The organism is Stenotrophomonas sp. ATs4, from assembly GCF_051861585.1.
Classification (GTDB): domain Bacteria; phylum Pseudomonadota; class Gammaproteobacteria; order Xanthomonadales; family Xanthomonadaceae; genus Stenotrophomonas; species Stenotrophomonas maltophilia_AS.
This window is the reverse complement of sequence record NZ_JBLYPK010000012.1, coordinates 55,914-112,824: the sequence shown is the minus strand read 5'-3', so window position 1 is coordinate 112,824 and position 56,911 is coordinate 55,914. Positions and strand designations below refer to the sequence as shown.

The window sequence follows — 56,911 nt, the reverse complement described above, 5'->3', positions numbered from 1 at the left end:
CTGCTGGATGGCATCGGCCTGCTTGCCAACGTCTCCACCCTGCTGGCCGACAGCGCCATCGCTGGTCTGAAGGTGCGCGAGGACCGCGTGGCCGAGGCGCTGGCGCGCAATCCGATCCTGGTCACCGCGCTGAACCCGATCATCGGCTACGAGAAGGCCGCGGCGATTGCCAAGCGTGCCTACAAGGAACAGCGCCCGGTACTGGATGTGGCACTGGAAGACAGTGGCCTGGCCGAAGCCGAGCTGCGCCGGCTGCTGGATCCGGCAGCGTTGACGGCCGGTGGCATCCAGGCCGGTGGTGGTGGCGCCGGCGGTTGATCGGCCGACGGGTAGCGCCGGGCCATGCCCGGTGGAATGCCCGGTGGAATGCCGGCGGGCCGCGCGCTGCGATCGCCGGGCGTGGCCCGGCGCTACCGGGTCAATGAAAAACGCCGCCCTCGGGCGGCGTTTCCTTTTCAGCGACGGTCGGCGACGATGTTGCCGAAGGTGTCGGTGTAATCCTTGAACTCGGGGATGCGCTGGATCAGGTCCGCTGGAATCACCTCCAGACCCTCCGGCGGCTGGATCTTCACCGGCTGCATGTTGGGATCGGCCGGTGCGGCCACCAGCGTATTCTGGCGCAGCACCTGCAGCTTGCCGAACAGGGTCTGCAGCATCTGCTTCTGCGCGTCGTCCAGCGGGATCTGGATCTCGTCCATCTTCATCGTGCCATCGGCGAGGATGATGATGTTCGGTGCCGGCGGGCGACGCACGGTGACCATGCCTTGGCTGACGGAAATCTTGGGCTTGCCGCGCTCGGCGCGGTGGTTGCGGTAATCCTTGTCACAGCCGACCAGGCCCAGGCAGAGCAGGGCGGCCAGCAGCAGGAACAACTTCTTCATGGCATTCGGTTCGGGGGCGTCCGGGGTTGCCATTGTAAGCGGTCATCGCAGCGCGGCCGGCAGCGGGGTGCCACTGCCGGCCGGGTGCGCTGATCTGTCACAGGTCTAGCGCAGGACCACGGTGTCCTTGCCGCAGTCGTCCACGTCGCTCTGGTCCATGGTTGCGTAGGGCTTGAACGCTGGCAGCTCGCGCGCCAGCGCCTGCTGGCTGGCCAGCATGGCAGGCAGGCGGTCGCAGATGCGCTTGGCCTGGACCTCGATCTTGGCGGCTTCGGCGTTGATCCGCTTTTCGACGCCTTCGCTGTCACCGCTGAAGATGCCCTTCAGTGCTTCGCCCGCGGCGCTCGCACCGAGCTTGGCACCGGCAAGACCGACGTCCATGCCGTCCATCGCGATGGCGACCACGTGGCCGCGGTACTCCAGCAGCTGACGACGCTGTGCGTCGTTGGCCACGACGTCCTTGCCCGCGATCAGCAGGTGTCCATCCGGCGTGATTTCCGCACGCGGCTGCTTGTCGGCGGAGATCTTGATGTTGCCCTGGGCGATGTCCTTGCGGGCATCGTTCATGGCGTCCTTGACGGTCTGGCCGACTCCGCCGGTGGCTTCGGCCACGCTCTTGCCGACGGTCTTGTCAGGCGGGGAGGAAGTGCCACCGCAGGCGATCAGCGGCAGGCACAGCAGAGTGGCGGGCAGCAGGCGCAACAGGTTCATGGCGTTCCCCTGGGATCGGTTGGATGAGGCTTACTTGTTGCGCGGCAGGGTGACCTTGCCGCTGACATTGCGGTGGCCGACGTCACCACTGCCGCTGTGATCGACGGTCAGGCTGCCGCGCACGCCATCGACCTGGATGTCGCCCGAGCCATGGCTGCGCACATGCACATTGCCGCCGATGTCGGCCAGATCGACGCCGCCGGAGCCGACCACGCCCACTTCGACATTGCCCTGCACACGCTTGAACTCGATGTCGCCCGAGCCCACGGTATCCAGCCGTGCGTTGCCGCGCACATCGCTGATCTTCAGGTCGCCCGAACCGACGGTGCCGGTGCTGGCATCACCGCCGATGTTGCGCGCGGTAACGTCGCCCGAACCCAGCGACAGCAGGTTCAGGGCGCTGCCGCCGTCGATGTCGAGGTCGCCAGAGCCCACCGCCGCGTGGATGCTGCCGCGGGTGCCGCGGATGACCGCGTCACCGGATCCGACGTCCACGCTCAGGGACTGCGCGTTTTCCACGCTGGCGTCGCCGGAGCCGACCTTGACCTGCAGTGGCAGGTTGTCCGGCACGCTGCCGCGGATGTCCAGCCAGGCGTAGCTGTTGCCCAGGCTGATGCCGCTGTGGCGACCATCACGACGCAGGCTCACCACCAGCTTGTCACCCACCTTGCGCTGGTCCAGCACCAGCTGGTCCAGCCATTCCTGGCTGGACGCACAGGCGCGGCCATCGAGCTGGCCGCCGCCGTTGCTGGCGACGACCTTCAGATCGTGCTGGTTCACTTCGAACACCACCGCTTTGGCACCGGCCACGTCCAGCTTCAGCGTGCGGGCGGCAGTGAACTTGCAGTTCGGAGCATCGGCGGCCAGCGCCGACAGCGGCAACAGCAACAACGCAGAACAAGCGAGCAGGGAACGCATGGGTAGTGCCTCCGGGTGGATGGGATCAGATTTCGCCGGCGCGCTTGCGCAGGCGGATGGCAAGGACGATGAACACGACACCGACGGCGGCACCGATCCACAGTTCCGGCATCGCCAGCGACTTCAGCTGCGAGGCCGGCGACATCAGGCCGACCACCGACTCCAGATCGCGGCGTGCGTTTTCGTCGGCGCTGAGGCGGTAGACCAGATCCGTGCCCGGCACGCCGCCCAGCAGCAGCCGGCCGACGATGTTCTGCCAGAACCAGCCGGTGGTCAGGCCGATCAGCGGCATCACCTTGGTGGTGCTGACAATGACGCCGGCGAACAGCGGCAACATCACCGCCCACAGGAACGGCTTGGTGCGCGCCCAGGCCGAGCACAGCAGCAGCCAGCCGGCGGTGGGCAGGGCCCACAGGGCGTAGACCGGGATCCAGGCCAGGTGACCGGCGGCCAGGGTCAGCGGGCTCGCCGGGCCCCAGATCAGGGTCATCGGGCTGCCGCCGTGCATCAGCGCAACAATGCTGATGACCAGCATGAAGCCGAACATGGTGATGATGCCGGCGATCACCGCGATCAGCGGGGCCACGATCAGTGCGCTGATCACCTTGGACAGCACGGTCTGGGTGTCAGACAGCGGCAGCGACTTCCAGAACAGGATGCTGCGGTCGCGGCGGTCGTCGTACAGCGCGCCCAGGCAGTAGAAGAACACCACGAAGGCCAGTACCAGGAACGGCCATGCCGAGCTCAGCACCAGGGTCAGGTCGAGGCCGTTGCCAAGATCGGTGAGGTCCTTGCTGTCGATATTGCGGGTCAGCAGCGCCAGGTCCAGGCCGTTGACGTTCACGCTTTCGCCATCGACATGCAGTGCGCCGTTGCGCGCCGCGCGGTTCAGCGCGAACAGGCCGAAGGCGATGCCGACGGTGCTCATCACCAGCGAAATCAGCCCGGCGATCAGCGGGGCATAGAGGAATCCGCCGCGGTTTTCCCAGTACTCGCGCTTGAGCAGCCAGCGCAGCGTACCCAGTGGGCTGACGGGGTGGTTGACGGCATTCATGCGTAGGTCCCCTTCATGATGGCGACGAACAGGTCGGCCAGGCCCGGGCTGCGGGTCTCGCCAAGCGTGGAAAGCTGGATGCGCGGCACGCCATCGAACAGCATCACGGTTTTTCCGAACGTCAGGCTGCGTTCGTCGATCGGTTTCAGGGCGCGCGCCGTGTCCAGCTGGTCGGCGTTGACCAGCAGCTCGGTGTAGCGACGCCCGACTTCGTCCATTTCCGCATCAAGCACGATGCGCCCGTCACGGATGAACATCACGTCGCTGAGGATGTGTTCGATCTCTTCCACCTGGTGGGTGGTGACGATGATGGTCTTCTGTTCGTCGAAGTAGTCTTCCAGCAGTCGCTGGTAGAACTCCTTGCGGTACAGGATGTCCAGGCCGAGCGTAGGCTCGTCCAGCACCAGGATGCGGGCATCGATGGCCATCACCAGCGCCAGGTGCAGCTGCACGATCATGCCCTTGGACAGTTCGCGCACGCGCTGCTTAGGCTGCAGCTTGGTGTTGGCCAGGAAGCGTTCGCAGCGGGCGCGGTCGAAGCGCGGATGGACGCCGGCGACGAAATCGATCGCCTCGCGAACCTTCAGCCAGCGCGGCAGCACCGCGACGTCGGCGATGAAGCAGATGTCGTTCATCAGTTCATCGCGGTGCAGTCGCGGGTCGCGGCCCAGCACGCTCAGCTCGCCTTCCACCGAGGTCAGGCCGAGGATGGCCTTCAGTGCGGTGGTCTTGCCTGCGCCGTTGGGGCCGATCAGGCCGATGATGCGCCCGCTCGGAATGCTGAAGCTGGCGTTGTCGAGGGCGACGGTGGTCTTGTAGGCCTTGCGCAGGCCTCGGGCGGTGATGACGGCATCACCGGGTGCAGCAGTAGTGGGACTGGCATTCATCAGAATTTCCCCTGGGGCAGCAATTCGTCGAGGCTCAGGCCCAGGCGCTGGATGCGCTCCAGAACCGCCGGCCATTCTTCATTGAGAAAGCGTTCGCGCTCGCTGCTGCGCAGCTGCGTGGCCGCCTGCTCGGTCATGAACATGCCCAGCCCGCGGCGCTTTTCGACCAGGCCTTCATCGGCCAGTTCCTGGTAAGCGCGCGAAACGGTGATGGGGTTGAGTTGGTAATCGGCGGCCACCTGGCGTACCGAAGGCAGGGCATCGCCCGGCTTGAGGATTCCGTCGAGCATCATGGCGATCACGCGCTCCTTCAACTGACGGTAGATGGGAGCACCGTCGCTCCACTGGATGTCGCTCATATTCAGCTCCGTGGGGTCAGCGGCTGGGCGAACGAGAAGTACGGCATGGACAGGGAGCTGTGCAGCCGACGCGGGGGGGAGGGGGAGGGGGCAGCATCGGCTGCCGGTGAAACGGTCGCGTCCTGCGCACTGTCGGATGAGGCGGGGGAGGTCGGTGCGGCCAGCCAGGCCAGCACGATCAGGGTCGAAACGGCAGCGGCCGCGGGTGCGGTGAGGTTGCGACGTATCCGGGCGTTCATGGCTTCCCCCTGTCTCAGGTGACTGGTGTTGTATGCAACTATAACACCGGCACGCCTAGGTGCAACCCCTTGCCGTCCCCAACTGATGGCAGGGGTGGTCAGTTCACTGAAATATCCCTTTATTTTATTGATTTTAAAGGGAAATAAAACTGTCGTGCGGGCCGGTCCGAGCCCGCCTTCCATTCAGCGATGTCCATGCTATGTCATCGCTTCGCCATGGAATCGGGGCGAACGGCGTAGTCGCCACACCGCGCAAAGCCTCGTTGGGCTGCTGCCACCGGGGCTGTGGAACCCCGGTGCTATAGTTCGGCCGATTCCCGGCCGGTGCTGGTCGGGCCTTGTGAATGGCTACTGCGGACCGCTCCTGATGCCCCTGCCGACTGTTTCCCCGCGCCGCCTGCGCGGCCTGTCCCTGCTGGTCATGATGGTGGCCGGCGTCGCCGGTTCTGCCAGTGTCCTGGCAGCTGATCTGCTCGACCTCGATTACCGGCCGCTGGCCAGCAAGCAGCAGGTCAACCTGCAGCAGCGCTACCAGGGCCAGGTACTGTTGGTGGTCAACACCGCCAGCAAGTGCGGCTATACCCCGCAGTACGAGGGGCTGGAAGCGCTGCAGAAGCGCTATGCGGGTCGCGGCTTTGCCGTGCTCGGTTTCCCGTCCAATGATTTCCGGGGCCAGGAGCCGGGCGACGAGAAGCAGATCCAGGATTTCTGCACGTTGACCTACGGCGTCAAGTTCCCGATGTTCGAAAAAGTGCATGTGGTCGGTGCCGAGGCCACGCCGCTGTACCAGCGTCTGGCTGCGGCCACTGGCGTGGCGCCGGGCTGGAACTTCCACAAGTATCTGGTCGGACGCGATGGCAAGGTCATCGCCCAGTTCGCCAGCAAGGTGACGCCGGATGATCCGCAGCTCACCGCAGCCATCGATAAAGCGCTGGCGGCCGCCACGCATTGATATCCGGCATGCATGCCTCGACATCGACGGCATGCGTGCGACAATGTCTCTTTTCGCGCCGACGTCGGCGCCCAGACACTTTCAGGAATGCAGCGAATGAAGATGGGAATGCGCGGCGCCGCGGCGTCGGTTCTGATTCTGGCAATGGGCACTTCGGGTGTCGCTCTGTCGCAACAACCGGCTGCCCCCGCAGCCGCCAAGGAGACCTCAACCTTGAATTCCCCCAAGCAGAAGCTCGGCTACGCCATCGGCCTGGACGTGGCCAAGTCGTTCACTCCGATTGCTGATGAGATCGACGTGGCTGCCCTGCGCACCGCCGTGGAGCGCTCTTTCGAAGGCCTGCAGCCTCAGATCACCCAGGAACAGGCCAAGGCCACCGATGCCGCGCTGCGCCAGGTGGTGATGGCCCGTAGCGGCCAGCAGGTGCCGGGCATGGCGCCGGGTTCGCAGCCGGCGAAGGTCGACCGCGTCAAGGTGTCGCAGATGATCGGTTCCTATTCGGTCGGTCCGTCGCTGGCGCAGCTGAAGGACGATATCGACGTTGCCTCGCTGTTTGACGCGATCAGCACCGGCCTGAGCAAGGGCCAGCCGAAGATGACGGAAGCTGACGCAACCGCCACCATCCAGTCGTTCATGGGCGCCAAGCAGGCCGAAATGCAGGCCAAGGCTGCCCAGGCTGCGCAGACCAACCGCGAGGAAGGCAATGCGTTCATGTCCAAGAACAAGACCCAGCCGGGCGTGGTGACCACTGCTTCGGGCCTGCAGTACCAGGTGATCCGCCCGGGTAGCGGCGAGCGTCCGCTGCCGAGCAGCAAGGTGCGCGTGAACTACGAAGGCAAGCTGCTCAACGGCACCGTGTTCGACAGTTCCTACGGCCGCCAGCCGGCCGAGTTCGGCCTGGATCAGGTGATCAAGGGCTGGACCGAGGGCGTCGCGCTGATGCCGGTCGGCTCGAAGTACCGCTTCTGGATCCCGGGCAACCTGGCCTATGGCGAAAACGGCACCCCGGGTGGCCCGATCGGCCCGAACGCAACTCTGACCTTCGACGTCGAGCTGCTGGGCGTCCTGCCGTAAGTTATTCTGGAGCGAATACGGACATGCGCGTTGCGATTTTTGGTACCGGCTACGTTGGACTGGTAACCGGTACCTGCCTGGCCGATGTCGGTCATCAGGTGGTCTGCGTCGATATCGACCAGGCCAAGGTGGATGGCCTCAACCAGGGCATCATCCCGATCTATGAGCCGGGCCTGGAGCCGATGGTGAAGGCCAACCATGCCGCCTTGCGGCTGGCATTCACCACCGATGCCGCGGCTGCCATCGACCATGGCCAGGTCGTTTTCATCGCCGTTGGCACACCACCGGACGAGGATGGCAGCGCCGATCTGCAGTACGTGCTGGCGGTGGCCCGCACCATCGGCCGGCACATGAGCGTGCCGACCGTGGTGGTCAACAAGTCGACGGTGCCGGTGGGTACTGCCGACAGGGTACGCGCGGCCATTGCCGAAGAGCTGGTTGCACGTGGTGCGGACATCGCCTTCGACGTGGTATCCAACCCGGAGTTCCTGAAGGAAGGCGACGCAGTTGCCGACTGCATGCGCCCGGACCGCATCATCATCGGTGCGACCAGCGAAGAGTCGGTGGCCGTGATGCGCCGCCTGTATGCGCCGTTCAACCGCAACCACGACCGTGTGGTGGAAATGGACGTGCGCTCGGCCGAGCTGACCAAGTACGCGGCCAACGCGATGCTGGCGACCAAGATTTCGTTCATGAATGAAATCGCCAACATCGCCGAGCGCGTCGGTGCCGATGTCGAGCAGGTCCGCCAGGGCATCGGCTCGGACCCGCGTATCGGCTGGCACTTCATCTATCCGGGCGCCGGCTACGGTGGCTCGTGCTTCCCCAAGGATGTGCAGGCGCTGGCCCGTACCGCGCAGCAGTACGGTCTCGAACCGAAGCTGCTGAACGCTGTGGAAGCAGTGAACGATGCACAGAAGGGCCATCTGTTCGCCCTCATCCAGCGTCACTATGACAAGGGCGAGGACGAAGGTGTACGCGGCAAGACGTTTGCCGTGTGGGGCCTGGCCTTCAAGCCGAACACCGACGACATGCGCGAAGCCTCCAGCCGCCGCCTGTTGGCGCAGCTGTGGGAAGGTGGCGCGACGGTGCGTGCGTATGACCCGGAAGCGATGCACGAATCGCAGCGCATCTTCGGCGAGCGCGATGACCTGGTGTTCTGCGACAGTGCCGACGAAGCGCTGCAGGGTGCCGACGCGCTGGTTGTGGTCACCGAGTGGAAGCAGTTCCGCAGCCCTGATTTCCAGAAGTTGCGCGAGCAGTTGAAGGATGCGGCGGTGTTTGACGGGCGCAACCTGTACGAACCGGCCGAGGTGGAAGCTGCAGGCCTGGCGTATTACGGGATTGGCCGGGGGCGTTCGCTGCATGTCTGAGTTGCCGACCGAACGTGAGCAGGCGCTGGAAGCGCGCCTGGTCGAGCTGGAGATGCGCGTGTCCTTCCAGGAACAGGCGCTTGCCGAACTGAGCGATGCGCTGGCTGCGGCCAGCATGCAGGGCATGCGCAATGCTGATGTACTGCGCGTGCTGCTGGAAGACCTGGGCAAGGTCCGCAACGCACTGAATTCTTCCGATCCGGCGAGCGAACCACCGCCGCCGCACTATTGATCCGAACTCTATGAGCGATACCCTCCGCGACCAGCTGATGGGCCTGGGCTTCAAGCCAGCGCCCAAGCCCGAGCGCAAGAATGATGGTCCCCGCCGTGATGGCCGCCCGCAGGGCAAGGGTGGCAATGGCAATGGAAAGCCGCAGGGCGCAGGCAAGGGCGAACACAAGCCCGGCGAGCGTCGTGGGCATGGCCGTGGTGGCGCGGGCAAGCCCGGTGGGCAGGCGCGTGGTGGCCCGGGGCAGCAGGGCCCGCGCAAGCCGCGCAGTGCCGAAGAGATGGACCTGGCCAAGGCCTATGCCATCCGCGCGCAGCGGGAGAAGGAAGAGCGCATCGAGACCGAGCGCCTGAAGCAGGAAGAAGCACGCGTGCGCCGCGAGGCGAAGGCCAAGCTGGAAGAACTGCTGAAGGACAAGAGCCTCAATGCCGAGGCAGCGGACATTGCCCGCCACTTCCCGTATGGCGGCAAGATCAAGCGCATCTACGTGACTGCCGAGCAGCTGACCGCGCTCAATGCCGGTGAGCTGGGCGTGGTCCAGCTCAACGGCCGCTACCTGCTGGTTACCGCCGAGGTGCTGGCACAGTCCGAGGCGGTGTTCGCCGCATCGGTGGCGCTGAAGGTCGATCCGAATGCGCCGGCCGAGGAAGATCCGTACGCCGATCCGCAGTACAAAGTGCCGGACGACCTGGTCTGGTAAAGGCGTGAGCGCTGCGGTGTAGTGCCGCCGTGCTTCTGGGGGAAGGGATGACCGCTGATCCACGTCATGGCTACGTGCCGCACATTGACGGCCTGCGCGCAATTGCCGTGCTGGCCGTCATCGTGTTCCACCTGGACCCGGCCTGGTTGCCGGGCGGGTTCACCGGCGTAGACGTGTTCTTCGTCATTTCCGGGTTCGTGGTCAGCGCGTCGGTGCACCGGCTGCCGCCGTTGTCGCTGTGGCAGTCGATGCTGCGCTTCTATTCGCGCCGCATCCGTCGCATCGCCCCTGCGCTGATCAGCTGCCTGCTGTTGACCGCCGTCGCCAGCGTGCTGTTCATTCCCGAGTCCTGGCTCAGCGAGGCCAGTGACAAGACCGGGCTGATGGCATTCTTCGGCTTCAGCAACTGGGTACTGGCGCTGATCGGCAACGATTATTTCGCGCCCAAGGCCGAATTCAATCCCTACACCCATACCTGGTCGCTGGGCGTGGAAGAGCAGTTCTACCTGCTGTTTCCGCTGCTTTTCCTGGCCTGGGCGCGTGGCACGCGTGGGCGATGGATGAGCCTGGGCCTGTTCGCGGTCGTCAGCGCGGCGTCGCTGCTGCATGCCGCAATGCTGGGCCTGCGTGAGGCGCCGCCATCGTGGGCGTTCTACGCAACCAGCACGCGGTTGTGGCAGCTGGGCGCTGGCGTGCTGTTGTTCCAGTTGCTGCATGTGCGCGCATCACTCGATCAAGTGACGGGGGCGGCATTGAAGCGCGCTGCGCCCGTGTTCTCGCTGCTCGCAATGGCGGCGTTGGCGCTGCTGGGTTGGGCGTTGTGGACTGCACGGGCAGGACGTTCGCCGTGGCCCGATGGCCTGCTGCCGACCTTCGCTGCGGCAGGGTTGCTGTGGGCGCTGCATCATCATCCGCAGTCCTGGGTGGCACGCCTGTTGGCCAGCAAGCCGATGCGTTACATCGGCCTGCTGTCGTACTCATTGTATCTGTGGCACTGGCCGGTGTTCGTGCTGATGCGCTGGACCGTGGGCCTGCAGACACCGTTGCAGATGACCGCTGCGATGGCGCTGGTGGTGCTGTTGTCGTGGCTGTCGTGGCGTTGGGTGGAACAACCTTTCCGCGGCACATTGGCGCAGCGCGTGCGCCCCGGTCGCTGGGTGCTGGCAGGTGCGGCCGTGCTGCTGGTGGCGGCCGGCGTCCAGACACTGCTGTACCTGCAGGCACCGCGGATATCACTGAGCACGGTCAGCCGGCATCCGGCCGACTGGTATCCCAACGGCAAGAGCGTGGCTGGTGACTTTGCCGGCTGCAGCCTGGTGACCACCAAGCAGCGTTTCGAAGGTGGCAGCATGCGGACCTATGCGCGTGGTGACTGCGATCGTCCGGTGCCTGCAGGTGCGCCGAAGCAGGTGTTCGTTGCTGGCGATTCGCACGCGATGGCCTACATCGAGCTGCTGCAGCGCCTGGCGCTGGAGAGCGGATCCCGGGTGTCGCTCTATGGACGCGGAGGATGCCCGCAGGTAAGCCTGCTGAAGTGGCGGGGAGCCGGAGCCGGTTGCGCCGATTTTGATGCAGCGGTGTTTTCCGATATCGCACGTCGTGCGCAGCCTGGAGACGCTGTGGTGCTGGTGTCGCTGCGCATACCGCGATTGTCCGATCAGTTCGTGCTGTTCGATGCCAAGGCGCAGCTGGCGGGTGAGCGGGTCCCGGAGGCTGCTGCGGGGCGCGACGCGGAAGCCACTGAGGCGATCGCACGATGGAAGCCCTTGGCCGAGCGGGGCGTGCGCATCGTGCTGGAGGCGCCGAAGCCGGTGCTGCCGGCACCGCCTTTCCGTTGCTCGGACCGCTTCAACGAGGACAACGCGATCTGCCGTAATGGGCTGGACAGCAGCCGTGCGGACATTGAAAACCTGCGGGCTCCCATGCTGGGCAGCCTGCAGCAGGTGGTCAATGGCTTGCCTGGTGCAGTGCTGTGGGATCCGTTGCCGGTACTGTGTGACGCTGCCCTGTGCCCGGCCAAGCGTGACGGAAGACCGCTGTACTTCGACGGCGATCACCTGAGCGGATACGGTAACCGCGTGCTGTTGCCATCGATGCAGCAGGTGCTGCGGCAGCACTAGTACCGAACACGAACGTCAAACCGTTGGGCCATGCCTGCGCGCGCGGATCAGTGGCAGGCTCAGCGCGAAGAAGCACAGCAGGGCACCGACCAGCGCGAAGCCACTGCCGGCCAGGAACGCGGTGCGGCCATCGTCGATCTTCCAGAGCTGGCCGGCAATGAGCGCGCCGAGTACGCCGCCGACACCGGACGAAAACCCATACAGCAGGCCCTGCCCATGGCCGTTGAGGCGGCCCGGGAAATAGGTGGCCAGCATCTGCATCGCTGCGGCGAAGAATGCGGCAAAGCCAAGCGCATGCGCGGTCTGCGCCAGCAGCATCACCGGCAGGTTCTCCGGGAACAATGCGGTCACCGCCCAGCGCAGGCAGGAGCTGACCAACGCGATCAGCAGCATCCAGCTGGCGTCGTAGCGACGGAAGAAGCGGCCGATGGTGAAGAATACGCCGACCTCGAACACCACGCCGATGGTCCACAGCAGGCCGAGGGTGGAGGTGCGGTAGCCGTGATGGTCCATGTAGACCGAGAAGAACGTGTAGTACGGGCCGAACGACAACTGTTCCATGAAGGCGGCCAGGAAGAACGCCAGCACCGGAGGCCGACGCACGATCTGCCAGAAGCCACTGGCATCTCCATCGGTCTTGCTGATGTCACGTGCGTAGTGGTTGCTGAAGGCCGAAGCCACCATCAACGCAAACAACGGCAGCATCATCCATGGCAGCAGTTCGGCGCGGTTGCCCCCGCCATCGCCCTCGATCAACCAGCCGAACAGGGTGACGATGGCAATGAAGCCGAGCGAGCCCCAGACCCGGATCAGGCCGTAGCGATGGCTGTCGCTGCCGAGGTGGGTAAGGGTGATCGACTCGAACTGCGGCATGACCGCGTTGTAGAAGAAGCAGAACACCACCATCGCCGGGTACATCCATGGCTGTGGCAGCGGCAGCAGGAAGGCGGTGAAGCTGATCAGGGCCAGCACGCAGCCGATGCGCAGCAGGCGGATCGGCCGTGGCGAGGCCGCGGCCAGGCTGGTCCAGGTGCTGGGGGCGATCACGCGCGTGGCGTACCACAGGCCCATCATCACGCTGATCGCGGTCACGCTCATGCCACGTGCGGTCAGGAACAGGCTCCAGTACGGAGTGAACGCGCCGAGCGCCGCGTAGTAGAACAGGTAGAAGCTGGAGAGGCGGGCTACGGGAACGGTCATCGCGGGAATCATGCACGGTAGTGCCGGGCCGTGCCCGGCGGACGGGAGATGACGCCGGGCATGGCCCGGCGCTACTGCCTCATTCGGGGTCGTAGTCGAGGTTGGAGGCCAGCCAGCGCTCGGCCTGGGCACGGTCCACGCCCTTGCGCCGGGCGTAGTCGCCGACCTGTTCGCGGCCGAGCCGGCCCACCACGAAGTACTGGCTCTGTGGATGGCTGAAGTAGTAGCCCGATACCGCAGCCGTGGGCAGCATCGCGAAGCTCTCGGTCAGCTCCATGCCGGCGTTGGCTTCAGCCTGCAGCAGGTCGAACAGGCGGCGCTTCTCGCTGTGCTCCGGACAGGCCGGGTAGCCGGGTGCTGGGCGGATGCCGCTGTACTGCTCGTCGATCAGCGCCTCGTTGTCCAGCGTCTCGGCGTGGTCGTAGCCCCAGAATTCGGTACGCACCCGCTGATGCAGGCGCTCGGTCAACGCTTCGGCGAAGCGATCGGCAAGGGCCTTCAGCAGGATTGCGTTGTAGTCGTCGTGGTCGGCCTCGAACCGGGCCACGTGCACATCGATGCCGATGCCGGCGGTGACCGCGAATGCGCCTATCCAATCCTGTCGGCCGCTGTCGGCCGGTGCGATGAAATCGGCCAGGCAGAAGTCCGGGCGCTCTGCGGGTTTGTCCACCTGCTGGCGCAGGAAGTGCAGGGTGGTCTCGCCCTGTGGGTGCTGCACGCGCACGTCGTCGCCGACACTGTTGGCCGGCCACAGGCCGAACACGGCCTTCGCCTGCAGCCACTTCTCGCCGACGATGCGGTCGAGCATCGCGCGGGCATCCTTGTACAGATCGCTGGCCTGTGGGCCGACGATCTCATCGGTGAGGATGGCGGGAAACTTGCCGGCCAGCTCCCAGGCCTGGAAGAACGGGGTCCAGTCGATGTAGTCGACCAGTTCGGCCAGCGGGTAGTCGTCGAACACGTGCAGACCGGGCTGCTTCGGTTCGGGTGGGTTGTAGCTGTCCCAACCGCCCTGGAACTTCTGCCCGCGCGCATGTTCCAGCGACACCAGGCGCTTGGCATCGCCGCGGTTGCGATGACGCGTACGGATTTCGGCATAGTCGGCTTCGTTTGCCGCGACGAAGGCCTCGCGCAGGTCGCGTGAGATCAGCGACTGTGCCACGCCGACCGCGCGCGAAGCGTCCTTCACCCACACCGTCGGTGCGTGGTAATGCGGGTCGATCTTCAACGCGGTATGCGCGCGCGACGTGGTGGCGCCACCGATCAGCAGCGGCAGCTCGAAGCCCTGGCGCTGCATCTCGCGGGCAACATGGCTCATCTCTTCCAGCGACGGCGTGATCAGCCCGGACAGGCCGATCAGATCCGCGTTGTGCTCGCGTGCCGCATCGAGGATCTTCTGCGCCGGTACCATCACGCCCAGGTCGACCACCTCGAAGTTGTTGCAGGCCAGGACCACGCCGACGATGTTCTTGCCGATGTCGTGCACATCGCCCTTCACCGTGGCCATGATGATCTTGCCGTTGCTCTTGGCGGTGTCGCCGCTGCGCGCCTTCTCCGCCTCGATGTACGGCAGCAGGTAGGCCACCGCCTTCTTCATCACGCGTGCGGACTTCACCACCTGCGGCAGGAACATCTTGCCGGCGCCAAACAGGTCGCCGACTACGTTCATGCCGTCCATCAGCGGGCCTTCGATCACGTCCAGCGGGCGGCTGGAGGCCTGTCGGGCCAGTTCGGTGTCTTCTTCGACGTAGGCATCCAGGCCGTGCACCAGCGCATGCGCCAGGCGCTGCGCCACCGGCTTCTCGCGCCAGGCCAGATCTTCGGTTTTCGCCGCGCCCTTCCTGCCCTTGTAGCGTTCGGCGATCTCCAGCAGGCGCTCGGTGGCATCGCTGCGGCGGTTGAGGATCACATCCTCCACCCGCTCGCGCAGTTCCGGCTCCAGCTCGTCGTAGATCGGCATGGCGCCGGCGTTGACGATGCCCATGTCCATGCCGGCGGCGATGGCGTGGTACAGGAACACCGAATGGATGGCCTGGCGTACGGTTTCATTGCCGCGGAACGAGAACGAGACGTTGGAGACGCCGCCGGACACATGGCAGTGCGGCAGGGTCTGCTTGATGATGCGGGTGGCTTCGATGAAGTCCACGGCATAGTTGTCGTGCTCTTCGATGCCGGTGGCGACGGCGAAGATGTTCGGATCGAAGATGATGTCCTGCGGCGGGAAGCCGATCTCGTCCACCAACAGGCGATAGGCACGCGTGCAGATTTCCACCTTGCGCGCGCAGGTGTCGGCCTGGCCATTCTCGTCGAACGCCATCACCACTGCGGCGGCGCCATAGCGCAGCACCTTTCGCGCATGTTCGCGGAACAGCGCTTCGCCTTCCTTCAGCGAGATCGAGTTGACCACGCTCTTGCCCTGCAGGCACTTCAGGCCTGCCTCGATCACGCTCCACTTGGAGGAGTCGACCATCACCGGAATGCGCGCGATATCCGGTTCGGACATGATCAGGTTGAGGTAGCGGGTCATCGCCGCTTCCGAATCGATCAGGCCCTCGTCCATGTTGACGTCAAGGATCTGCGCGCCGCTGGCCACCTGCTGGCGGGCCACGTCCACCGCCTCTTCGTAGCGGCCTTCCTTGATCAGTTTGCGGAACTGCGCGCTGCCGGTGACGTTGGTGCGTTCGCCGACGTTGATGAACAGCAGGTCCGGGGTGATGACCAGGGGTTCCAGGCCAGACAGGCGGGTGTACGACGGGATGCTCATGCGGCGTGCTGCTCCTGATGGCCCGGCAGGGCGCGCGGCGGCAGCCCGGCCACGGCATGGGCGATCGCGCGGATGTGGTCGGGCGTGGAGCCGCAACAGCCGCCGACCAGGTTCAGCAGCCCGTCCTCGGCAAAGCCACGCAGCGTCGCCGCCATTTCTTCAGGGGTTTCGTCGTACTCGCCGAAGGCGTTGGGCAGGCCTGCGTTGGGATGCGCACTGACATAACAGTCCGACACCTGCGACAGGGTTTCCACGTGGGGACGCATCGCATCGGCACCCAGTGCGCAGTTCAGCCCGATCGACAGGGGACGTGCATGCGCAAGCGATGCCTGGAATGCCTCGGCGGTCTGACCGGACAGGGTGCGGCCGGAGGCATCGGTGATGGTGCCGGAGATCATGATCGGCAGCCGCGCACCGCGCGCGTCGAAGGCTTCTTCAATGGCATACAGCGCGGCCTTTGCATTGAGCGTATCGAAGATGGTCTCGACCATGATCGTGTCGGCACCGCCGTCGATCAGGCCGTCGATGGCTTCGCGGTAGGTGCCGCGCAGTTCGTCGAAACTGGTATTGCGGAAGCCGGGGTCATTGACGTCAGGGCTGATCGAGGCCGTGCGGCTGGTCGGGCCGAGCACGCCGATGACAAAGCGCGGTTTGTCCGGGGTGATCGCAGCGGCGGCATCGCAGCAGGCACGAGCTACCGCAGCGCCCGCCTTGTTCAGCTCATACACCAGGTGTTCGAGGTGGTAGTCGGCCTGGCTGACCGAGGTGGCGTTGAAGGTGTTGGTCTCGACAAGGTCCGCACCCGCTTGCAGATACGCAGTGTGGATGTCGGCGATGACCTGCGGCCGGGTCAGCAGCAGCAGATCATTGTTGCCTTTGAGATCGTGACCTTCCGGTGTGCCGTGGTCGCAGCCGGGGCCATGGGCGTGGTCGTAACCGCCGGCGAAACGCTCACCGCGGTAGTCATCTTCCTGCAGGCCATGGCGCTGGATCATCGTGCCCATCGCGCCGTCGATGATCAGGATCCGCTGGCGCAGGGCGTCGAGCAGGGCATTGACACGATCAGGATGCAACCAGGGCAGGGCGGACATGGCGTTCTCGGGCTCAGGGCTTGTTGGCGATCAGCGAAATCACTTCGAAGTGTGGCGGGCGCTTCTCGCGGGTGACTGTCTCCAGGCTCGACACCTGCAGGCCGGCCTTGTCGACGAACTTGCGCAGCTCCTTGTCACTGAAGCCGAGGTTGACGTGGCCGTAGGCCTCCACCGCGGCCTTGTGTTCGTGGCGGGCCAGGCTGCACAGCAGCAGGCGGCCGCCCGGGCGCAGCACGCGCGCGCCTTCGGTCACCGCCTGCGCCGGCTTGCTGGCGTAGGTCAGCGCGTGCATCAGCACCACCAGGTCGAAGCTGCTGTCCTTGAACGGCAGGGCGTGCATGTCGCCCTCGCGCACTTCAACGTTGGGGAGGCGACGCAGGCGCTCGCTTGCGGCGGCGACCACGCGCGCGCTGGTGTCGATGCAGATGTAGCGCTTGGCATGCGGGGCAACCAGCTCGGCCAGCACGCCGTCGCCGGAGGCGATGTCGAGCACGTCGCCGGTTTCCAGCAGCGGCAAGGCGGTACGTGCCAGCGCTTCCCAGGTACGACCCGGTGAATAATGGCGTTCCATATCACCGGCCACGCTGTCGGCCCAGTTCTGGTCGGAGGCACGATGGGCCAGCACCGCAGCGACGCGTTCAGCGTCCTGGCGCAGCAGCGGGTCGTCGCTTCCGTTGCTCAAGGCATGCCACAATGCGCGCTGCGCCGGGTCCAGCTGGGCCTCGTCGAAGCGGTAATAGGCCGATACGCCGGCACGGCGGTCGCGGACCAGGCCGGCTTCCTTCAGGCGTGCCAGGTGGGTGGACACACGCGGCTGTGCCAGCCGGGTGATCGCCGACAGTTCGGCCACGGTCAGTTCCTCCTGCTCCAGCAGCGCCAGCAGGCGCACACGGGTGGCGTCGGCGAACACCTTCAGGCGGGTCGACCAGTCTTCCAGATCCATAAATATCTACCTATCGCGATATAGAGATATATTCGCTGAAAGGGCCTGCCGTGGTCAAGTCGCTGGCGTACGGATGTGCGTGGGCCCGGTACAATCGGGACACCTGGACGCGCCTTGCGTGGCCCAATTCATCATGTACCCGGGAGGGTGTTGTGGATTTCAGCTTTACTGAAGAGCAGTTGATGCTGCAGGACGTGGCGCGGCGCATCGCGCAGGAAAAGATCGCACCGAGCGCGGAGCACCATGACCGTACCGGCGAGTTCCCGCTGGAGAACATCCGCCTGCTGGGTGAGAACGGCCTGATGGGCATCGAAGTGCCGGCCGAGTATGGCGGCGCCGGCATGGATCCGATCGCGTACGTGCTGGCGATGGTGGAGGTCGCCGCCGGTGATGCTGCGCATTCGACCATCATGTCGGTCAACAACTCGCTGTTCTGCAACGGCATCCTCACCCACGGTACCGAGGAACAGAAGCAGAAATACGTGCGTGCCATTGCCGAGGGCGAGGCCATCGGTGCATTCGCGCTGACCGAGCCGCAGTCGGGTTCGGACGCCACCGCCATGCGTTGCCGCGCCGTGAAGCAGGCCGACGGCACCTACGTCATCAACGGCAAGAAAAGCTGGATCACCTCCGGCCCGGTAGCCAAGTACATCGTGCTGTTTGCGATGAGCGAGCCGGACAAGGGCGCGCGTGGCATCACCGCGTTCATGATCGACACCGACAAGGCCGGTTTCGGTCGTGGCAAGACCGAACCGAAGCTGGGCATCCGTGCCTCGGCCACCTGCGAGATCGAGTTCAACGATTACGTGGCGCAGGCCGAAGACGTACTGGGCCAGGAGGGCGAGGGCTTCAAGATCGCCATGGGCGTGCTCGACGCGGGTCGCATCGGCATCGCGTCACAGGCCATCGGCATCGCCCGAGCCGCTTATGAAGCAACGATCGAGTATGTGAAGGAGCGCAAGGCCTTCGGTGCCGCCATCGGTACCTTCCAGATGACCCAGGCCAAGATCGCCGACATGAAGTGCAAGCTGGACGCGGCACTGCTGCTGACCCTGCGCGCGGCATGGGTGAAGGGTCAGGGCAAGCGCTTCAGCAACGAAGCCGCCATTGCCAAGCTTACCGCTTCGGAAGCAGCGATGTGGATCACCCACCAGGCGGTGCAGATCCATGGCGGCATGGGTTATTCCAAGGAAATGCCGCTGGAGCGCTACTTCCGTGATGCCAAGATCACCGAGATCTACGAAGGCACCTCGGAGATCCAGCGCCTGGTGATCGCACGCAACGAGACCGGCCTGCGCTGAGTCGCAACGGCCGCGCCGCTGCAACGGCGGCGCGGCCAGTAGAGCCACGCCATGCGTGGATGAGGTCGTTGCCTGGTGCTTCTGCCCATCCGTCGGCCAGGAACTGGAAGAGGAACCGAGTCATGGACGCGTTGATCGAACGCATCGACCAGTTGAGTGCGCCCGGTGCGTTTCTGGATTTCCATGTGGATCCCGGGTTGCCCTTGCTGGGACAGTTGGGTGCGTTGAAAGAGGATCTTCTGCAGTGGCAGTTGCCTGGTGGCAAGGTGCTCGACGTCGGTTGGTATCCCGAGTTCGATGCTTCTGGCAGCTTCCGCATCCTGCTGATCGACGGAACCGATTGGGACGTCCCGCTGTTCAGCGCTCAGGCGCATTCGCTGTCGCAGCTACAAGAACAACTGCGACTGGCCGTCGCCCACGCAGGCTGGAAGGTCTAGAGCCGGACGACTGCCGCAGGAATCGGGTATCCGGTGCGGCAAGGCATTTTCTGCATTGAGAGCGCTTCAAAGATGATCTATCGCGGTTGGGGAATCATGACACTGGTGACGCCGATTGCAGCCATCCTGCTGCTGGCGTACTTCTTTCCGCATGAGGGCCCCAGGGGCAACATTCCGCTGCAGCAGGTGCTGCTGGGTGCAGGCATCGGCGCTGCCGTGAACGTGCTGCTGGGGCTGTGGCTGAACCGTGTGCCCCGGCAGAAGGGCGAGGCCGCGCCGCATCATTTCTTCTTCGTGCCGATGCAGTGGGCGGCGCTGGTTCTCGTGGCGGTGTGCGTGGTGGTTGCACTGCTGCACTGAGACGTCAGCTTGGAATGCGCCAACTAAGGTTGGCGACTACCGGGCCGCCCACAGCTTGGTATGCGCCAACCGCCGGGTCGTCCACAGGTTGGCATACGCCAACCACTGGCTCGTCCACAGGTTGGCATACGCCAACCACTGGCTCGTCCACAGCTTGGCATGCGCCAACCACCGGGTCGTCCACAGCCCTGGTAGGTGCCAACCTTGGTTGGCACGAATCGAAGAGCCGCCAACCAAGGTTGGCCTCTACCCAGCGGCAAGTAAAAAGGCCCCGGATCGCTCCGGGGCCTTTTCATTTCAGCTCACCACCGGATCAACGGTCCGGGCGGTGCGCGGATTCCGCGTCACGCTGGCGTTCCATGAACTCCTTGGAGGGTTCATCCAGCTTGTCGCCCAGCATGCGCCGCACGACCACGAAGAACACCGGGATCATCAGCAGGCCGAGCAGGGTAGCGAACAGCATGCCGCCGATCACGCCGGTACCGATGGCATGGCGGGAGTTGGCGCCGGCACCACTGGAGATCGCCATCGGGATCACGCCCATGATGAACGCGAACGACGTCATCAGGATCGGGCGGAAGCGCAGGCGGGCTGCCTCGATGGTGGCATCGCGCAGGTTCTTGCCTGCTGCACGCTGTTCCACCGCGAACTCGACGATCAGGATCGCGTTCTTCGCCGCCAGGCCGATCACGGTGATCAGGCCGATCTTGAAGAACAGATCGTTGGGCAGGCCACGCAGCATCGACAGGCCGAGTGCGCCCAGCACGCCCAGCGGAACGACCAGCAGCACCGCCACCGGGATCGACCAGCTTTCATACAGCGCGGCCAGGCACAGGAACACCACCACGATGGACAGCACCAGCAGCAGGGTCGCGGCGTTGCCGGCCAGGATTTCCTGGTAGGACATGCCCGACCAGTCGTAGCCGAAGCCGGCCGGCAGGTCGTCGGCGACGATCGCTTCCATGGTCTGCATCGCTTCACCCGAGCTGGTACCCGGTGCCTGCGAACCGACGATGTTGATCGCCGAGTAGCCGTTGTAGCGGCTCAGCGACGGCGGTGCCGATACCCACTCGGATTTGACCACCGTGTTCAACGGAATCATCGAGTTGGTGCCATCGGCATTCTTGACCAGGCTGGATGGGCTGTAGAAGCTCTTCAACGACTCCTGGCCGGTGCGGTACGGACCATCGGCCTGCATGGTCACGCGCTTGATGCGGCCTTCGTAGAAGAAGTCGTTCACGTACACCGGGGCCAGCATCAGCTGGATGGTGCTGTAGACGTCGGACACCGACATGCCCATCGTCTGCGCCTGCACGCGGTCGACATGCAGCTGCAGCTGCGGGGCGTTCTCCAGGCCGTTCGGGCGCACGCCGACCAGATGGTCAGGCTTCTGCGCGGCCTGGCCGAGCAGGATGTTGCGCGCCTGGGTCAGCTGTTCGTAGCCGGCACCGCTGCGGTCCTGCAGCCACATGTCGAAACCGCCGAACTGGCCCAGACCCTGCACGGTGGGCAGGTTGACCACGAAGATCTGCGCTTCCTTGATGCCGTAGAACGCGCCGTTCATGTTCTGGATGAACTCGGGCGCGGTGAACTTGCGTTCTTCCCACGGCTTCAGGCGGATGAAGCCCATGCCCACGTTCTCACCGGAACCGACGAAGCTGAAGCCGGCCACCTGCAGCATGCCTTCATAGCCATCCTGCTTTTCCAGGACGCCACGCATCTGCGCGAACACTTCGTTGGTCTGGCCCTTGGTCGAGCCCGGCGGCAGCTGCACGATCGCCAGCGCATAGCCCTGGTCTTCTTCCGGCAGGAAGCTGCCCGGCATGCGGGTGAACAGGAAGCCGCACAGTGCGGTCAGCACCACGAACAGGATCATCCAGCGCGGCGCATGGCGCACCGCGGAGGTGATGTGACCCACATAAGTGTGGCTGATCTTGTCGTAGTACTTGTTGAAGGTGCGGTAGATGATGTTCGGGTTGTCGTTGTGCGTCGGCTTGAGGAACGTCGCGCACAGCGCCGGGGTGAAGCCCAGGGCCAGGAACGCCGAGAACGCCATCGAAATGGCGATGGTCAGCGCGAACTGCTTGTAGATCTCACCGGCCGCACCGCCCTGCAGGGCCGAGGGGATGAATACCGCAGCCAGCACCACGGTGATCGCCACCACCGCGCCGGTGATCTGGGTCATCGCCTTCTGCGTGGCCGGCTTCGGCGCCAGGCCTTCCTCGGTCATGATGCGTTCGACGTTCTCGATCACCACGATCGCGTCATCGACCACGATGCCGATCGCCAGCACCATCGCGAACAGGGTCAGCTGGTTGATCGTGAAGCCGATCATCCACATGCCCAGGAAGGTGCCGAGCAGGGCCACCGGGATGACCAGGGTCGGGATCAGGGTGGCGCGGAAGTTCTGCAGGAAGATCAGCATCACCAGGAACACCAGCAACACCGCTTCGAACAGGGTCTTGACCACTTCCTGGATCGAGATCTTGACGAAGGTGGTGCTGTCGTACGGCGAGAACCAGGTCACGCCGGACGGGAAGCTGGGCTGCAGTTCGTCCATCTTGGCGCGCACCGCATCGGCCACGTTCAGGGCGTTGGCGCCCGGCAGCAGCTGGATGGCGAAGGCACCGGTCGGCTTGCCGTTGTACTGGGTATCGAAGCCGTAGTTGTTGGCGCCGAAGGCAACGCGGGCGATGTCCTTCAACAGCACGCGCGAGCCGTCAGCATTCGCGCGCAGGATGATGTTCTCGAACTCCTGCGGCGAGCTGAAGCGACCTTCGGCCGAGACGGTGGCGGTGAAGTGCTGGCCTTCCGGCGACGGGTCCGAACCCAGCGCACCGGCAGCGAACTGCACGTTCTGCGCACGCACCGCCGCCAGTACCTGGCTGGCCGACAAACCATAACCCTGCATCTTTTCCGGGTTGAGCCAGATGTTCATGGCGTACTCGGAGCCGAACTGCTGGGTGCTGCCGACGCCGGGGATACGCGAGACCTGGTCGAGCACGCGTGAACCGACGATGTCGTTCAGGGCATCACGGTTGATGGCCGGCGTGTCGGACTGCAGCGCGATCACCATCAGGAAGCCGGCGTTGGCCTTGGCCACCACCACGCCCTGTTGGGTCACTTCCGAAGGCAGGCGTGGCGTGGCCAGCGATACCTTGTTCTGCACCTGCACCTGGGCGATGTCCGGATCGGTACCGGTCTCGAAGGTCAGGGTGATCGAGGCACGGCCATTGGAGGCGGACGAGGAGCTGAAGTACAGCAGGTGATCGATACCGGTCAGCTGCTGCTCGATCACCTGGGTGACCGATTTTTCGGTGGTATCGGCGCTGGCGCCCGGGTAGGTGGCCGAGACGGTCACCTGCGGCGGGGCGATGTTGGGATAGGACTCCACGCCGAGGTTGAGGATCGCGATCACGCCGCTGAGCGAGATCAGGATCGCCACCACCCAGGCGAAGACTGGATGTTCGATGAAAAATTTAGGCATGACGGAAGGTTCCCGTTACTGCTTGTTCGAATCGGTGGCGGCCGGCTTGGCCGGATCGGCCTGCTCGGGCTTGGCCGCGTCGGCCGGTGCCTTGCCTGCGGCCGGTGCTGCACCCGCCGGAGCGGCGCCGCCTGCAGCAGGCTTGCCGTTGGCGTCCTGGCCCGGGGTCCACGGCTTGGCCACCGCCGGTGCACCCTCCTTGACCTTCTGCACACCGGCCACGATCACCTTGTCACCGGCGGCCAGGCCGTCGCTGACCAGCCAGTTGCCGTTCTGCGCACCATCGGTCTTCACGTTCTTGCGGACGACCTTGCCGTCGGTGCCGACCACCATCACGTAGCCACCGGTGGTGTCACGCAGCAGGGCCTGCTGTGGCACCAGATAGGCGTTGTTGCGCTCGCCCAGATTGGCCTGGAAGCTGACGAAGGCGCCCGGTAGCAGGATCTGCTGCGGGTTCGGCAGCTGCGCACGCAGCGATACCGCGCCGGTGGCCGGATCGACCGTGGTCGAGGAGAAGTCCAGGGTGCCGGGTTCGCTGTAGGTGCTGCCGTCGGCCAGCTTGACGTTGACCGTGGCCTTGCCGTCGCCGGACAGCGCCAGCGCGCCCTTGGCCTGCTGCGCGCGCAGCTGGGTCAGCTCGTCCACGCTCAGCGAGAAGTTCACGTACAGCGGGTCGAGCTGGTCGACCGTGGTCAGCAGGGTCACATCGCCCTGGCCGACCAGTGCGCCTTCGGTCACCTGCTGCTTGTTGGCCACGCCGCTGATCGGTGCGGTCACTTCGGTGTAGCCCAGGCTGATGCGCGAGGAGGTCACTGCCGCTTCGGCCTGCTTGACCGCGGCCAGCGCGGTGCGTTCGGCCGATTCGGCGTTGTCCAGGTCGGACTTGGAGACGAACTGCTGCGGCGCCAGCGAACGGGCACGGTCGGCGGCAACCTTGGCATTGGCATAGGTTGCGCGGGCCGAGGCCAGCTGGGCCTCGGAGGCGTTGAGCGAGGCGCGCAACGGGGCCGGGTCGATCAGGAACAGGGTCTGGCCCTGCTTGACCTGCGAGCCTTCCTGGTAGACGCGCTTGAGCAGCACGCCCGGCACGCGCGCGCGTACGTCGGCGCTGCGGAACGGCGACAGGCGGCCGACCAGCTCACGCTGCAGCGGCAGCGTCTGCGGCTTGGCGTCGATCACGCCCACCTCCGGCGGCGGGGGCATCTGCTGTTCCGGCTTCTTGCAGGCAGCCAGAGCCACAGCAACGGCGCACGTCAGGGCAAGGGTGCGGAGTGGGGCGGTCATCAGGAGGAACTCCGGGGTTGGTTTGTAGGCGGGGCCGGCGACGGCTGAGGCGCGAAGGCGCGCAGGAAGCTGTCGACGGAGAATTCTGCCCAGCGCCGACGCAGCAGCGCGTCATCACGATGGGGGGTATGGAAGCGCTGTTTGTCGAAATCCTGACCGGCGATCATGCTCAGCAGCAGTTCGGCCATGAAGTGCGGGTCGTCATGCCGCAGCTGCCCCTTCCTGCAAACGGTTCCAATCCATTCAGCAAGATGAAGCGTAAGTGCGCCGGCGCCATGCCGGTACAGCGTACGCGCCTCTTCGGGAAACTGGGACGCGTCGGCGGCGATCAGCCGACAGGCCTGGCCCACGTGCGGTTGGTTGAAATGCTCCAGGAAGTCGATGGCGAACTGGAGCAGGCTGGCACGCAGGTCGTCACTGCGGAGTGCACGAACCATGGCCCCGGTGGCGTGGCCGACATGGCGCTGCATCACCCGGCGCAGCAGCTCCTGCTTGCTGCCATAGCGCGAATACAGGGTCTGCTTGGAGCATCCGGCGTGCTGGGCCACCGCGTCCATGCTCATCTGCATGCCCTGTTGGGCCAGCAGTTCGCGCACGGCGTCGAACACGCGCTCATCGCGCGCGTCGAGGGCAACGGGGAGGTAGGCCGGATTCACGCGGTGGACTATACCGTCCAGTTCAGGATTGTGGAATCGCATCGGTGTCGCCGCGTGTGTCTTCCGGTAACACGCTTTGCCGATCCTGTCGGCAGTGCTGCATGACAGGATCACTCCATACCGGAGCGAACTGAATAGGCGTCTAAACCGCAGCAAACCCGAATCTGGTTATTCCGTCCTGCAGCAAGGCCTTTTCGTGCGGTAGGGCTACAATTTCATTTTCCCAACTGAGCAAGCGCCCCGCTCTGCCATGAAACCGCAAAAGACCGCAGCCAAGACCGTGAAAAACAAGACCAAACCAGCAGAGTCGGAGGTCGCAGTGACCGCTGGTTTCTCCCTGGAGCCGGTGTACACGGCCTTGCGCAAGCGCTACCCGGCGGCCGCACAGGCCGAAGCAGTGGCTTTTGCCACTGATTTCTACAAGCGCATGGAGGCGGACGAGTTCCCGCACCACAGTGCTGAAGAGTGGGCCGCGCTCGCGGCTGAAACGCTGGAGTTCGCCCGTGCCCGCAAGTCCGGCAAGGCCAATGTCCGTGTCTTCAATCCGACCGCGAAGACCAACGGTTGGGAGTCGCCGCACACCGTGCTGCAGATCGTCAACGACGATATGCCGTTCCTGGTCGACACCGTCACCATGTCGCTGGCCGAACAGGGCGTCGGCGTCCACGTGCTCGGCCACCCGGTGCTGCGCTTCACGCGCGACAAGGCCGGCAAGCTGACCACGGTCGGCGACGGCCAGCTGGAATCGGTGATGCTGCTGGAGATCGACCGCCAGCCGGCCGAAGCCATGGCCGCCATCGAGCAGGCGATCAACAAGGCACTGGATGAAGTGCGTGCCATCGTGCGCGACTGGCAGCCGATGCAGGACAAGGCGCTGGCACTGGCCGACGACCTCGGCGGCCGCCAGCTGCCGGTCGACGATGCCTCGCGCAAGGAAGCCCAGGAATTCCTGCGCTGGGCCGCCGACAACCACTTCACCTTCTTCGGCTACCGCGAGTACCGCGTTGAGAAGCAGGGCAAGGAAGAGGTGCTGGCGCCGCTGAACGACACCGGCCTCGGCCTGATGCGCGGCAAGGACAAGTCCGCCGCACGTCCGGTCAAGACCCTCGCCGCGCAGGGCCTGAACACCACGTCCGGGCTGAAGGACGCGCTGATCCTGACCAAGACCAATGCCCGTTCGCGCGTGCACCGCGCCGGTTACATGGACTATATCGGCGTGCTGGAATTCGACGCCAAGGGCAAGATCATCGGCGAGCAGCGCTTCCTCGGCCTGTTCACCTCCAGCGCCTACAACCGTCGCCCGTGGGAAATCCCGCTGGTGCGCCAGCGCTACGAACACGTGATGAAGCAGTCCGGCCTGGCCGGCTCCAGCCACAGCGGCAAGGCGCTGCGCCACATCCTGGAAACCCTGCCGCGCGAAGAACTGTTCCAGTCCAGCGAGGACGAGCTGTTCCGCACCGCCATGGGCGTGCTGGGCCTGCAGGAGCGCGTGCGCAGCCGCTTGTTCCTGCGCCGTGACAAGTACAGCCGTTTCATTTCCGCGCTGGTCTACCTGCCGCGCGAGCGCTTCAACACCGACGTGCGCCTGCGCATCGAAGCGATGTTGAAGGAAGCGCTGCACGGCGAGTACGTGGACAGCTCGGTCGTGCTGGGTGAATCGCCGCTGGCCCAGGTGCACCTGATCGTGCGTCCCAAGCCGGGCGAAATGCTCGACGTCGATACCGCCGAACTGGAGCAGAAGCTGGCCCAGGTGCTGCGCAACTGGCAGGACGATCTGCGCGAAGCGCTGGTCACCCGCCACGGTGAAGCCGAAGGCCTGCGCATCGCTGCGCGTATCGGCAAGGCGCTGCCGGCCGGTTACATCGAGGACAACAGCACGGCGGTTGCCGCCAACGATGTCAGCCAGCTCGATGCGCTGACCGGTCCGGATGACCTGCGCCTGAGCCTGCAGGCGGTGCCGCGCGAATCCGGCGATGGCCTGCGCCTGAAGCTGTACCGCCAGCTGGATGACATCCCGCTGTCAGACGCGCTGCCGATGATGGAAAACATGGGCCTGCGCGTGATCGCCGAACGTCCGTACCGCCTGTCGGTGGACAACGCGCCGGTGTACGTGCAGGACTTCGAGGTCGAATCGACCGCCGGCGCGATCGATGCGGCCAGCGTCGATGAAGCCTTCGGCGAGACCTTTGCCCGCGTCTGGCACGGCGATGCCGAGAACGATGCCTTCAACCGCCTGGTGCTGGCTGCTGGCCTGCACTGGCGCCAGGTCGCCATGCTGCGTGGTTACTGCAAGTACCTGCTGCAGACCGGCGTGCCGTTCTCGCAGGCGTACGTGGAAGGCACCTTCACCCGCTACCCGCTGCTGGCGCGCCTGCTGGTGGAACTGTTCGAAGCCCGCTTCGATCCGGCCACCGGCCACGAAAGCAAGGACGACATCGCCGCCGGCCAGGCCCAGCTGAAGGCCCACCTCGACGTGCTGGCTGCCGGTGACGAGGCCACCCTGAAGGTGCTCAAGACCGTCGTCGATGCCCGCAAGGGTGACCGCGATGCACAGATGCAGGCCGCGCGCGATGCGCTGCTGAAGCTGATGGACCGCGTGTCGAGCCTGGACGAGGACCGCATCCTGCGTTCCTTCATGGGCGTGATCGATGCAACCCTGCGCACCAGCTACTACCAGACCGATGCCAACGGCCAGCACGGCCATGTCATCAGCTTCAAGTTCGATTCGGCACTGGTGCCGGACCTGCCGAAGCCGCGTCCGTACCGCGAAATCTTCGTGTACGGCCCGCGTGTTGAAGGCACCCACCTGCGCTTCGGTGCCGTGGCCCGTGGTGGCCTGCGCTGGTCGGACCGTCGCGAAGACTTCCGTACCGAAGTGCTGGGCCTGGTCAAGGCGCAGATGGTGAAGAACACCGTCATCGTGCCGGTCGGCGCGAAGGGCGGCTTCTTCGCCAAGATGCCGCCGGTGAATGGCGATCGCGATGCGATCTTCGCCAACGGCGTGGCCTGCTACAAGCTGTTCATCCAGGGCCTGCTGGACATCACCGACAACATCGTCAACAACAAGATCGTGCCGCCGGTGGATGTCGTGCGCCACGACATGGACGATCCGTATCTGGTGGTGGCCGCCGACAAGGGCACCGCGACCTTCTCCGACATCGCCAACGGCCTGGCCATCGCGCACGGCTTCTGGATGGGCGACGCGTTCGCCTCCGGTGGTTCGGTCGGTTACGACCACAAGGGCATGGGCATCACCGCACGCGGTGCGTGGGAGTCGGTCAAGCGCCACTTCCGTGCGCTGGGCCGTGACAGCCAGAGCCAGGACTTCACCGCCGTCGGTGTGGGTGACATGTCCGGCGACGTGTTCGGCAACGGCATGCTGCTGTCGCGCCACATCCGCCTGCTGGCCGCGTTCGATCACCGCCACATCTTCCTGGACCCGAACCCGGATGCAGCCACCACGTTCGTTGAACGTGAGCGCCTGTTCACCGTGCCGCGTTCGAGCTGGGCGGACTACGATGCCAAGCTGATCAGCAAGGGCGGCGGCGTGTACCCGCGCAGCCTGAAGTCGATCGAGATCACCCCGCAGGTGCGCGAGGTGCTGGGTCTGGACGAGAGCGTCAAGGCACTGTCGCCGAACGACCTGATGAGCGCGATCCTGAAGTCGCCGGTCGACCTGCTGTGGAACGGCGGCATCGGTACCTACGTCAAGGCCGCCAGCGAGCAGCACAGCGATGTCGGCGACCGCGCCAACAACGCGCTGCGCGTGAATGGTGGCGAGCTGCGCTGCAAGGTGGTGGGCGAGGGTGGCAACCTGGGCATGACCCAGCTCGGCCGCATCGAAGCCGCCCAGGCTGGCGTACTGCTAAACACCGACTTCATCGACAACTCGGCCGGCGTGGATACCTCCGACCATGAAGTCAACATCAAGATCCTGCTCAACGATGTGGTGCGGGCCAAGAAGCTGACCGTCGAGCAGCGCAACAAGCTGCTGGCGTCGATGACCGACGAGGTCGCCGCGCTGGTGCTCAACGACAACTACCGCCAGAACCAGGCCCTGAGCCTGATGGAGCGGATGGCGGTCAAGCGCCTGGGTTCCAAGCAGCACTTCATCCGTACGCTGGAACAGCAGGGCCTGCTGGATCGCCAGATCGAGTTCCTGCCGTCCGATGCCGAGCTGTCCCAGCGCAAGGCGCGCGGCCAGGGCCTGACCCGTCCGGAACTGTCGGTGCTGCTGTCCTATTCCAAGCTGGTGGCGTTCGCCCAGCTGCTGGATTCGGACATCCCGGAAGACCCGTACCTGTCCAAGGAACTGCAGCGCTACTTCCCGACCCCGCTGCAGAAGAAGTACGCCGACGCGATGGAGCGTCACCGCCTGAAGCGCGAAATCATCGCCACGGCCGTGACCAACCAGACCATCAACCGCATGGGCGCCACCTTCCTGATGCGCATGCAGGAAGACACCGGCCGTTCCATCGCCGAGGTCGCCAAGGCGTACACCATCAGCCGCGAAACGCTGGATGCCCGCGCGCTGTGGGCACAGATCGACGCCCTCGACGGCACCCTGCCGGAGTCGGTGCAGATCGACGCGCTGGAAGTGATCTGGAAGCTGCAGCGCTCGTTCGTGCGCTGGCTGCTGTCGCGCCCGGGCCCGATGCCGGGCATCACCGAGGCGGTCAACCGCTACCAGGGTCCGTTCAACGACATCCGCGTTGCTTCGGGTGTGCTGCCGGATTCGCAGCGTCCGACCTACGAAGCCCTGGTGGCCGAGTGGAAGGAAAAGGGCCTGCCGTCTGCGCTGGCACAGCAGCTGGCCGAGCTGCACTTCCTGGAGCCGGCGTTCGACATCATCGAACTGGCCCGTACCCGCAAGCTGAAGCCGGTGGATGTGTCCAAGATCCACTTCCGCCTCGGCGACGCACTGCAGCTGCCGTGGCTGTTCGAGCAGATCGATGCGCTGGAGGTCAATGGCCGCTGGCACGCGGTGGCACGTGGCGTGTTGCGTGACGAGCTGGCTGCACACCACCGCAGTCTGGCTGGCCAGGCACTGGGCACCAAGGGCAGCAGCGCTGAAGCCAAGGTGGCTGCGTGGATCGGTCGTGACGACAGCAGCCTGCGCTTCACCCTGGCGATGCTGGCTGAACTGGCTGAGCAGAAGACGCTGGATTACCCGACCGTTTCGGTCGCGGTGCAACGCCTGGGCCAGCTCGCTGCCCACGGCGCGTAACTGATGTAGTGCCGGGCCATGCCCGGCATGCGTGAACCGGAACGGCCCCGCGAGAGCGGGGCCGTTCTGCTTCTGGGTATCTGCCATTCGCCGGGCATGGCCCGGCGCTACCGGTGAACGTCGGTTCTGGTAGCGCCGGGCCATGCCCGGCGAGCGCAGCGGCGCTCGGTTATGCTCTCCCTCAAGCCTTCCCCCCGGATCCACCGATGAGCGACACCCCCCGCATCGCTTTCCTGGCCAGCACCACCGAGCCCGCGCAGATGGCCCGCGCGGCCATGGTGTCGCGCTATGGCGACCACGCGCCGGACCAGGCTGATGTGCTGTGCCCGCTGGGTGGCGACGGCTTCATGCTGCAGACCCTGCATCGGCATGGGCATCTGGGCAAACCGGTATTCGGCATGAAGCTGGGCACGGTTGGCTTCCTGATGAACCAGTACCGCGGCGACGATGACGTGCAGGCGCGCATCGCCCGTGCCGAACCGGCCAACCTGCGACCGCTGGAGATGGTGGCGCTGACCGAATCGGGCACCAGCACCGGTTCGCTGGCCTACAACGACGTGTCATTGCTGCGCCAGACCCGGCAGGCGGCGCATATCGGCATCGACCTCAATGGGCAGGAACGCGTGGCCGAGCTGATCGGCGATGGCGTGCTGGTGGCCACCCCGGCCGGCAGCACCGCCTACAACTATTCGGCGCACGGTCCGGTGCTGCCACTGGGCTCGCATACCATCGCGCTGACGCCGCTGGCCCCGTACCGGCCACGGCGCTGGCGCGGTGCCATTCTCAAGGCCGATACCGAGGTGCGCTTCCGCGTGCTTGATCCGTACAAGCGCCCGGTCAGCGTCACCGCCGATTCGCACGAGACCCGCGATGTGGTCGAGGTCACCATCCGAGAGTCCAAGGACCGCCGGGTGACCCTGCTGTTCGACCCGGAACACAACCTGGAAGACCGGATCCTGAGCGAACAGTTCGTTTTTTGAGGACAATAGGCCGCCGGCCCCGCCGATCGCTTTGAAGGACCCCCACCGATGGGCGACAACTCCCCCCGTTTGCTGACCGTCGCGGTGACCTCGCGCGCCCTGTTCGACCTCGAGGAAAGCCACGCGCTGTTCGAGAGTGATGGTGTGGCGGCCTATGCCGAGTTCCAGCGCCAGCACGAGGACGACATCCTCGGCCCCGGCGTGGCCTTCCCGGTGGTACGCAAGCTGCTGGCGCTGAACCAGGGCGCCAGTCCGGAGAACCCGCGCGTCGAGGTGATCCTGCTGTCGCGCAACTCGGCCGATACCGGCCTGCGCATCTTCAATTCCATCCAGCATTACGGGCTGGGCATCATCCGCGCGACGTTCACCGCCGGTGAGCCGACCTGGCCGTACGTGAAGCCGTTCGGCACCGATCTGTTCCTGTCGGCCAACCCGGAATCGGTGCGCAGTGCCCTGCGTCATGGCATTGCCGCGGCGACCATCCTGCCCAAGCCGCCGGGTGAAACCGCAGCTGCAGCGGCCGACCAGATCGATATCACGCGCCCGGCCGGGCAGCTGCGCATCGCTTTCGATGGCGATGCGGTGATCTTCGGTGATGAGAGTGAGCGCATCTCGCGCGAACAGGGCGTGGAGGCATTCGGCCGTCATGAGCGGGAGCGCGCCCGTGAGCCGCTGAGCGGTGGGCCGTTCCGCGGCTTCCTGTCGGCCCTGCATACGCTGCAGGAAGTGTTCCCGGCCGGCGACAGCGCACCGATCCGCACCGCGCTGGTGACGGCGCGTTCGGCGCCGGCGCATGAGCGGGTGATCCGTACCCTGCGCGAGTGGGGCGTGCGCCTGGACGAGGCGCTGTTCCTTGGCGGCCGCCACAAGGGCCCGTTCCTGCAGGCGTTCGGCGCCGACATCTTCTTCGATGATTCGCAGCACAACATCGACAGTGCCCGCGAGCATGTGGCCGCCGGCCACGTCCCGCACGGCGTCGCCAACGAAGGCTGAAACCATACCGGGTGGGTGCCAACCGTTGGTTGGCACTGCGGCGCATCGGCGCCCACCCAGATGGGAGCTACCAGAACGCCGCGCCCCGGTAGCTGCCAACCTTGGTTGGCACCATCTTGGATCCATGCCCACCAAGGTGGGCATCTACCAGAGCCCTATGCTCCCGGTAGTCGCCAACCTTGGTTGGCACCATCTTGGACCCATGCCCACCAAGGTGGGCATCTACCAAAGCACCATACTCCCGGTGGGTGCCAACCGTTGGTTGGCACTGCCGTTACCGGTCAATGCGCGACCGACATCCCAAGCTGCAGGTCCACTACCTTCCAGCGCAGGCCCTGCGGCTCCAGCACCACCTTCAGTGGCGGCTGGCCGGGGCCGCGATCGACGTCGATCACGAAGCGATCCAGCGCCTCGAAGTGGTGTTCGGCATGTTTCAGCGGTCGCGCCGGTTCGGTTGGTCCAAACGCATCGCCGCCCTGCAGTTCGTTGCGGCCACGCTTCCAGAGCACGTGGCCCTGCAGCATTGCGCCGATACCAGTAGGGGTCACCATCGTTTCCACTGCGGCGCCACCCAGCTGGTCGCCCAGGCCATACAGCAGGGCGCCGAAGGGGCTGGCTGCCATATCAGGCCCGGCCTGGCGCACAAGGTAGTCGTTGAGCTGGGCGCGCACACTGCTGCGCACCCGTGGAAAGTCGACGTAGCGCTCCAGTCGGGCGGTGTCGCGTTGCTCGATGGCCTTGGACAGGCCGTGTACGGTCATGTATGGGCCGCCGAACCACCAGGCGGCCAGCGCCAGGACCAGCAGGATCACCAGTGCAGTGAGCTTCTTCATGCTGTCCAGACTGCCGTAATGCCGGCGGCAACAGGTGAAGGCTCAATGACTGGGCGAGCCCCGGCCGTCACCGAATGCCTCCACCAGCTGTTGGCGTTCGGCCGCGGTCAGCGCTTCCAGCCGCGTTGCCAGTATTTCGTCCAGGCTCTGGGTGCGGGTGGTGCCGAGGATGCCGCTGGCAACGCCAGGGTGGCCGAGTGCGTAGGCAAAGGCAGACTGGGCCGGACGCTGGCTGTGGATCGCGGCCAGCGCCCGACGCATCTGGCGGGCGCTGCGCATCAGCTGGCGGCTGCTGGGCTTGAGCCAGGCCCGGGCGAGGTACCAGGCATCTGCCGGGCGGGGCAGGCGCGGGCGTGACGGCAGGAGGTGGCCCTGTGCCAGCACGGTACCGGCCAGTACCCCGATGCCGACTGCCTGCAATCGATCAATGAGCGGCTCGCGATCCTGCTGCAGCGCGTTGTAGTCAAGCAGCACCACGTCGAACAACGTGGGGTTGTCGATCATCCAGCGCAGGGTCGACGCCGTATGCGTGTTGATGCCGGCGTGCCGGATCAGCCCGCGCTCGCGCAGGCGCTGCAGCGCAGCGAGCAGGTCGTCGTTGATGTCGTGTTCGCTGGCGCCATGCAGCTGGTAGATGTCCAGATGGTCCAGGCCGAGGTTGCGCAGCGAGGCCTCGCAGCTGGCGGTGATCGCAGCGGGTGAGAAGTTGCGCTGCTCGGCACCGCTGATGCCGGCCTGACCGGTGAGCGTGCCGCCCTTGCTGGAGATCACCAGTGAATCGCGCGGGTACTGCTTCAGCAACGCGCGCAGGATGCGGCCCAGCCGCGGTTCGGCATGGAAGCCGGAATAGTTGTGACCGGTATCGAGCAGGTTCACGCCCTGTGCCAGCGCATGCTCGACCACGTTCGCGGCCGTCTGTTCGGAGAAGCGGCGATGCCCCCAGAAGCCGGAACAGCCCAGGCCGACCGGCGAAACCGCCAGGCCGGTGCGGCCCAGCGTGCGGCGTTGGTGCGCCAACGGCATCAGAATTCCAGATCCAGCGCCGCGCACAGGTAGTCGACGAAGGGGCCGAGAGCGGCCAGGTCCTTGCCCAGCGTGGACAGCAGGCGCGGGCCGGTCATCGTGGCGTCGTCCAGCGAACGCCACATCACCCAGTTGCGGTGCTTGAGGTCATCGATGAACTCGAAGTCGGCCGGGAAACCGCGCGGTGGCCGCACCAGCTTCTCGCTCTCTTCGAAGTCGAAGCGCTTGCGCAGGGCCGGCGCATGCGCGGCGGCTTTCCAGCTGCCGGGGTTGTCGAGGATGAAGTGGCGGACGCGGCGCTGGGTTTCCGGTTCGGGATGCCACAGACCGGCGCCCACAAAGCTCTCGCCCGGCTGCAGGTGTACGTAGAACGAGGGTGCAGCCACTTCGCGGCGGCGCTCATGGAACAGGCGCGCGCCCTGCCAGGTTTTGTACGGGGATTTGTCGTTGGAAAAGCGCGCATCGCGATGGATGCGGAACAGTGAGCCGCCGACGCCGCGGGTATCGGCGCGGAAGTGCTCGCTGACCTCGGTCAATGCCGGTTGCAGGTCGTCGAGCAGGCGCAGGAACGGCTGCCGTACGTGGTCTTCATACTGCTGGCGGTGGTCGTTGAACCACGTCTTGTCATTGTGCCGCGCCAAGCTGCGCAGGAATTTGAAGCTGGCGTCCGAGAAGTAGGTGCTCACAGGGTCTCCTGCAGGTGCTGGCCCCAGTCGCGCAACGACTGCAGCAGATCCTGGCGCCGCGCGTCATCGGGCGCTTCGGCAGCCAGTGCATCAAGTTGCTGGTGGTACTGGGGCAGGTTGAGTTCGCCCAGCCCGCCGTCTCCCAACAGGCGCTGGCGGCGGTAATCCTGCCAGCGCTGGCGTTCATCCGGTGCGAGAGTGTCCGGATGGTTGCGCGCACGGTAGCGGAACAGCAGCTCCGGCAGGCGCGGGTCGCGGAAACGGCCTTCCAGTGCGGCCAACTGCTCCGGCGCGGTGGTGCGTGCCAGTGCCAGCAGCGGCTTGTCGCCAGCACCGAGGAAGCCGTCGTACAGGGAGGCATCGACGTCGGCCACGGTGGCGGCGCGGGGTTGGTTGTAGACCTGTCGCGCCTTCTCGGCCAGTTGCGGGGCGAACGCGCGCAGGCGCTCAACCTTGGCCTCGATCGCGGCCACGTCCAGGCCGAGGCGCTCGTGGTCATCGGCGCGCAGGTGGTTCCAGGCAATCAGTGCCGGCACTTTGTTCAGGTGCACTTCCTTCAGCGGCACCCGCGCTACGCCTTCGGGCAATTCGCTGGCGCGCATGTACAGGCGCTGTGCGATCACCTCGGCCGGCAGTTCCAGCAGGTCGTCGATCTCGCCGTCCAGGTCGAACACGATCGCCCGGTTGTTGATGGTGGGATGCATCGACAGCGGGAGCACCGGTGCCGCGCACAGGCGGCTGGCCGGGTAGCGCATGGAGATGTGCAGCACCGGTTTCATCGCGGCAACGTCCAGCAGGCTGCCGACGAAGCGCTTGTCGCGCAGCTTCAGGGCGTAGTCCCACAGCCGTGGCTGCGACTGCTTGAACAGGCGAGCCATGCCGATGGTGGCGCGCACGTCGGAAAGTGCTTCGTGCGCATCGCCCTCGCGCACGTTGTTGGCCTCGGCCAGGTGCTCGAGCTTGAATGAGGTGGCGCCGTCCTCGCGCAGCGGCCATTGGATGCCGTCCGGGCGCATCGCGCGCATCAGCCGCAGCATGTCCAGCAGATCCCAGCGCGAATTGCCGTTGCGCCACTCGCGTTCGTACGGGTCGTGGAAGTTGCGGAACAGCCCGTAGCGGACGAATTCATCGTCGAAGCGCAGGGTGTTGTAGCCCAGTGCGCAGGTGCCGGGGCGTGACAGCTGTTCGTTGATGCGGTCAAAGGCTTCGGCCTCGCTGATGCCTTCGGCCAGCGCATGCTGCGGGGTGATGCCGGTGACCAGAGTGGCCATCGGTGAAGGCAGCAGGTCATCGGCCGGGCGTACGAAGAAGCTGACCGGGGTGTCGATCTCGTTGAGGTCGGCGTCGGTGCGGATCGCGGCGTATTGCGAGATACGCGTGCGCCGCGGGTCCTGGCCGAAGGTTTCCAGGTCGTAGAACAGGAAGCTGTCGGCCATCAGTGTGCGCCCTCCAGGACCGGCAGCTGCGCATGGATCAGCGCTTCCAGTGCAGCCCAGTCGATGTTGTCCAATGTGGTGTGGCCGGTGGTCGCTGCCACCAGCATGGCGCGCTGCAGGTCGGTGCGACGCAGCGCTTCGGCGTAGGGAGTGTGCAGGAAAGTGACCATGGTGTAGTGCGGCACGAAGCGGGTTGGCCAGCGCCGCTGCAGCTCCTGTTCCAGCTCACGCTGCAGCAGGAAGGCGGGGTCGGCTACGCGGTCACGCATCTCCAGGTAATTCTCCAATGCCATCTGCTGGATCGCACGGGCATTCGGCTTGCGCTCGCGCTCGAACGCAGCGAACGCGCCTTCCAGGTCGTCCGCCTCCATCAGGTGGCGGGCCAGCGCCACGCAGTCTTCGAACGCGCAGTTCATGCCCTGGCCGTGGAACGGCACCATTGCATGCGCCGCGTCGCCGATCAGCACGGCTTGGCCCTGCTGGTGCCAGCGTTCCAGGGTGAGCGTGCCGAGCAGGCCCGGCGGATGCTGTTCCCAGTCCGCGCGCAGGTTCGGGATCAACGGCAGGGTGTCGGCAAACTCGCGTGCAAACAGCGCCTCGGCCTGTGCGCCGGTGTTGACCGTGGCGAAGCTGGGGTCGCCCTGGTTGGGCAGGAACAGGGTGACGGTGAAGGTGCCCTCATGGTTGGGCAGTGCGATGCACATGTAGTGGCCACGGGGCCAGATGTGCAGCGCATTGCGCTCGATGCGGAAGCCACCGTCTGCGCTCGGCGGGATCTCCAGTTCCTTGTAGGAGTGATCGAGGAAGGCGATGTCCTCGCCCAGCGGCGCACGTCGGTTCATCGCCGCGCGCAGGGCCGAGCCGGCGCCGTCGGCACCGATCAGGGTGTCGAAGCGGATGTCGTGTGGGCTGTCGTCACGGTCATCGATGAAGCGCGCATAGCCGGCATCAAAATCGACAGTGTGCAGTCGGCGATGGAAGTGCACGGTGGCGCCGGCCTGTTCGGCCAGCTCCAGCAGCGTGGTGTTCAGGTCGCTGCGGTGGACCGACCAGATCACCTCACTGTCATCGCGACCATAGCGCTGCAGCTGCGGCTCGCCTTCGCGCGGGTGCACCATGCGACCGCGCATCATCACCGCGCGCGCCATGACCTCGTCTTCCACGCCGGCCTGGCGCAGCGCATTGCGCCCACGCTCGGCCAGCGCCAGGTTGATCGAACGGCCACTCTCGTAATCGGCCACGCGCGGGTCGCCGCGGCGTTCGTACAGGGTGATGCGCCAGCCTTGTCGTGACAGCAGGATGGCCAGCAGGGACCCGGCGAGGCCGGCACCGATAATGCTCAACGAGCGGGAGGCGTGTGCGATCAACGAACTGTCCAGCGGTAGGGGAGGGACCGGCTTAGAGGCCGGCCCAGGCTTCCACTTCCTCGACGAAGTGGTGCACGTCCAGGTAGCGGTTGTAGAGCGGGGTAGGCGAGATGCGGATTACGTCCGGTTCGCGCCAATCGCCGAGCACGCCGATCCCGCGCAGGTGCTCGAACAGGGCGCGACCGCGCTCGCGGCCACCGATCACGCGCAGCGACAACTGACAGCCGCGGCGCTGCGGCTCGGCCGGGGTGATGATGTCCAGCACGTTGGGCAGACGCGCGCGCACCAGCGCTTCAAGCATGCCGGTCAGCGCCAGCGACTTGCTGCGCAGCGCGTCCATGCCGGCACGCTCGAACAGGTCCAGCGAGGCACGCAGCGGGGCCAGGCCGAGGATCGGCGGATTGCTCAGCTGCCAGCCTTCGGCGCCGATGGCTGGAGTGAACTGCGGCGCCATCTGGAAGCGGGTGGTTTCCTCGTGGCCCCACCAACCGGCGAAGCGCGGCAGCGTGCTGTCGCGATGGTGGCGTTCGTGCACGAAGGCACCGGCAACCGCGCCAGGACCGCTGTTGAGGTACTTGTAGTGGCACCACACGGCAAAGTCCGGCGCCACGTCATGCAGGCGCAGCGGCAGGTTGCCGACCGAGTGCGCCAGATCGAAGCCGATGCGTGCGCCCTGCAGGCGGGCGGCGCGAGTGATCGCATCCAGGTCGAAGGCTTGGCCGGTGCGGTACTGCACGCCGGGCCACAGCACCAGCGCCAGGCGCGGGCCGTGTTCGGCGATGGCGCGTTCGATCGCGTTCAGCGAGATCGTGCCGTTGGCTTCATCCGGCTGCACTTCCACCAGGCATTCGGCGGGGTCCAAACCATGGAAGCGGATCTGCGCTTCCACTGCATGGCGGTCGGTCGGGAATGCGCCGGCTTCCATCAGGATCACCGGGCGCTCGGCCGTTGGCCGGTAGAAGCTGACCATCATCAGGTGCAGGTTCACGCTCAGCGTGTTCATCGCGACCACTTCGCTGGGCAGCGCGCCGACCACGCGGGCCAGCTGTGCGCTCACCAAGCGGTGGTAGGACAGCCACTGCGTGGGGCCGGTGAAGTGGCCTTCCACGGCCAGCTCGCCCCACTGTTTCATGACTTCCTGCACGGCGGCCTGCGCGCCGCGCGGCTGCAGGCCGAGCGAGTTGCCGACGAAGTAGGTCTGCTCGCCGCCGCCATGACGCGGAATCAGGAATTCACTGCGCAGTGGCCGCAGCGGATCGGCGGCGTCCAGGGCGATGGCGTGGGTGCGGCTGAGCAGGTCGGACATGGTCGGGCAACAGGCTGCAACGGGGCTGCCAGTGTAGCGCCTGGGGCAGGCCCGGGGCGCTGCCAACCTTACGTCAGCGCCACATGACCCGGTAGTCGCCAACCTTGGTTGGCGCACGTGCGAACAAACGCCCACCAAGGTGGGCATCTACCAGGGCGGGAGCGAGCAAGCGCCCACCAAGGTGGGCAACTACCGTTCGCTGGCTCAGCCCGCCGCCGGCGTCGGCAACGGGTCCACATGCCCGCACTGGCTGCAGGTACGCAGCTCCAGGCTGGCGTGATAACGCGCGAACACCTTCGGCAGGTCGGTTTCGATGTTCTGCAGCGGGAAGAACTCTTCGTGCAGCTTGTGGTTGCAGCGCTCGCAATGCCAGATCACGCCGTCCATCTCATGCGGCAGCCGCTTGCGCTCCACCACCAGGCCGATGCCACCTGGCGGGCGTCGCGGCGAGTGCGGCACCTTGGCCGGCAGCAGGAATATCTCGCCGGCCCGGATCGGGATGTCGCGTACCGCGCCGTCTTCCTGCACCTTCAGCACCATCTCGCCTTCGAGCTGGTAGAACCACTCGGGGCCTTCGTCGTAGTGGTAGTCGGTGCGCGAGTTCGGCCCGCCCACCACCATCACGATGAAGTCGCCGTTATCGATCATCTTGTTGCCCACCGGCGGCTTCAGCAGGTGGCGGTTTTCTTCGATCCAGGCGTGCAGGTTGATCGGCGAAGCGAGCATGGTGGTCATCCGTAAGGGATCAGTCGCGCTTGCCCTTGCGCGGGACGTAGGACAGGGCCTTTTCATAGGCGGGCTGCAGCTCTTCCAGCGCGCCGACATCGATGCCCATCTCGCGCACGCGGCCATCCTTCAGGCTGTAGACCCAGCCGTGCACCATCAGCTTCTGACCCCGTGCCCAGGCATCCTGCACGATGGTCGAGCGGCACAGATTGGCGACCTGCTCGATTACGTTCAGTTCGCACAGGCGTGCGTGCTTGAGTTCATCGGTTTCGATCGCATCGATGATCGCACTGTGCTTCTGCATCACATCGCCGACATGGCGCAGCCAGTTGTCGGCCAGGCCGACACGGGTGTTGTGCAGGCAGGCATGCACGCCACCGCAGCCGTAGTGGCCGACGATCAGGATGTGCTTTACCTTCAGCTGGTCCACCGCGTACTGCACAACGCTCAGGCAGTTCAGGTCGGTGTGCGCGACCACATTGGCGACATTGCGATGCACGAACACTTCACCGGGCGCCATGCCGATGATCTGGTTGGCCGGCACGCGCGAATCGGAGCAGCCGATCCACAGGTATTCGGGGTGCTGCTGCTTGGCCAGCTGGTGGAAGAATTCGGGATCCTCCTTCTCTATCCGGTCGGCCCAGTCGCGGTTGTTCTGCAGCAGCTTGTGGATGTCTTTCATGTATGGGTCCCTGGCGTCGGGTGGGGGCGCGCCGCAGCCATCCGGCTGCGTCGTCGCGGGAATCTGGGGTGTTCAGTCGCTGCGGGCGGCCTGTTCGCGGTGCCAGCGCATCCACTGCGCCAACTCGGTGGAAGAGGGAGTGCCCAGCTGTTCCAGTTCGGCAATCACTGCGCGCTGGTTGGCGTCAGGATGGTTCTGGCTCAGCTTGAGCTTCAGCTGCACGTGCTCAACCTGGAAGCGGAAGCCGACGATGGCGCGCAGCTCCGGGCCGTGTTCGGCACGCGTGGCGTCGAACTGCCAGGTCTGGCCGACACTGGCTTCGAAGCGGTCGCTGATGGCGCCGACCAGTTCGGCCAGTGCATCGGTATCGTCGAAGGTCTGCAGCTGGCCACGCAGCTCGGCGGCGGCATAGTTCCAGGTAGGCACCCGCGCGGCGGGCTCCTTGTCCGGGTACCAGCTGGCCGAGACGTAGCCATGCGGGCCATCGACAAGCACCTTGGCCGTGCCGGCATGGCGCGACTGGGGGTTGGCGCGGGCCCAATGCCCGCGCAGCTCGATATGTTCGCCGTCACGCCGGTAAAGAACCGGCAGCCGGGTCAGCTCCGGAAGGCCATCACTGCCGGGGGTGAGCACAGTGACAAACGGATCGCGCGCCAGCAGGCGGTCCAGCCAGAGCAGGTCGGTCTCGGCGAAGGCGCGCGGGGTGAACATGCGATGGTCAGGCGCGCGCGCCCAGCAACTGCACCATGCGGCCACGCAGGCCCTCATCGCTGTCGGCCTGCGGCGGCTGTACTTCGTGCAGGGTGAAGCCGCGCACCAGCGCGTCTTCTTCGTCCAGGCCGTCGTACTCGACGAATTCGGCGTCGAACAGCTGCGAGCGGGCAGTGTCTTCGCTGTCATAGCTCAGCGTGTTGCCATCGCTGTCCAGCACTTCGGCAGTGCCGGCGGCGCGGATGCGCAGGCGCGCCCAGATCAAGGTGTTGCCGAGGCTGGCCAGCCACCAGCTGTCGCGCGAGGTGGTGATGTCGTTCATATGTGTCTTACCAGAGCGAGGCCAACCAGAGCAGGGCTGCCATGCCCAGTCCGGCCAGCAGGGTCAGCAGCGATACCCAGGCCGGTGTCGCCAGCCCGGACAGCGAGCGGTCCGGTTGCTGCCGATAATCGCGGCGCAGCAACCAGCCCAGAGCGTCGGGCTTGAGAAAGGCGCCGCTGCCGAAGCGCTCGGCGAGCGCCGGATGACGGTCGCGCACGTGCACCAGGGTCAGCGGCCAGAAGATCACGAAGGCACTGAACCCGGCCACTGCCACGCCAACGAAACAGAGGGCGAAGAACAGGGTCATGGGGCAGTACCTCCGTGGTCGTGTGGGGCTTAGAAGTCCGCGCTGCCCGGGGCACGCGGGTAGGGGATCGCATCGCGGATGTTGGACAGGCCGCAGACGTAGACCACCAGGCGTTCGAAGCCCAGGCCGAAGCCGGCGTGCGGCACCGAACCATAGCGGCGGAAATCGCGGTACCAGCTGTAGTGCTCGCGATCCAGGCCGAACTGCGCCATGCGTGCGTCCAGCACGTCCAGGCGCTCTTCGCGCTGGCTGCCGCCGATGATCTCGCCGATGCCCGGGGCCAAGACGTCCATCGCGGCAACGGTCTTGCCGTCTTCGTTCAGGCGCATGTAGAAGGCCTTGATGTGCTCGGGGTAGTTGGTCACCACCACCGGGCGGCCGACATGTTCCTCGGTCAGCCAACGCTCGTGCTCGGTCTGCAGGTCCAGGCCCCATTCGACCGGGAAGTCGAACTTCTTGCCCGATTTCTGCAGCAGCGTGACCGCATCGGTGTAGTCGATGCGCTCGAACGGTGCGTTGATGAAGCCTTCCAGCTTGCTGATCGCGTTCTTGTCCACGCGCTCGGCGATGAAGGCCAGGTCGTCTCCGCGCTCGTCCAGCACGGCACGGAACAGGTACTTCAGGAATTCCTCGGCCAGGCGCGCGTCTTCGGCCAGGTCGGCGAAGGCGATTTCCGGCTCGATCATCCAGAACTCCGCCAGGTGGCGGGTGGTGTGGCTGTTCTCGGCGCGGAAGGTCGGGCCGAACGTGTAGACCTTGCTCAGCGCCAGGCAGTAGGCCTCGACGTTCAGCTGGCCGGACACGGTCAGGAAGGTTTCCTTGCCGAAGAAGTCGCGGCTGAAATCGATCGCGCCCTTCTCGTCACGCGGCAGGTTCACCATGTCCAGGGTGGACACGCGGAACATCTGGCCGGCGCCTTCGGCGTCGGAGGTGGTGATGATCGGGGTGCTGATCCAGTTGAAGCCGTTCTCGTGGAAGAAACGGTGTACGGCCTGGGCCAGGCAGTTGCGGATGCGGGTGACCGCGCCGAACAGGTTGGTGCGCGGGCGCAGGTGTGCCACTTCGCGCAGGAACTCCGGCGACATCGGCTTGGGCTGGATCGGGTAGGTGAGCGGGTCTTCGACCCAGCCGACCACTTCCAGCGCGCTGGCCTGGATCTCGAACGACTGGCCCTTGCCCTGCGACTTCACCAGGGTGCCGGTGGCGATGACCGAGCAGCCGCTGGTCAGGCGCTTGATCTCGTCGAAGTTGGCCAGGCTGTCGCCGGCCACGACCTGGATCGGGGCGAAGCAGGAGCCGTCGCTCACATTCACGAAAGCCAGATTCGCTGAACCGCGCACCGTGCGCACCCATCCGCGTACCGTGACTTCGCCGCCTTCCGGGATCTTCCCGGCAAGCGCATGTTCAACGCTGACCACCGTCATGACTTGAATCCTCTGCTGATCGACTCGATCTGTGAACACGGGAGTTTACCGGTTGCAGCGTTCTGCTTGCGAGGCATTTTTCGCGCCATCGGCACCTTATAATGTCCCCGTACCTCTGGAGTAGCCCCATGGCCGTCAGCCTGACCCCCATTGCCTTTGAGCGCGTGCAGCGCTTTGTCGCCCAGACCCCCGGCGCGCTGGGCCTGCGTTTTGGCGTGACCAAGACCGGCTGCTCCGGCTGGGGCCACATCACCGACCTGGCGCGCGACGAGCGCGAGGGCGATACCGTGTTCGACCAGGACGGCGTGAAGATCTACGTCGATGCCAAGAGCCTGGCGCTGGTGGACGGCACCGTGATCGACTTCGGCAAGCACGGCCTGAGCGAGACCTTCACGTTCAGCAACCCGAACGCCACTGCCGAGTGCGGTTGCGGCGAGAGCTTCACCACCGACACCGACAAAGCCTGAGCCCCGCTTGGGTAGTTGCCGACCTTGGTCGGCACGGGTGCAGGGCACCCGGTTCAGGAGCTCCAGGGCACCCCCGGTTGCCCGGCACCCCCATCTGCGCCATAATGCGCGGCTTCCTGCCTGCCTGGCAGGATCCCTTGCCCCACCGCGGTATCAACGGCGGGGGGCTGTCCGGCCCATGAGGGCCACATCCGAAAGGTAGAAAAACATGAGTCGTCATTACGAAATCGTGTTCATGGTCCACCCGGACCAGAGCGAGCAGGTCCCGGCCATGATCGAGCGCTACAAGTCGCTGGTCGAGAACGGCAACGGCACCATCCACCGTCTGGAAGACTGGGGCCGCCGCCAGCTGGCGTACCCGATCCAGAACCTGGTGAAGGCGCACTACGTGCTGCTGAACATCGAAGCCGACCAGGCCGTGCTGAACGAGCTGACCGAGAGCTTCCGCTTCAACGACGCCGTGCTGCGCAACCTGGTCATCAAGCGTGACGAGGCTGACACCGAGCAGTCGCTGATCATGAAGAGCAAGGACGAGAAGGGCGACAAGCCCGAGCGTGGTGAGCGTCGTCGTCGTGATGACGAAGAAGGCGAAACCACCCCCGCCGCTGACAACGATGCCGGCGACGACGCCGCTTCGGCCGCCTAAGGAGCACTGACATGTCCAAGTTCTTCCGTCGCCGCAAGTTCTGCAAGTTCACCGCCGAAGGTGTCAAGGAGATCGATTACAAGGATCTCAACACCCTGCGCCAGTACCTGACCGAGAACGGCAAGATCGTGCCGAGCCGCGTCACCGGTACCAAGTCGAAGTACCAGCGTCAGCTGGCGACCGCCGTCAAGCGCGCTCGCTTCCTGGCCCTGATCCCGTACACCGACAACCACGACATCTGATGCCGGCGGGGCGGCCCTGTGCCGCCTCCCTGTGCCAGCTATTCGGACAGCCATTGTTGCGGGGCCTCGCCTCGCTAACGAATAACTTATCTGGAGCAATACCATGCAGCTGATCCTTCTGCAGAAAGTCACCAACCTCGGCAACCTGGGCGACCTGGTCGACGTGAAGCCGGGCTACGGCCGTAACTTCCTCGTGCCGCAGGGCAAGGCCGTGCCGGCCACCGAGAGCAACAAGGCCGAGTTCGAAGCCAAGCGCGCCGACTACGAAGCCAAGGCCCAGGCCATCCACGCCGACGCTGACGCCCGCAAGGCCAAGCTGGAAGGCGCGAGCGTGACCATCGCCGCCAACGCTTCGACCGAAGGCAAGCTGTACGGCTCGGTCGGCGCCCGCGAAATCGCTGATGCCTTCACCGCTGCCGGCCTTGAGCTGAACAAGAGCGAAGTCATCCTGGGCGAAGGCGCCTTCCGCAACATCGGTGAGTACGACGTCCTGGTGCACCTGCACGCTGACGTTGAAACCACCGTCAAGGTTGTGGTCGAAGCCGAAAAGGCCTGATCCCACGCCGCAAGGCCTGGAATCACCGCAGAACGGGCGCCCGCAAGGGTGCCCGTTTTGTTTTGGGCGATCGCCGGGTATGTGGAGTCGAGCCATGCTCGACTGGTTGCTCAGGTGGTCTGGATGACGAATCGACCGCAGTCCATTGAAGGCGCGCGAATGTTGCGTTCAAGCAATAGATAGCCCATTCCACCGGCGAGGATTCCTCGATGTGTGGGTGCTGCCCGGTTCAATCGGGAACCGTTGATCTGGAGGATGAACTCCCGCCCTTCAGCGCAATCGTCCTGAAGCCAAGCGGGAGTTCCACCGATCTTGGCGATTCCGTTGTCGGCGTCGTCCGGGATGGAGGCTGCGGCGGTGGTGATCAGGCGCGGTTTAAAAGGAAGTGTTGCGCTGTCTGCGCCGGGTTCGTGGGGCGCGTAAGCGATGACACGGCCGCCAGTCAGTAGAGCGGTTTCGATGTAGGCATCATCAATAACGTCATAAGGCGTGAAGATCGACACGCAGAGGTGAGCTCTGATTGCGATCTTCGGGGTATGCGTTTGAATGAAGGGCGCAGGCAAGCTTGCAAGATGAAGCATTGGCTTTCCTTTGGCGTCGCAAGGCCAAGAAGTATCGGGAGACAGGTATGGGGCGCCTCCCAAGAAAGCGCAGCCCGGAGCTTGGCCATAATTTTCGAATACAAGTTCTCTGTACATGGATGAGTCCGATGGCGTTGAGGGCCGAGCCAGCGATGACCTGTTCTTGTCCGGTCTGATGAGTCATGGCCGGCCGAGGTCGGGCAACTGACTTGGCCTGTCTCTCAAGTGGTTTGGACGACAAATCGACCGCAGTCCATCGAAGGTGAAGGAATGTTGCGATCAAGCAACAGATAGCCCATCCCGCCGATCAGGATTCCTTGATGTGTCGGGGCTGCCTTATCAAGATCGAAGTCGTCGAACTGAAGGACGAACGCCTGGTCTTCCGATTCGTCATCCTGCAGCCAGTAAGGCCGTCCACCAATTTTCGAAGTTCCGTGAGGTGTTTCGCCCTCACTCAGCGCCATCCCGGCACAAATGCGGAGTGGCCCAATCGGCGCGCAGGGAGAGTCTCTTGGTTCATGCCCAGACCAGTGAACGACCACGCGACCGCCCTGGTCCATGACTTCTTCGAATCTCTGCTCGCCCGAGGTGATATATGGCGTGAAGACCGAAATGCTCAGCCCAGGCGCGATGTACAGTCCGGCGACGTGGCTTCGAATGAATGCGGCTGGAAAACTGGCCAGGTGAAGCAGTGCGTGTCCATGGATGCTGGTTGGCCAAGGGGTAAGGGCATCCAGCCAAGCGGTCCCGCCGAGCACGGGAGCGGTCATCGCGTCGTCGGCGTGGGTAAATAAAAGCGGTCGATACATCCCCCCTATCCTGCACGGCTTCTGATGTGCAGGGCTGTGACTCGGTCCAATAATCAATAAATATCAAGGACTTGCGATTTGATCGGTGGCTTGGAAATCCGTCGCGCCAGGCGCAAAGCGACATCTGGACCCATTTCAAGCGCGCTCAGAGCCGGTCATCCCGCCCGTGGAACATTCGCGCCGTTATACTCATTCCATTGTGTCACCCTTGGCTTCATTGAATTCTTTTGAAATCAATGGCTTGAGGTGCTGGCTGACCTGACATCCACAATACGGACGCCCCTAGGGCGCCTGTTGGAACCCAATCACGCCATGCGTCTTTCCACGATCAAGCTGTCCGGCTTCAAGTCGTTCGTCGATCCGACCACGCTGCACCTGCCGACCAATATGACCGGCGTGGTGGGGCCCAATGGCTGCGGCAAGTCGAACATCATCGACGCCGTGCGCTGGGTCATGGGCGAGAGCTCGGCCAGCCGCCTGCGTGGCGACTCGCTGACCGACGTGATCTTCTCCGGTTCCAACGCCCGCAAGCCGGTCTCGCAGGCCACCGTCGAGCTGATCTTCGACAACTCCGACCACACGATCTCGGGCGAGTACGCCTCGTTCAACGAGATCTCGGTCAAGCGTACGGTCAGCCGCGACGGCACCAGCAATTACTACCTCAACGGCACCAAGTGCCGCCGCCGCGACATCACCGACCTGTTCCTCGGCACCGGCCTGGGCCCGCGCAGCTACTCGATCATCGAGCAGGGCATGATCAGCCAGATCATCGAAGCGCGCCCGGAAGACCTGCGCGTGTACCTGGAAGAGGCGGCCGGCATCTCCAAGTACAAGGAGCGCCGCAAGGAAACCGAGACCCGCATCCGCCACACCCGCGAGAACCTGGACCGGCTGGGTGACCTGCGCGATGAAATCAGCAAGCAGCTGGAGCATCTCAAGCGCCAGGCCCGCCAGGCAGAGCAGTATCAGGCATTGCAGGAAGAGCGCCGGGTCAAGGATGCGGAGTGGAAGGCGCTGGAATTCCGCGGTCTTGATGGCCGGCTTTCGAAGCTGCGCGAAGGGCTGTCGCAGGAAGAAACCAAGCTTCAGCAGCTGATCGCCGACCAGCGCGATGCCGAAGCGCGCATCGAGACCTCGCGCGTGCGTCGCGAAGAGGCTGCCGACGCGCTCAATACCGCGCAGGCTGCGGTCTACCAGGTCGGCAGCACGCTGGCGCGTGTGGAACAGCAGATCCAGCACCAGCGCGAGCTGTCGCAGCGCCTGCACAAGGCGCGCGATGAAACCCGCCAGGCACTGGCCGAACTGGGCCAGCACATCAGTGGCGACGAGGCCAAGCTGATGGTGCTGCGCGAAGCGGTGGAGGCCGCCACCCCACAGCTGGAAGAACTGCAGGAAGAGAACGAGATCAAGCAGGAAAGCCTGCGTGAGGCCGAAGACCGGCTGACCAGCTGGCAGCAGCGCTGGGAGCAGCACACTTCGCAGAGTTCGGAAGCCTCGCGCGCCGGCGATGTCGAGCGTACCCGCGTGGACTATCTCGACAAGCAGACCCTTGACGCCGATCGTCGCCGTGAAGCCCTGGCCGCCGAGCGCGCCGGGCTGGACGTGGATGCACTGGAAGAGGCCTTCGAGCAGCTGCACCTGCAGCACGACACGCAGAAGACCGCGCTGGACGAACTGAGCGAAGACGTCGAGCAGCGCAAGCAGGGCGTGGCTGAGGTGCAGGAGCAGCAGCGCAATGGCCAGAACGAACTGGCCGAGCTGCGCAAGCAGGCCAATGGCCTGCGTGGTCGCCTGGCCTCGCTGGAAGCCCTGCAGCAGGCTGCGTTTGGCCAGGAGCAGGGCGCTGCCGTCGCCTGGCTGAAGGCGCGCGGGCTGGATTCGGCGGCGCGTGTCGGCGAGCGCCTGGACGTTGATGCCGGCTGGGAAAACGCGGTGGAGAGCGCACTGGGTCAGTTGATCGAAGGCGTGCTGGTCGATGACCCGGCCAGCCTGGTCGATGCCCTGGGCGAACTCGGCGACGGTCATATTGCGCTGGTCGCCAACAATGGCGCCGAGCTGAAGGTCGCACCGACCTCACTGGCTGCGCGCGTGCGCGGACCGGCGGCGATCCGTCGCCTGCTGGCGCACCTGCATGCTGCCAAGGACCTGTCCGAGGCGAAGGCGTTGCAGGCCAGCCTGCCTGAAGGCGATTCGATCATCACCCTGGGCGGCGAGCGCCTGGGCCAGGGCTGGGTGCGTGTATCGCGCTCCGGTGCGGCCGAGCAGGGCGCGCTGCTGCGCGAGCGGGAAATCAACGAGCTGCGTGAGCAGATCGAGCAGCTGCAGGACCGCGAGGCCGAGCTGGAAGAGCAGCTGAGCGGTTTCCGCGAGCAGTTGCAGGCAGCCGAACAGCAGCGCGAAGACGCGCAGCGTGCGCTGTACCAGGCCCATCGTGCAGTCTCTGAACTGGCTGGCCAGCTGCAGGGCCAGCAAGGCAAGGTGGAAGCCGCACGCACGCGCATCGATCGTATCGAAGGCGAGCTGAAGCAGCTGCAGGAAACGCTGGACGCCAACAACGAGCAGGCGCGTGAAGCGCGCTCGCGGTTGGAAAACGCAGTCAGCAGCATGGGCGATCTGGAATCGATCCGGCAGGGATTGGAGGGCGAGCGCCGCCAGCTGACCGAGGCTCGCGACCTGGCCCGCGACGCCGCACGTGCGGTGCGTGAACGTTCGCATTCGCTGGCCCTGACCCTGGAATCGCAGCGGGCGCAGCTGGCCTCACTGAGCCAGGCGCTGGAGCGCATGGGCACCCAGCGCGGGCAGCTTGATTCACGTCTTGGCGAACTGCACTCTCAGTTGGATGAGGGGGATTCGCCGGTCGAATCGCTGCAGGCCGAGCATCAGAATGCACTGGAAGAGCGTGTACGGGCCGACCGCGTGCTGACCGAGGCGCGCACCTTGCTGGACGGCATCGACGCCGAGCTGCGCAATTACGAACAGACCCGCCATCAGCGCGACGAACAGGCACTGGCCCAGCGTGAGCGCATTTCGCAGCGCAAGCTGGACCAGCAGGCGCTGGTGCTCAGTGCCGATACCCTGCAGGCCGCAGTGGAGAAGGCCGGTTTCGTGATGCCGGATGTGCTCAACGCGTTGCCCGAAGACGCCCGCCTTGGGGACTGGGAGCAGGCCGTGCACCAGATCGACGGCCGCATGCGCCGGCTGGAGCCGGTCAACCTCGCCGCCATCCACGAGTACGGGGAAGCTTCGCAGCGTTCGGAGTACCTGGATGCCCAGCATGTGGACCTGACCACTGCGCTGGAGACCCTGGAAGATGCCATCCGCAAGATCGACCGCGAGACCCGCGGCCGCTTCAAGGACACCTTCGACCGCGTCAATGCCGGCGTACAGGCGCTGTACCCGCGCCTGTTCGGCGGCGGCCATGCCTATCTGGAACTGACCGGTGAAGACCTGCTCGACACTGGCGTGACCATCATGGCGCGCCCGCCGGGCAAGCGCGTGTCCAGCATCTCGCTGCTGTCCGGTGGCGAGAAGGCGATGACCGCCGTGGCGCTGGTGTTTGCCATCTTCCAGCTGAATCCTGCGCCGTTCTGCCTGCTGGACGAAGTGGACGCGCCGCTGGACGAGGCCAACGTCGGCCGCCTGGCGAACATGGTCAAGGAAATGAGCGAGAAAGTGCAGTTCCTGTTCGTCAGCCATAACAAGGCGACGATGGAGGCTGCGCACCAGCTGTCGGGCGTGACGATGCGCGAGCCGGGCGTCAGCCGCCTGGTCAGCGTGGACCTGGAAGAAGCTGCACGATTGGCGGGCGCGGCCTGACGTGCCATCCTAGTTACCTGAATGAACTAGCCGGAGAACCTATCGAATGTCCGACACGGCACTGTTGCGCATCGGCATCCTGGCCGCCGGCCTGCTGTTGATCGCCGCGATCTTCCTGTTTGGCCGTCCGAAAAAGAAGCCCCAGGGGCGTCGCGTGGAAGGCGCGGAACCGACCAGCGGCGAACGTCGCGAGCCGGTGCTGGGCGACGACGGCATACCCGTGGCCGATGGCCGCATTGAACCCGGCATGGGCGGGGAAGGCGAGCAGGCCGAGCTCGGCCTGCCCGACACCGATCTGGGCGCGGCCAGCGACCTCGGCAAGCGCGCCACTCAGGATTTCGACAAGATCGTTTCGCTGCTGGTGGCGGCCCGCGCCGGTGAGCAGCTGCGTGGCGAGGACATCGTGGTGGCTGCCGAGAAGACCGGCCTGGTGTTCGGCCATATGAACGTGTTCCATCGCCTGGTGGAGGGTTACCCCGAGCGTGGACCGATCTTCTCGATGGCCAGCGTCATCAATCCGGGCAGCTTCGACATGGCCAACATCCGCGCCATGGAGACCCCGGCCATCGCCTTCTTCCTGACCCTGCCGGCGCCGCTGACCGCGCTGGATGCGTGGGAGAAGATGCTGCCGACCGTGCAGCGCATGGCCGAACTGCTCGACGGCGTGGTGCTGGATGACAGCCGCAATGCCCTGGGCCGCCAGCGCATCGCACACATCCGCGATGAACTGCGTGCCTATGACCGCCAGCACCAGGCGCCGCCGCTGACCAAGACCCCGCGCTGGTAAGCGCGGCGGTTCTGGCGTGCCGACCAACGGTCGGCACCCACCCCGATGGATGTACGTCGGCACCCACCCCGATGGATGCACGTCGGCACCCACCCCGATGGATGCACGTCGGCACCCACCCCGATGGATGCATGTCGGCACCCACCCCGATGGATGCACGTCGGCACCCACCCCGACGGATGCACGTCGGCACCCCTCCGGTAGATCCACGCCATGCGTGGATGGGGTTCTGTAGAGTCGAGCGTGGCTCGACTGCAGACGTGCCAACCAAGGTTGGCACCTGCCGGAGCGGAGAACGCCCGTCGAGCACGGCTCGACGCTGCAAAGGCGTGGGCACTACAGGGCCTGACGCCCGGGCACGGTAGAATCCCCTGCCATCCCAGAACCACCGGATCCCGATGAGCCCCAGCCCCGCCGAACGCGCCGAAGACCTTCGCCGGCAGATCGCCCAGGCCAACCGCGCCTACCACGAGCTGGATGCGCCGGAGATCCCCGACGTCGACTACGACCGGATGGTGCGCGAGCTGGAGTCGCTGGAGCGCGAGCATCCGGAACTGGCCCGTGCCGACAGCCCGACCCAGCAGGTCGGTGCGCGTCCGTCCGGTCGCTTCGCCGAGGTGCGTCATGCGGTGCCGATGCTGTCGCTGTCCAATGCCTTCAGTGATGAGGAAGTGGCCGACTTCGTACGCCGTATCGATGAGCGCCTGGGGCGTCGCAGCCTGCGGTTCTCGGCCGAACCGAAGATGGACGGACTGGCGATCAGCCTACGCTACGAAGAGGGGCATTTCGTGTTGGGCGCGACCCGCGGCGATGGCAGCACCGGCGAGGACGTGACCGCCAATCTGCGCGAGATTGGAGATGTTCCCAAACGCCTGCACGGCAAGGACTGGCCGGACGTGCTGGAAGTGCGCGGCGAGGTCTACATGGCCCGCGCCGACTTCGAGGCCTACAACGAACGTGCACGCCTGCAGGGCGGCAAGGTGCTGGCCAATCCGCGCAACGCTGCGGCTGGTTCGCTGCGCCAGCTCGACCCGAAGATCAGCGCACAGCGCAGGCTGAGTTTCTTTGCCTATGGCACCGGCGAAGTGCAGGGCGGCGAGCTGCCCGACACCCATTCGGGTACGCTGGCCCAGCTCGGTGCCTGGGGCTTCCCGGTCAGTGAATTGTGCAAGGTGGTGGAAGGCACCGACGGCCTGCTCGGCTACTACCGTGATATCGGCGAGCGTCGCGACGGCCTGCCATTCGACATCGACGGCGTGGTCTACAAGCTGGATGACCGCGCCGGCCAGCAGGCCATGGGCTTTGTCTCGCGTGCCCCGCGCTGGGCCATCGCGCACAAGTTCCCGGCACAGGAACAGAGCACCACGGTGGAGGCGATCGAGATCCAGATCGGCCGTACCGGTGCGGCCACGCCGGTTGCACGGTTGGCGCCGGTGGCGGTGGCCGGGGTGATCGTGTCCAACGCCACCCTGCACAACGCCGACCAGATCGCGCGCCTTGATGTACGGGTGGGTGACAGCGTGATCGTGCGTCGTGCCGGTGACGTGATCCCGGAAGTGGTCAGCGTCATCCTCGACCGTCGCCCGCAGGGCACCACGCCGTGGCAGATGCCGACGCGCTGCCCGGTGTGCGGTTCGGAAATCGTGCGCGAGGAGGGGGCGGCAGCCTGGCGTTGTTCCGGCGAACTGTCCTGCCCGGCGCAGCGCAAGGAAGCCATTGCGCACTTCGCCTCGCGCCGTGCGATGGACATCGATGGCCTGGGCGACAAGTACATCGAAACCCTGGTTGACGCCGGGATCGTCAAGAGCGTGGCCGACCTGTATCGGCTCAGTCGCGACCAGCTGCTGCACCTGAAACTGGTGTTGGATGCGGAGGACCCATCTGCACTGGCTGCCGCGCTGAAGCTGCACCTGCCGGCCGAAGGCAGCGGCGTGGTACTCAACGCCGTGCTCAAGCTGGATGGCAGCGATCCGGGCTGGCGCGCGCAGGCGCTGGTGCAGCCGGCCAGCTTCGAATGGAACACGAAGAAGATCGCCACCAAGTGGGCCGACAACCTGATCGCGGCGATTGACGCCAGCCGTGCTGCCACGCTCGAACGCCTGCTGTTCGCACTGGGCATCGAACACGTTGGCGAGAGCACCGCCAAGGCGCTGGCGCAGTGGTTCGGTGACCTGGAGCTGATCCGCCACCTGCCGTGGCCGTTGTTCAAGCGTGTGCCGGACATCGGTGGCGAAGTGGCCCGTTCGCTCGGCCACTTCTTCGAGCAGCAGGGCAACCAGCAGGCCATCGATGACCTGCTGCAGGTTGGCCAGGTACGGATCAGCGATGTGCATGCACCCAGCGCCAAGCTGCGCGAGGGCCTGGATCTGGCGCAGCTGTTGGTCGAGTCGGAAATTCCCGGCATCACCCGCCTGCGCGCCGAGAAGCTGGTGACTGCGCTGCCAAGCGCGCAGGCCGTGCTCGACGCCGAGCATGGCCAGTTCGTCAACGCCGGTCTGCCCGACGACACCGCGCGAGGCCTGGCCGAGTGGCTCGATGCCGAGGGCCATGGCGCCATGCTGCTGGCGGCCGAGAAGGCGATGCAGCAGATCCTGGCCAAGGCACCGGCGCTGGCCGAGGTCGTGTCCGGTCCGCTGGATGGGCAGACCGTGGTGCTGACCGGCACCCTGGCCCAGCTAACCCGCGATGCCGCCAAGGAGCGCCTGGAAGCACTGGGTGCCAAAGTCTCCGGCAGTGTCTCGAAGAAGACCAGCTTCGTGGTGGCCGGTACCGAAGCCGGTTCCAAGCTGGACAAGGCGCAGTCGCTGGGTGTGCCGGTGTGGGACGAAGACCGCCTGCTGGCCTATCTCGCCGAACACGAATGAAGCCCCCGCCCGGCGCGCCTGCGCCCGGCATGAAACACGAAGGAATACCGATGCAGACCGCCCCGCTGGACTTCCGCCTGGCTACCCGCGCCGATGAGGAGTTGTTGATTGCGCTGATGCGCGAGTTCTATGCCGAAGACAAGATTGACTTCGACGACGCACGCGTGCGTCGCGGCGTGGATGCGCTGCTGGCCGATCCGCGCAATGGCGAAGTGCTGTTGTGGCTGGACGAGGCGGGTGACGTAGTGGGTTACGCGGTGATCGCAATGGGCTTCAGCCTGGAACAGGGTGGCCACTTCATGCTGCTGGACGAGCTGTACCTGAGCCATCGCGCGCGCGGTCGTGGCCGTGGCAAGCGGGCGCTGGCCATCTGTGAACAGCGCGCACGAGGGCGAGGCGTCAGTCGCCTGCGCCTGGAAGTGAACCACCACAACGAACTGGCCCGTCGCCTGTACCTGGCCAGCGGTTACATCGATGACACCCGCGACCTGCTCACCCTGCCGCTGGACCATCCGCGTCCGGAGGGCATCCTGTGAGCGAGGCCCTGTTGCGCGCGCTGCAGCAGCGGGCCGCGCTGAACGCGCTGGTGCGCCGCTTCTTCGCCGAGCGCGATGTGCTGGAAGTGGAAACCCCGATCCTGTCGGTGGCCGGCAATACCGAACCCAACATCGACAGCTTCCACACCGACTTCACCGGGCATGTCGATGCCGGTGGCCGCCGGCGCTGGCTGCGAACCTCACCGGAGTATCCGCTCAAGCGCCTGCTCGCTGCAGGCGTCGGCGACTGCTATGAGCTGGGCCGTGTGTTCCGCAACGGCGAAGCTGGCGGCCGCCACAATCCGGAGTTCACCATGCTGGAGTGGTACCGGGTCGGCTGGGATCACCATCGCCTGGTGCAGGAAACCGCCGAGCTGGTGGGCCAGGCATTGGCGCTGGTCGGGCGCAGTGCCCGCCTGCGGGTGATGAGCTATCGCGAACTGTTCCAGCAGTACGTAGGCGTGGATCCGTTCGATGCCGATGAAGCCGCGCTGCGTGCCGCACTCGGCGACGTGCATATCGATCCGGTCGGGTTGACCCGTGACGATTGGTTGGACCTGCTGATGACCCATCACATCCAACCGCACTTCGATGACGCGGTCATGACCGTGGTCCACGATTGGCCGGCCAGCCAGGCCGCGCTGGCACGCATCCGTGCCGGTACGCCGCCGTTGGCCGAGCGTTTCGAGTTGTACCTGGGTTCAGTGGAACTGGCCAACGGCTATCACGAGCTGAATGACGCGCAGGAGCAGCGTGCGCGCTTCCAGGGTGATCTGCAGCGTCGGCACGCGCGCGGGCAGGTGCAGCCAGCGCTGGACGAGGCGCTGCTGGCGGCGTTGCCGTCGATGCCGGCCTGCGCCGGCGTGGCGGTGGGCATCGATCGCCTGCTGATGGCCATGAACCGCACGCCGCGCATCGCCGATGTGCTGGCCTACGATTTTGCCCACGCCTGAGTTTTCCGGGTTTTTCCGAAATCTTCAGGCTGAACGGAATCGACGGTTTTCGCGCTTGATTCAGCAAGCAGGATGATGCTCTCATCATCCCACGTGCCTCACACTGGCATGGCAGTTCATCCAGTCTCGTGGGGAAGCCTTTGGTCAAGTGGTTCGCGGTTGTCGCTGCACCGGTGTACTCCCTCGCGATATGGGGGGCGTTCGCACCGTCGTCTGCGTTGGCCCAGCAGACCGGCTATGACGGCGAAGTGGTGACCTGCGAATCGCGTGACATGGCCTGGGTGCACTGCGATATCGATGTCAGCAACGGCATCGACCTGGTCCGTCAGCTGTCCAGCAACAGCTGCATCCGCGGCAGCGAGTGGGGGACCGACCGCAGTGGCGTGTGGGTCACTCTTGGCTGCCGTGCCGAATTCCGTGCGCGCCCCGCGCCGGGTGCGGCGGCGCCGGCCAGCAGCCAGGGCAAGCGCCTGGTCCGCCGTGTGGTGCGCTGTGAGTCGAACGGCCGTCCGCAGAGCTGCCCGGTGCGGCTTGATGGTGCCCCGGTGCGCCTGCTGCGCCAGTTGTCGGTGCTTCCGTGCCGGGAGGGGCAGGGCTGGGGCTACAAGCGCAACGAAGTCTGGACCACGCGTGGTTGCCAGGGCGATTTCGAAGTCGCCGATGACGAGGGTCGTTTCGTTGACGTGCCGAGGCGCCTGACCTGCGAATCGAAGTCGAAGAAGCGCCGCTTCTGCGGTGCCAGCATCTCTGTCGGAGCGGTCGTCACCGAGCAGCTGTCCAGCACCCCGTGCGAGGAAGGCAACACCTGGGGCTGGAACCGCAACGGGATCTGGGTGGACGGCGGCTGCCGCGCGGAATTCTCGGTGAATTGAGCCCGGGCAGGCTCCAACCACGCCGGGCGTGGCCCTACAATGGGCCCATGAACACTGCCTCCGACATCGACTACGCCCGTTACGACCACATCCGACCGATCCTCTGGACCGGTGATGCCCTGCAACTGCTGGACCAGCGCAAGCTGCCGTTCGTGGTTGAACACGTGGTCTGCCATGACAGTGACGAGGTTGCTGCGGCGATCCATGCGCTGACCGTGCGAGGCGCGCCGGCGATTGGTATTGCCGCGGCCTGGGGCGTGGTACTGGCCGCGCGTGACGTGCAGGCCGACGATGGCGTGCATGCGCTGCAGCAGCTGGAACCGGCCCTGCAGCGCCTGAATGCTTCGCGCCCGACCGCAGTGAACCTTGCCTGGGCACTGGCGCGCATGCGTCGTTGCCTGAGTGCCGCCGGTGCCGATTGGAAGGCGCTGCTGGAGGCAGAGGCGCAGGCCATCGCAGAGGAAGACCTGGCCGCAAACCGCCACATGGGCGCGCTGGGTGCTGGGCTGATCGAGTCCGGCAGCGGCGTGCTGACCCACTGCAACACCGGCTCGCTGGCCACCGCTGGCTTCGGTACCGCCTTGGGGGTGATCCGTGCCGGCATGGCCCAGCATCGCATCGCCCGCGTGTTCGCCGGCGAGACCCGGCCGTGGCTGCAGGGCGCGCGCCTGACCGTATGGGAACTGCAGCAGGATGGCATCGACGCCACCCTGATCGCCGACTCTGCGGCTTCGCACCT

General features: G+C 65.5%; 52 protein-coding genes (2 of these 52 only partly in view). 24 read left to right on the top strand and 28 right to left on the bottom strand.

Features of this window, described 5'->3' with window-relative positions:
- On the top strand, positions 1-318 hold the final stretch of the coding sequence (locus ABR323_RS19490) for a class II fumarate hydratase (protein WP_439450483.1). 1,110 nt of this gene lie to the left of the window's left edge; only the last 318 of its 1,428 coding nucleotides appear in the window; its start codon lies beyond the left edge, outside the window; it ends in the stop codon at positions 316-318.
- A 137-nt stretch (positions 319-455) separates the two neighbouring features.
- Here ABR323_RS19490 and ABR323_RS19485 read toward each other — a convergent pair whose 3' ends face one another.
- From ABR323_RS19485 to ABR323_RS19455, 7 genes are all read right to left on the bottom strand, one after another.
- Positions 456-881 carry a hypothetical protein gene (locus ABR323_RS19485; protein ID WP_439450482.1) on the bottom strand — a complete coding sequence of 142 codons (426 nt, stop codon included), beginning with the start codon at positions 879-881 and terminating at the stop codon, positions 456-458.
- A 105-nt stretch (positions 882-986) separates the two neighbouring features.
- On the bottom strand, positions 987-1,592 hold the full coding sequence (locus tag ABR323_RS19480; protein WP_439450481.1) for a hypothetical protein: 606 nt from the start codon (positions 1,590-1,592) through the stop codon (positions 987-989).
- Positions 1,593-1,622: 30 nt separating this feature from the next.
- A complete protein-coding gene (locus ABR323_RS19475) occupies positions 1,623-2,510 on the bottom strand; it encodes a DUF4097 family beta strand repeat-containing protein (RefSeq protein ID WP_135274408.1) in 888 nt (295 codons plus the stop codon).
- Positions 2,511-2,535: 25 nt separating this feature from the next.
- Positions 2,536-3,564 (bottom strand): ABC-2 transporter permease, encoded by a 1,029-nt coding sequence (locus ABR323_RS19470; protein ID WP_135274407.1) that lies wholly within the window; start codon positions 3,562-3,564, stop codon positions 2,536-2,538.
- The gene (locus ABR323_RS19465; RefSeq protein ID WP_439450480.1) at positions 3,561-4,451 is read right to left on the bottom strand and encodes an ABC transporter ATP-binding protein; all 891 of its coding nucleotides are present in this window, start codon (positions 4,449-4,451) and stop codon (positions 3,561-3,563) included. Before ABR323_RS19465 ends, ABR323_RS19470 begins: the two co-directional genes overlap by 4 nt.
- Complete coding sequence (locus ABR323_RS19460; RefSeq protein WP_012511573.1) at positions 4,451-4,810, bottom strand: GntR family transcriptional regulator; 360 nt, start codon at positions 4,808-4,810, stop codon at positions 4,451-4,453. The genes ABR323_RS19465 and ABR323_RS19460 overlap by 1 nt, the downstream gene beginning before the upstream one ends.
- A gap of 2 nt (positions 4,811-4,812) precedes the next feature.
- Positions 4,813-5,049, bottom strand: a complete 237-nt coding sequence (locus ABR323_RS19455; RefSeq protein WP_439450479.1) for a hypothetical protein — start codon at positions 5,047-5,049, stop codon at positions 4,813-4,815.
- Between the two features lie 367 nt (positions 5,050-5,416).
- On the opposite strand from ABR323_RS19455, the gene ABR323_RS19450 reads away from it, so the two are divergent.
- The 6 genes from ABR323_RS19450 (at position 5,417) to ABR323_RS19425 (ending at position 11,497) form a co-directional block, all read left to right on the top strand.
- On the top strand, positions 5,417-6,001 hold the full coding sequence (locus tag ABR323_RS19450; RefSeq protein ID WP_439450478.1) for a glutathione peroxidase: 585 nt from the start codon (positions 5,417-5,419) through the stop codon (positions 5,999-6,001).
- Between the two features lie 96 nt (positions 6,002-6,097).
- On the top strand, positions 6,098-7,075 hold the full coding sequence (locus tag ABR323_RS19445) for an FKBP-type peptidyl-prolyl cis-trans isomerase N-terminal domain-containing protein (protein ID WP_135274403.1): 978 nt from the start codon (positions 6,098-6,100) through the stop codon (positions 7,073-7,075).
- Positions 7,076-7,098: 23 nt separating this feature from the next.
- Positions 7,099-8,448: a UDP-glucose dehydrogenase family protein gene (locus ABR323_RS19440; protein WP_439450477.1), complete on the top strand. Its 1,350-nt coding sequence runs from the start codon at positions 7,099-7,101 to the stop codon at positions 8,446-8,448.
- On the top strand, positions 8,441-8,680 hold the full coding sequence (locus ABR323_RS19435; RefSeq protein ID WP_135274401.1) for a SlyX family protein: 240 nt from the start codon (positions 8,441-8,443) through the stop codon (positions 8,678-8,680). Before ABR323_RS19440 ends, ABR323_RS19435 begins: the two co-directional genes overlap by 8 nt.
- A gap of 10 nt (positions 8,681-8,690) precedes the next feature.
- Positions 8,691-9,377, top strand: coding sequence for a DUF2058 domain-containing protein (locus ABR323_RS19430; RefSeq protein WP_439450476.1), 687 nt, complete (start codon positions 8,691-8,693; stop codon positions 9,375-9,377).
- Positions 9,378-9,424: 47 nt separating this feature from the next.
- A complete protein-coding gene (locus ABR323_RS19425) occupies positions 9,425-11,497 on the top strand; it encodes an acyltransferase family protein (RefSeq protein ID WP_439450475.1) in 2,073 nt (690 codons plus the stop codon).
- A 15-nt stretch (positions 11,498-11,512) separates the two neighbouring features.
- Here the strand turns inward: ABR323_RS19425 and ABR323_RS19420 are convergent, their stop codons facing one another.
- From ABR323_RS19420 to ABR323_RS19405, 4 genes are all read right to left on the bottom strand, one after another.
- Positions 11,513-12,697: an MFS transporter gene (locus tag ABR323_RS19420; RefSeq protein ID WP_439450474.1), complete on the bottom strand. Its 1,185-nt coding sequence runs from the start codon at positions 12,695-12,697 to the stop codon at positions 11,513-11,515.
- A 79-nt stretch (positions 12,698-12,776) separates the two neighbouring features.
- The gene (metH, locus tag ABR323_RS19415; RefSeq protein ID WP_439450473.1) at positions 12,777-15,461 is read right to left on the bottom strand and encodes a methionine synthase; all 2,685 of its coding nucleotides are present in this window, start codon (positions 15,459-15,461) and stop codon (positions 12,777-12,779) included.
- Positions 15,458-16,552, bottom strand: a complete 1,095-nt coding sequence (locus ABR323_RS19410) for a homocysteine S-methyltransferase family protein (protein WP_439450472.1) — start codon at positions 16,550-16,552, stop codon at positions 15,458-15,460. Before ABR323_RS19410 ends, metH begins: the two co-directional genes overlap by 4 nt.
- A gap of 13 nt (positions 16,553-16,565) precedes the next feature.
- On the bottom strand, positions 16,566-17,495 hold the full coding sequence (locus ABR323_RS19405) for an ArsR/SmtB family transcription factor (RefSeq protein ID WP_135274395.1): 930 nt from the start codon (positions 17,493-17,495) through the stop codon (positions 16,566-16,568).
- 152 nt (positions 17,496-17,647) lie between these two features.
- Between ABR323_RS19405 and ABR323_RS19400 the strand changes: the two genes are divergently transcribed.
- The 3 genes from ABR323_RS19400 to ABR323_RS19390 all read left to right on the top strand — a co-directional run bounded on the left by ABR323_RS19400 (position 17,648) and on the right by ABR323_RS19390 (position 19,593).
- Complete coding sequence (locus ABR323_RS19400; RefSeq protein ID WP_439450471.1) at positions 17,648-18,796, top strand: acyl-CoA dehydrogenase family protein; 1,149 nt, start codon at positions 17,648-17,650, stop codon at positions 18,794-18,796.
- Positions 18,797-18,918: 122 nt separating this feature from the next.
- The gene (locus tag ABR323_RS19395; RefSeq protein WP_439450470.1) at positions 18,919-19,233 is read left to right on the top strand and encodes a hypothetical protein; all 315 of its coding nucleotides are present in this window, start codon (positions 18,919-18,921) and stop codon (positions 19,231-19,233) included.
- Positions 19,234-19,329: 96 nt separating this feature from the next.
- Complete coding sequence (locus ABR323_RS19390) at positions 19,330-19,593, top strand: hypothetical protein (RefSeq protein WP_439450469.1); 264 nt, start codon at positions 19,330-19,332, stop codon at positions 19,591-19,593.
- A gap of 313 nt (positions 19,594-19,906) precedes the next feature.
- Here ABR323_RS19390 and ABR323_RS19385 read toward each other — a convergent pair whose 3' ends face one another.
- From ABR323_RS19385 to ABR323_RS19375, 3 genes are read right to left on the bottom strand one after another with little or no spacing between them, the layout of a single operon-like run.
- The gene (locus ABR323_RS19385) at positions 19,907-23,080 is read right to left on the bottom strand and encodes a multidrug efflux RND transporter permease subunit (protein WP_439450468.1); all 3,174 of its coding nucleotides are present in this window, start codon (positions 23,078-23,080) and stop codon (positions 19,907-19,909) included.
- Positions 23,081-23,095: 15 nt separating this feature from the next.
- Positions 23,096-24,364 (bottom strand): efflux RND transporter periplasmic adaptor subunit, encoded by a 1,269-nt coding sequence (locus ABR323_RS19380; RefSeq protein ID WP_439450467.1) that lies wholly within the window; start codon positions 24,362-24,364, stop codon positions 23,096-23,098.
- Positions 24,364-25,020: a TetR/AcrR family transcriptional regulator gene (locus ABR323_RS19375; protein WP_135274413.1), complete on the bottom strand. Its 657-nt coding sequence runs from the start codon at positions 25,018-25,020 to the stop codon at positions 24,364-24,366. Before ABR323_RS19375 ends, ABR323_RS19380 begins: the two co-directional genes overlap by 1 nt.
- A 250-nt stretch (positions 25,021-25,270) precedes the next feature.
- Between ABR323_RS19375 and ABR323_RS19370 the strand changes: the two genes are divergently transcribed.
- The 3 genes from ABR323_RS19370 to ABR323_RS19360 all read left to right on the top strand — a co-directional run bounded on the left by ABR323_RS19370 (position 25,271) and on the right by ABR323_RS19360 (position 32,220).
- On the top strand, positions 25,271-30,247 hold the full coding sequence (locus tag ABR323_RS19370) for an NAD-glutamate dehydrogenase (protein WP_439450466.1): 4,977 nt from the start codon (positions 25,271-25,273) through the stop codon (positions 30,245-30,247).
- Positions 30,248-30,453: 206 nt separating this feature from the next.
- Positions 30,454-31,227: an NAD kinase gene (locus ABR323_RS19365; RefSeq protein ID WP_046982638.1), complete on the top strand. Its 774-nt coding sequence runs from the start codon at positions 30,454-30,456 to the stop codon at positions 31,225-31,227.
- 48 nt (positions 31,228-31,275) lie between these two features.
- On the top strand, positions 31,276-32,220 hold the full coding sequence (locus tag ABR323_RS19360) for a 5'-nucleotidase (RefSeq protein ID WP_012511563.1): 945 nt from the start codon (positions 31,276-31,278) through the stop codon (positions 32,218-32,220).
- Between the two features lie 281 nt (positions 32,221-32,501).
- On the opposite strand, the gene ABR323_RS19355 is transcribed toward ABR323_RS19360, so the two are convergent.
- The 12 genes from ABR323_RS19355 to asnS all read right to left on the bottom strand — a co-directional run bounded on the left by ABR323_RS19355 (position 32,502) and on the right by asnS (position 43,043).
- Complete coding sequence (locus ABR323_RS19355; RefSeq protein WP_135274388.1) at positions 32,502-33,053, bottom strand: DUF2939 domain-containing protein; 552 nt, start codon at positions 33,051-33,053, stop codon at positions 32,502-32,504.
- 42 nt (positions 33,054-33,095) lie between these two features.
- Positions 33,096-34,076 (bottom strand): aldo/keto reductase, encoded by a 981-nt coding sequence (locus tag ABR323_RS19350; RefSeq protein ID WP_439450465.1) that lies wholly within the window; start codon positions 34,074-34,076, stop codon positions 33,096-33,098.
- A complete protein-coding gene (locus ABR323_RS19345) occupies positions 34,076-34,762 on the bottom strand; it encodes a DUF2461 domain-containing protein (RefSeq protein WP_439450464.1) in 687 nt (228 codons plus the stop codon). The genes ABR323_RS19350 and ABR323_RS19345 overlap by 1 nt, the downstream gene beginning before the upstream one ends.
- Entirely contained in the window at positions 34,759-36,198 is a 1,440-nt protein-coding gene (sbcB, locus tag ABR323_RS19340) for an exodeoxyribonuclease I (protein WP_439450463.1), read from the bottom strand. The genes ABR323_RS19345 and sbcB overlap by 4 nt, the downstream gene beginning before the upstream one ends.
- A complete protein-coding gene (locus tag ABR323_RS19335) occupies positions 36,198-37,565 on the bottom strand; it encodes an FAD-dependent oxidoreductase (protein WP_439450462.1) in 1,368 nt (455 codons plus the stop codon). The genes sbcB and ABR323_RS19335 overlap by 1 nt, the downstream gene beginning before the upstream one ends.
- Positions 37,566-37,596: 31 nt before the next feature.
- Entirely contained in the window at positions 37,597-38,871 is a 1,275-nt protein-coding gene (gene kynU / locus ABR323_RS19330) for a kynureninase (RefSeq protein ID WP_439450461.1), read from the bottom strand.
- Between the two features lie 204 nt (positions 38,872-39,075).
- Positions 39,076-39,597 carry a 3-hydroxyanthranilate 3,4-dioxygenase gene (locus tag ABR323_RS19325; protein WP_135274382.1) on the bottom strand — a complete coding sequence of 174 codons (522 nt, stop codon included), beginning with the start codon at positions 39,595-39,597 and terminating at the stop codon, positions 39,076-39,078.
- Between the two features lie 19 nt (positions 39,598-39,616).
- Positions 39,617-40,279 carry a carbonate dehydratase gene (gene can, locus ABR323_RS19320; protein WP_108758447.1) on the bottom strand — a complete coding sequence of 221 codons (663 nt, stop codon included), beginning with the start codon at positions 40,277-40,279 and terminating at the stop codon, positions 39,617-39,619.
- A gap of 72 nt (positions 40,280-40,351) precedes the next feature.
- Positions 40,352-40,990 carry an FMN-binding negative transcriptional regulator gene (locus tag ABR323_RS19315; RefSeq protein ID WP_439450460.1) on the bottom strand — a complete coding sequence of 213 codons (639 nt, stop codon included), beginning with the start codon at positions 40,988-40,990 and terminating at the stop codon, positions 40,352-40,354.
- Positions 40,991-40,997: 7 nt separating this feature from the next.
- The gene (locus tag ABR323_RS19310; RefSeq protein WP_439450459.1) at positions 40,998-41,312 is read right to left on the bottom strand and encodes a hypothetical protein; all 315 of its coding nucleotides are present in this window, start codon (positions 41,310-41,312) and stop codon (positions 40,998-41,000) included.
- Between the two features lie 7 nt (positions 41,313-41,319).
- Entirely contained in the window at positions 41,320-41,619 is a 300-nt protein-coding gene (locus ABR323_RS19305) for a hypothetical protein (protein WP_065724447.1), read from the bottom strand.
- Positions 41,620-41,648: 29 nt separating this feature from the next.
- Positions 41,649-43,043, bottom strand: coding sequence for an asparagine--tRNA ligase (gene asnS, locus ABR323_RS19300; RefSeq protein ID WP_439450458.1), 1,395 nt, complete (start codon positions 43,041-43,043; stop codon positions 41,649-41,651).
- Positions 43,044-43,171: 128 nt separating this feature from the next.
- On the opposite strand from asnS, the gene ABR323_RS19295 reads away from it, so the two are divergent.
- The 4 genes from ABR323_RS19295 (at position 43,172) to rplI (ending at position 44,954) form a co-directional block, all read left to right on the top strand.
- Positions 43,172-43,510: a HesB/IscA family protein gene (locus ABR323_RS19295; protein WP_135274378.1), complete on the top strand. Its 339-nt coding sequence runs from the start codon at positions 43,172-43,174 to the stop codon at positions 43,508-43,510.
- A gap of 208 nt (positions 43,511-43,718) precedes the next feature.
- A complete protein-coding gene (gene rpsF, locus ABR323_RS19290) occupies positions 43,719-44,156 on the top strand; it encodes a 30S ribosomal protein S6 (RefSeq protein WP_006376493.1) in 438 nt (145 codons plus the stop codon).
- A gap of 11 nt (positions 44,157-44,167) precedes the next feature.
- Entirely contained in the window at positions 44,168-44,398 is a 231-nt protein-coding gene (rpsR, locus tag ABR323_RS19285; RefSeq protein WP_005926280.1) for a 30S ribosomal protein S18, read from the top strand.
- A gap of 103 nt (positions 44,399-44,501) precedes the next feature.
- Entirely contained in the window at positions 44,502-44,954 is a 453-nt protein-coding gene (rplI, locus tag ABR323_RS19280) for a 50S ribosomal protein L9 (RefSeq protein ID WP_006376492.1), read from the top strand.
- A 110-nt stretch (positions 44,955-45,064) separates the two neighbouring features.
- On the opposite strand, the gene ABR323_RS19275 is transcribed toward rplI, so the two are convergent.
- Positions 45,065-45,535, bottom strand: coding sequence for a DUF1963 domain-containing protein (locus ABR323_RS19275; protein ID WP_439450457.1), 471 nt, complete (start codon positions 45,533-45,535; stop codon positions 45,065-45,067).
- A gap of 221 nt (positions 45,536-45,756) precedes the next feature.
- Positions 45,757-46,344, bottom strand: a complete 588-nt coding sequence (locus tag ABR323_RS19270) for a DUF1963 domain-containing protein (RefSeq protein ID WP_439450456.1) — start codon at positions 46,342-46,344, stop codon at positions 45,757-45,759.
- 312 nt (positions 46,345-46,656) lie between these two features.
- On the opposite strand from ABR323_RS19270, the gene smc reads away from it, so the two are divergent.
- The 7 genes from smc to mtnA form a co-directional block, all read left to right on the top strand.
- Entirely contained in the window at positions 46,657-50,160 is a 3,504-nt protein-coding gene (smc, locus tag ABR323_RS19265; protein ID WP_439450455.1) for a chromosome segregation protein SMC, read from the top strand.
- A 46-nt stretch (positions 50,161-50,206) separates the two neighbouring features.
- Positions 50,207-50,947: a cell division protein ZipA gene (gene zipA / locus ABR323_RS19260; RefSeq protein ID WP_439450454.1), complete on the top strand. Its 741-nt coding sequence runs from the start codon at positions 50,207-50,209 to the stop codon at positions 50,945-50,947.
- Between the two features lie 392 nt (positions 50,948-51,339).
- Positions 51,340-53,811 carry an NAD-dependent DNA ligase LigA gene (ligA, locus tag ABR323_RS19255; RefSeq protein ID WP_439450499.1) on the top strand — a complete coding sequence of 824 codons (2,472 nt, stop codon included), beginning with the start codon at positions 51,340-51,342 and terminating at the stop codon, positions 53,809-53,811.
- Between the two features lie 50 nt (positions 53,812-53,861).
- Positions 53,862-54,347 carry a GNAT family N-acetyltransferase gene (locus ABR323_RS19250; RefSeq protein ID WP_439450453.1) on the top strand — a complete coding sequence of 162 codons (486 nt, stop codon included), beginning with the start codon at positions 53,862-53,864 and terminating at the stop codon, positions 54,345-54,347.
- Positions 54,344-55,300, top strand: a complete 957-nt coding sequence (gene epmA / locus ABR323_RS19245; RefSeq protein ID WP_439450452.1) for an EF-P lysine aminoacylase EpmA — start codon at positions 54,344-54,346, stop codon at positions 55,298-55,300. The genes ABR323_RS19250 and epmA overlap by 4 nt, the downstream gene beginning before the upstream one ends.
- 140 nt (positions 55,301-55,440) lie before the next feature.
- On the top strand, positions 55,441-56,172 hold the full coding sequence (locus ABR323_RS19240; RefSeq protein WP_135274370.1) for a DUF3011 domain-containing protein: 732 nt from the start codon (positions 55,441-55,443) through the stop codon (positions 56,170-56,172).
- Between the two features lie 47 nt (positions 56,173-56,219).
- Positions 56,220-56,911, top strand: partial view of an S-methyl-5-thioribose-1-phosphate isomerase gene (mtnA, locus tag ABR323_RS19235; RefSeq protein ID WP_439450451.1) — the 5' portion only. 373 nt of this gene lie beyond the right edge of the window; the window shows 692 of its 1,065 coding nt (coding positions 1-692); it begins with the start codon at positions 56,220-56,222; the stop codon falls past the right edge of the window.

Excerpts from the sequence above, each read along its gene's own strand:
- ABR323_RS19485 (WP_439450482.1), bottom strand. The coding sequence starts at position 881 with ATGAAGAAGTTGTTCCTGCTGCTGGCCGCCCTGCTCTGCCTGGGCCTG.
- ABR323_RS19480 (WP_439450481.1), bottom strand. The coding sequence starts at position 1,592 with ATGAACCTGTTGCGCCTGCTGCCCGCCACTCTGCTGTGCCTGCCGCTG.
- ABR323_RS19475 (WP_135274408.1), bottom strand. The coding sequence starts at position 2,510 with ATGCGTTCCCTGCTCGCTTGTTCTGCGTTGTTGCTGTTGCCGCTGTCG.
- ABR323_RS19470 (WP_135274407.1), bottom strand. The coding sequence starts at position 3,564 with ATGAATGCCGTCAACCACCCCGTCAGCCCACTGGGTACGCTGCGCTGG.
- ABR323_RS19465 (WP_439450480.1), bottom strand. The coding sequence starts at position 4,451 with ATGAATGCCAGTCCCACTACTGCTGCACCCGGTGATGCCGTCATCACC.
- ABR323_RS19460 (WP_012511573.1), bottom strand. The coding sequence starts at position 4,810 with ATGAGCGACATCCAGTGGAGCGACGGTGCTCCCATCTACCGTCAGTTG.
- ABR323_RS19455 (WP_439450479.1), bottom strand. The coding sequence starts at position 5,049 with ATGAACGCCCGGATACGTCGCAACCTCACCGCACCCGCGGCCGCTGCC.
- ABR323_RS19450 (WP_439450478.1), top strand. The coding sequence starts at position 5,417 with ATGCCCCTGCCGACTGTTTCCCCGCGCCGCCTGCGCGGCCTGTCCCTG.
- ABR323_RS19445 (WP_135274403.1), top strand. The coding sequence starts at position 6,098 with ATGAAGATGGGAATGCGCGGCGCCGCGGCGTCGGTTCTGATTCTGGCA.
- ABR323_RS19440 (WP_439450477.1), top strand. The coding sequence starts at position 7,099 with ATGCGCGTTGCGATTTTTGGTACCGGCTACGTTGGACTGGTAACCGGT.
- ABR323_RS19435 (WP_135274401.1), top strand. The coding sequence starts at position 8,441 with ATGTCTGAGTTGCCGACCGAACGTGAGCAGGCGCTGGAAGCGCGCCTG.
- ABR323_RS19430 (WP_439450476.1), top strand. The coding sequence starts at position 8,691 with ATGAGCGATACCCTCCGCGACCAGCTGATGGGCCTGGGCTTCAAGCCA.
- ABR323_RS19425 (WP_439450475.1), top strand. The coding sequence starts at position 9,425 with ATGACCGCTGATCCACGTCATGGCTACGTGCCGCACATTGACGGCCTG.
- ABR323_RS19420 (WP_439450474.1), bottom strand. The coding sequence starts at position 12,697 with ATGACCGTTCCCGTAGCCCGCCTCTCCAGCTTCTACCTGTTCTACTAC.
- metH (WP_439450473.1), bottom strand. The coding sequence starts at position 15,461 with ATGAGCATCCCGTCGTACACCCGCCTGTCTGGCCTGGAACCCCTGGTC.
- ABR323_RS19410 (WP_439450472.1), bottom strand. The coding sequence starts at position 16,552 with ATGTCCGCCCTGCCCTGGTTGCATCCTGATCGTGTCAATGCCCTGCTC.
- ABR323_RS19405 (WP_135274395.1), bottom strand. The coding sequence starts at position 17,495 with ATGGATCTGGAAGACTGGTCGACCCGCCTGAAGGTGTTCGCCGACGCC.
- ABR323_RS19395 (WP_439450470.1), top strand. The coding sequence starts at position 18,919 with ATGGACGCGTTGATCGAACGCATCGACCAGTTGAGTGCGCCCGGTGCG.
- ABR323_RS19390 (WP_439450469.1), top strand. The coding sequence starts at position 19,330 with ATGACACTGGTGACGCCGATTGCAGCCATCCTGCTGCTGGCGTACTTC.
- ABR323_RS19385 (WP_439450468.1), bottom strand. The coding sequence starts at position 23,080 with ATGCCTAAATTTTTCATCGAACATCCAGTCTTCGCCTGGGTGGTGGCG.
- ABR323_RS19380 (WP_439450467.1), bottom strand. The coding sequence starts at position 24,364 with ATGACCGCCCCACTCCGCACCCTTGCCCTGACGTGCGCCGTTGCTGTG.
- ABR323_RS19370 (WP_439450466.1), top strand. The coding sequence starts at position 25,271 with ATGAAACCGCAAAAGACCGCAGCCAAGACCGTGAAAAACAAGACCAAA.
- ABR323_RS19365 (WP_046982638.1), top strand. The coding sequence starts at position 30,454 with ATGAGCGACACCCCCCGCATCGCTTTCCTGGCCAGCACCACCGAGCCC.
- ABR323_RS19360 (WP_012511563.1), top strand. The coding sequence starts at position 31,276 with ATGGGCGACAACTCCCCCCGTTTGCTGACCGTCGCGGTGACCTCGCGC.
- ABR323_RS19355 (WP_135274388.1), bottom strand. The coding sequence starts at position 33,053 with ATGAAGAAGCTCACTGCACTGGTGATCCTGCTGGTCCTGGCGCTGGCC.
- ABR323_RS19350 (WP_439450465.1), bottom strand. The coding sequence starts at position 34,076 with ATGCCGTTGGCGCACCAACGCCGCACGCTGGGCCGCACCGGCCTGGCG.
- sbcB (WP_439450463.1), bottom strand. The coding sequence starts at position 36,198 with ATGGCCGACAGCTTCCTGTTCTACGACCTGGAAACCTTCGGCCAGGAC.
- kynU (WP_439450461.1), bottom strand. The coding sequence starts at position 38,871 with ATGTCCGACCTGCTCAGCCGCACCCACGCCATCGCCCTGGACGCCGCC.
- ABR323_RS19325 (WP_135274382.1), bottom strand. The coding sequence starts at position 39,597 with ATGCTCGCTTCGCCGATCAACCTGCACGCCTGGATCGAAGAAAACCGC.
- can (WP_108758447.1), bottom strand. The coding sequence starts at position 40,279 with ATGAAAGACATCCACAAGCTGCTGCAGAACAACCGCGACTGGGCCGAC.
- ABR323_RS19315 (WP_439450460.1), bottom strand. The coding sequence starts at position 40,990 with ATGTTCACCCCGCGCGCCTTCGCCGAGACCGACCTGCTCTGGCTGGAC.
- ABR323_RS19310 (WP_439450459.1), bottom strand. The coding sequence starts at position 41,312 with ATGAACGACATCACCACCTCGCGCGACAGCTGGTGGCTGGCCAGCCTC.
- ABR323_RS19305 (WP_065724447.1), bottom strand. The coding sequence starts at position 41,619 with ATGACCCTGTTCTTCGCCCTCTGTTTCGTTGGCGTGGCAGTGGCCGGG.
- asnS (WP_439450458.1), bottom strand. The coding sequence starts at position 43,043 with ATGACGGTGGTCAGCGTTGAACATGCGCTTGCCGGGAAGATCCCGGAA.
- ABR323_RS19295 (WP_135274378.1), top strand. The coding sequence starts at position 43,172 with ATGGCCGTCAGCCTGACCCCCATTGCCTTTGAGCGCGTGCAGCGCTTT.
- rpsF (WP_006376493.1), top strand. The coding sequence starts at position 43,719 with ATGAGTCGTCATTACGAAATCGTGTTCATGGTCCACCCGGACCAGAGC.
- rpsR (WP_005926280.1), top strand. The coding sequence starts at position 44,168 with ATGTCCAAGTTCTTCCGTCGCCGCAAGTTCTGCAAGTTCACCGCCGAA.
- rplI (WP_006376492.1), top strand. The coding sequence starts at position 44,502 with ATGCAGCTGATCCTTCTGCAGAAAGTCACCAACCTCGGCAACCTGGGC.
- ABR323_RS19275 (WP_439450457.1), bottom strand. The coding sequence starts at position 45,535 with ATGCTTCATCTTGCAAGCTTGCCTGCGCCCTTCATTCAAACGCATACC.
- ABR323_RS19270 (WP_439450456.1), bottom strand. The coding sequence starts at position 46,344 with ATGTATCGACCGCTTTTATTTACCCACGCCGACGACGCGATGACCGCT.
- smc (WP_439450455.1), top strand. The coding sequence starts at position 46,657 with ATGCGTCTTTCCACGATCAAGCTGTCCGGCTTCAAGTCGTTCGTCGAT.
- zipA (WP_439450454.1), top strand. The coding sequence starts at position 50,207 with ATGTCCGACACGGCACTGTTGCGCATCGGCATCCTGGCCGCCGGCCTG.
- ABR323_RS19250 (WP_439450453.1), top strand. The coding sequence starts at position 53,862 with ATGCAGACCGCCCCGCTGGACTTCCGCCTGGCTACCCGCGCCGATGAG.